Source organism: Stappia sp. WLB 29, from assembly GCF_023507705.1.
In the GTDB taxonomy this organism is placed as follows: Bacteria; Pseudomonadota; Alphaproteobacteria; order Rhizobiales; family Stappiaceae; genus Stappia.
This window is the reverse complement of the sequence record NZ_JALBGD010000010.1, coordinates 1-57,080: the sequence shown is the minus strand read 5'-3', so window position 1 is coordinate 57,080 and position 57,080 is coordinate 1. Positions and strand designations below refer to the sequence as shown.

At 66.8% G+C, this 57,080-nt stretch carries 51 protein-coding genes; 28 read left to right on the top strand and 23 right to left on the bottom strand.

All coding sequences use genetic code 11. The annotated features are described in order from the left end of the window. Positions 1-56 precede the first annotated feature (56 nt). Entirely contained in the window at positions 57-971 is a 915-nt protein-coding gene (locus tag MNI96_RS17715; protein WP_249695285.1) for a LysR family transcriptional regulator, read from the top strand. 30 nt (positions 972-1,001) lie between these two features. Here the strand turns inward: MNI96_RS17715 and MNI96_RS17710 are convergent, their stop codons facing one another. The 6 genes from MNI96_RS17710 to MNI96_RS17685 form a co-directional block, all read right to left on the bottom strand. Then, positions 1,002-1,424 carry a MarR family winged helix-turn-helix transcriptional regulator gene (locus MNI96_RS17710; protein WP_249695284.1) on the bottom strand — a complete coding sequence of 141 codons (423 nt, stop codon included), beginning with the start codon at positions 1,422-1,424 and terminating at the stop codon, positions 1,002-1,004. Positions 1,425-1,484: 60 nt separating this feature from the next. Further along, a complete protein-coding gene (locus MNI96_RS17705) occupies positions 1,485-1,970 on the bottom strand; it encodes a nucleoside deaminase (RefSeq protein WP_249695283.1) in 486 nt (161 codons plus the stop codon). Next, a complete protein-coding gene (locus tag MNI96_RS17700; protein ID WP_249695282.1) occupies positions 1,967-2,341 on the bottom strand; it encodes a DMT family transporter in 375 nt (124 codons plus the stop codon). The genes MNI96_RS17705 and MNI96_RS17700 overlap by 4 nt, the downstream gene beginning before the upstream one ends. Before the next feature lie 52 nt (positions 2,342-2,393). Then, positions 2,394-2,714: a DMT family transporter gene (locus MNI96_RS17695; RefSeq protein WP_249695281.1), complete on the bottom strand. Its 321-nt coding sequence runs from the start codon at positions 2,712-2,714 to the stop codon at positions 2,394-2,396. Positions 2,715-2,775: 61 nt separating this feature from the next. Continuing rightward, a complete protein-coding gene (locus tag MNI96_RS17690; RefSeq protein ID WP_249695280.1) occupies positions 2,776-3,411 on the bottom strand; it encodes a DsbA family oxidoreductase in 636 nt (211 codons plus the stop codon). Between the two features lie 315 nt (positions 3,412-3,726). Continuing rightward, entirely contained in the window at positions 3,727-4,584 is an 858-nt protein-coding gene (locus MNI96_RS17685; protein WP_249695279.1) for a LysR family transcriptional regulator, read from the bottom strand. Between the two features lie 90 nt (positions 4,585-4,674). Here MNI96_RS17685 and MNI96_RS17680 point away from each other — a divergent pair, with 90 nt between their 5' ends. Beyond that, positions 4,675-5,421 (top strand): NAD(P)H-dependent oxidoreductase, encoded by a 747-nt coding sequence (locus MNI96_RS17680; RefSeq protein ID WP_249695278.1) that lies wholly within the window; start codon positions 4,675-4,677, stop codon positions 5,419-5,421. A 14-nt stretch (positions 5,422-5,435) separates the two neighbouring features. Here the strand turns inward: MNI96_RS17680 and MNI96_RS22025 are convergent, their stop codons facing one another. Continuing rightward, positions 5,436-6,503 carry a methylglyoxal synthase gene (locus MNI96_RS22025; protein ID WP_349629191.1) on the bottom strand — a complete coding sequence of 356 codons (1,068 nt, stop codon included), beginning with the start codon at positions 6,501-6,503 and terminating at the stop codon, positions 5,436-5,438. A gap of 176 nt (positions 6,504-6,679) precedes the next feature. Between MNI96_RS22025 and MNI96_RS17665 the strand changes: the two genes are divergently transcribed. The 7 genes from MNI96_RS17665 to MNI96_RS17635 all read left to right on the top strand — a co-directional run bounded on the left by MNI96_RS17665 (position 6,680) and on the right by MNI96_RS17635 (position 13,401). Beyond that, on the top strand, positions 6,680-7,387 hold the full coding sequence (locus tag MNI96_RS17665; RefSeq protein WP_249695276.1) for a cobalamin B12-binding domain-containing protein: 708 nt from the start codon (positions 6,680-6,682) through the stop codon (positions 7,385-7,387). A 3-nt stretch (positions 7,388-7,390) separates the two neighbouring features. Further along, complete coding sequence (locus tag MNI96_RS17660) at positions 7,391-8,059, top strand: DUF1638 domain-containing protein (protein WP_249695274.1); 669 nt, start codon at positions 7,391-7,393, stop codon at positions 8,057-8,059. 178 nt (positions 8,060-8,237) lie between these two features. Continuing rightward, complete coding sequence (gene catB / locus MNI96_RS17655; RefSeq protein ID WP_249695273.1) at positions 8,238-8,885, top strand: type B chloramphenicol O-acetyltransferase; 648 nt, start codon at positions 8,238-8,240, stop codon at positions 8,883-8,885. A 253-nt stretch (positions 8,886-9,138) separates the two neighbouring features. Continuing rightward, entirely contained in the window at positions 9,139-9,483 is a 345-nt protein-coding gene (locus tag MNI96_RS17650; protein ID WP_249695271.1) for a virulence factor, read from the top strand. Then, positions 9,480-10,376 carry a methylenetetrahydrofolate reductase gene (locus MNI96_RS17645; RefSeq protein WP_249695268.1) on the top strand — a complete coding sequence of 299 codons (897 nt, stop codon included), beginning with the start codon at positions 9,480-9,482 and terminating at the stop codon, positions 10,374-10,376. Before MNI96_RS17650 ends, MNI96_RS17645 begins: the two co-directional genes overlap by 4 nt. Next, positions 10,373-11,329 carry a methyltetrahydrofolate cobalamin methyltransferase gene (locus tag MNI96_RS17640; protein WP_249695266.1) on the top strand — a complete coding sequence of 319 codons (957 nt, stop codon included), beginning with the start codon at positions 10,373-10,375 and terminating at the stop codon, positions 11,327-11,329. Before MNI96_RS17645 ends, MNI96_RS17640 begins: the two co-directional genes overlap by 4 nt. A gap of 32 nt (positions 11,330-11,361) precedes the next feature. Then, positions 11,362-13,401 carry an ASKHA domain-containing protein gene (locus MNI96_RS17635; protein WP_249695265.1) on the top strand — a complete coding sequence of 680 codons (2,040 nt, stop codon included), beginning with the start codon at positions 11,362-11,364 and terminating at the stop codon, positions 13,399-13,401. Between the two features lie 12 nt (positions 13,402-13,413). Here the strand turns inward: MNI96_RS17635 and MNI96_RS17630 are convergent, their stop codons facing one another. Further along, positions 13,414-14,331, bottom strand: a complete 918-nt coding sequence (locus MNI96_RS17630) for a DUF1194 domain-containing protein (RefSeq protein ID WP_249695263.1) — start codon at positions 14,329-14,331, stop codon at positions 13,414-13,416. 175 nt (positions 14,332-14,506) lie between these two features. Between MNI96_RS17630 and MNI96_RS17625 the strand changes: the two genes are divergently transcribed. From MNI96_RS17625 to MNI96_RS17615, 3 genes are all read left to right on the top strand, one after another. Next, complete coding sequence (locus tag MNI96_RS17625) at positions 14,507-15,070, top strand: ATP-binding protein (RefSeq protein WP_249695262.1); 564 nt, start codon at positions 14,507-14,509, stop codon at positions 15,068-15,070. 123 nt (positions 15,071-15,193) lie between these two features. Beyond that, positions 15,194-16,129, top strand: a complete 936-nt coding sequence (locus MNI96_RS17620; protein WP_249695260.1) for a hypothetical protein — start codon at positions 15,194-15,196, stop codon at positions 16,127-16,129. 1 nt (position 16,130) lies between these two features. Then, positions 16,131-16,667 carry a hypothetical protein gene (locus MNI96_RS17615; protein WP_249695258.1) on the top strand — a complete coding sequence of 179 codons (537 nt, stop codon included), beginning with the start codon at positions 16,131-16,133 and terminating at the stop codon, positions 16,665-16,667. Between the two features lie 181 nt (positions 16,668-16,848). Here MNI96_RS17615 and MNI96_RS22125 read toward each other — a convergent pair whose 3' ends face one another. The 3 genes from MNI96_RS22125 to MNI96_RS17605 form a co-directional block, all read right to left on the bottom strand. Further along, positions 16,849-17,049 carry a KTSC domain-containing protein gene (locus MNI96_RS22125; RefSeq protein ID WP_502960357.1) on the bottom strand — a complete coding sequence of 67 codons (201 nt, stop codon included), beginning with the start codon at positions 17,047-17,049 and terminating at the stop codon, positions 16,849-16,851. 314 nt (positions 17,050-17,363) lie between these two features. Beyond that, complete coding sequence (gene bmt / locus MNI96_RS17610) at positions 17,364-18,389, bottom strand: betaine--homocysteine S-methyltransferase (RefSeq protein WP_249695257.1); 1,026 nt, start codon at positions 18,387-18,389, stop codon at positions 17,364-17,366. 112 nt (positions 18,390-18,501) lie between these two features. Continuing rightward, positions 18,502-21,063 (bottom strand): GcvT family protein, encoded by a 2,562-nt coding sequence (locus MNI96_RS17605; protein ID WP_249695255.1) that lies wholly within the window; start codon positions 21,061-21,063, stop codon positions 18,502-18,504. A gap of 250 nt (positions 21,064-21,313) precedes the next feature. On the opposite strand from MNI96_RS17605, the gene MNI96_RS17600 reads away from it, so the two are divergent. The 6 genes from MNI96_RS17600 (at position 21,314) to MNI96_RS17575 (ending at position 28,661) form a co-directional block, all read left to right on the top strand. Continuing rightward, positions 21,314-21,904 carry a hypothetical protein gene (locus MNI96_RS17600; protein ID WP_249695253.1) on the top strand — a complete coding sequence of 197 codons (591 nt, stop codon included), beginning with the start codon at positions 21,314-21,316 and terminating at the stop codon, positions 21,902-21,904. Positions 21,905-22,051: 147 nt separating this feature from the next. Beyond that, the gene (locus MNI96_RS17595; protein WP_249695251.1) at positions 22,052-23,593 is read left to right on the top strand and encodes a trimethylamine methyltransferase family protein; all 1,542 of its coding nucleotides are present in this window, start codon (positions 22,052-22,054) and stop codon (positions 23,591-23,593) included. A 322-nt stretch (positions 23,594-23,915) separates the two neighbouring features. Then, positions 23,916-25,010 carry an ABC transporter ATP-binding protein gene (locus MNI96_RS17590; RefSeq protein WP_249695250.1) on the top strand — a complete coding sequence of 365 codons (1,095 nt, stop codon included), beginning with the start codon at positions 23,916-23,918 and terminating at the stop codon, positions 25,008-25,010. 94 nt (positions 25,011-25,104) lie between these two features. Next, entirely contained in the window at positions 25,105-26,205 is a 1,101-nt protein-coding gene (locus tag MNI96_RS17585) for an extracellular solute-binding protein (protein WP_249695248.1), read from the top strand. Between the two features lie 288 nt (positions 26,206-26,493). After that, positions 26,494-27,792, top strand: coding sequence for an ABC transporter permease (locus MNI96_RS17580; RefSeq protein ID WP_249695247.1), 1,299 nt, complete (start codon positions 26,494-26,496; stop codon positions 27,790-27,792). A gap of 14 nt (positions 27,793-27,806) precedes the next feature. Continuing rightward, positions 27,807-28,661 carry an ABC transporter permease gene (locus tag MNI96_RS17575; protein ID WP_158195720.1) on the top strand — a complete coding sequence of 285 codons (855 nt, stop codon included), beginning with the start codon at positions 27,807-27,809 and terminating at the stop codon, positions 28,659-28,661. A gap of 136 nt (positions 28,662-28,797) precedes the next feature. Here the strand turns inward: MNI96_RS17575 and MNI96_RS17570 are convergent, their stop codons facing one another. The 8 genes from MNI96_RS17570 to MNI96_RS17535 form a co-directional block, all read right to left on the bottom strand. Further along, positions 28,798-29,460, bottom strand: coding sequence for a sarcosine oxidase subunit gamma (locus tag MNI96_RS17570; RefSeq protein ID WP_249695246.1), 663 nt, complete (start codon positions 29,458-29,460; stop codon positions 28,798-28,800). Continuing rightward, complete coding sequence (locus tag MNI96_RS17565; RefSeq protein ID WP_249695244.1) at positions 29,453-32,443, bottom strand: sarcosine oxidase subunit alpha family protein; 2,991 nt, start codon at positions 32,441-32,443, stop codon at positions 29,453-29,455. Before MNI96_RS17565 ends, MNI96_RS17570 begins: the two co-directional genes overlap by 8 nt. Further along, on the bottom strand, positions 32,440-32,733 hold the full coding sequence (locus MNI96_RS17560) for a sarcosine oxidase subunit delta (RefSeq protein WP_249695242.1): 294 nt from the start codon (positions 32,731-32,733) through the stop codon (positions 32,440-32,442). The genes MNI96_RS17565 and MNI96_RS17560 overlap by 4 nt, the downstream gene beginning before the upstream one ends. 14 nt (positions 32,734-32,747) lie before the next feature. After that, the gene (locus MNI96_RS17555; protein WP_249695241.1) at positions 32,748-34,007 is read right to left on the bottom strand and encodes a sarcosine oxidase subunit beta family protein; all 1,260 of its coding nucleotides are present in this window, start codon (positions 34,005-34,007) and stop codon (positions 32,748-32,750) included. A 136-nt stretch (positions 34,008-34,143) separates the two neighbouring features. Then, positions 34,144-35,097 (bottom strand): LysR family transcriptional regulator, encoded by a 954-nt coding sequence (locus tag MNI96_RS17550; RefSeq protein ID WP_249695239.1) that lies wholly within the window; start codon positions 35,095-35,097, stop codon positions 34,144-34,146. A gap of 97 nt (positions 35,098-35,194) precedes the next feature. Beyond that, positions 35,195-36,343: an iron-containing alcohol dehydrogenase gene (locus MNI96_RS17545; RefSeq protein ID WP_249695238.1), complete on the bottom strand. Its 1,149-nt coding sequence runs from the start codon at positions 36,341-36,343 to the stop codon at positions 35,195-35,197. A gap of 269 nt (positions 36,344-36,612) precedes the next feature. Further along, on the bottom strand, positions 36,613-38,835 hold the full coding sequence (locus tag MNI96_RS17540; RefSeq protein ID WP_249695236.1) for a xanthine dehydrogenase family protein molybdopterin-binding subunit: 2,223 nt from the start codon (positions 38,833-38,835) through the stop codon (positions 36,613-36,615). 4 nt (positions 38,836-38,839) lie between these two features. Further along, a complete protein-coding gene (locus MNI96_RS17535; protein ID WP_249695235.1) occupies positions 38,840-39,298 on the bottom strand; it encodes a (2Fe-2S)-binding protein in 459 nt (152 codons plus the stop codon). A 179-nt stretch (positions 39,299-39,477) separates the two neighbouring features. On the opposite strand from MNI96_RS17535, the gene MNI96_RS17530 reads away from it, so the two are divergent. Beyond that, on the top strand, positions 39,478-40,515 hold the full coding sequence (locus tag MNI96_RS17530) for a LysR family transcriptional regulator (protein WP_249695233.1): 1,038 nt from the start codon (positions 39,478-39,480) through the stop codon (positions 40,513-40,515). Positions 40,516-40,525: 10 nt separating this feature from the next. Here MNI96_RS17530 and MNI96_RS17525 read toward each other — a convergent pair whose 3' ends face one another. Further along, positions 40,526-42,082: an alkaline phosphatase family protein gene (locus tag MNI96_RS17525; protein ID WP_249695232.1), complete on the bottom strand. Its 1,557-nt coding sequence runs from the start codon at positions 42,080-42,082 to the stop codon at positions 40,526-40,528. 369 nt (positions 42,083-42,451) lie between these two features. Between MNI96_RS17525 and MNI96_RS17520 the strand changes: the two genes are divergently transcribed. After that, positions 42,452-43,378 (top strand): pirin family protein, encoded by a 927-nt coding sequence (locus MNI96_RS17520; RefSeq protein WP_249695231.1) that lies wholly within the window; start codon positions 42,452-42,454, stop codon positions 43,376-43,378. On the opposite strand, the gene MNI96_RS17515 is transcribed toward MNI96_RS17520, so the two are convergent. Continuing rightward, a complete protein-coding gene (locus MNI96_RS17515; RefSeq protein ID WP_249695230.1) occupies positions 43,356-44,333 on the bottom strand; it encodes a DUF6030 family protein in 978 nt (325 codons plus the stop codon). The two genes, MNI96_RS17520 and MNI96_RS17515, sit on opposite strands and share 23 nt — an antisense overlap. 140 nt (positions 44,334-44,473) lie before the next feature. Here MNI96_RS17515 and MNI96_RS17510 point away from each other — a divergent pair, with 140 nt between their 5' ends. Then, positions 44,474-45,745, top strand: coding sequence for an acetylornithine deacetylase/succinyl-diaminopimelate desuccinylase family protein (locus MNI96_RS17510; RefSeq protein WP_158195707.1), 1,272 nt, complete (start codon positions 44,474-44,476; stop codon positions 45,743-45,745). Between the two features lie 85 nt (positions 45,746-45,830). Continuing rightward, positions 45,831-47,336 (top strand): ABC transporter substrate-binding protein, encoded by a 1,506-nt coding sequence (locus MNI96_RS17505; protein ID WP_502960356.1) that lies wholly within the window; start codon positions 45,831-45,833, stop codon positions 47,334-47,336. Between the two features lie 84 nt (positions 47,337-47,420). On the opposite strand, the gene MNI96_RS17500 is transcribed toward MNI96_RS17505, so the two are convergent. Together MNI96_RS17500 and MNI96_RS17495 are read right to left on the bottom strand one after the other, a co-directional pair. Beyond that, complete coding sequence (locus MNI96_RS17500) at positions 47,421-49,178, bottom strand: TRAP transporter permease (RefSeq protein WP_249695229.1); 1,758 nt, start codon at positions 49,176-49,178, stop codon at positions 47,421-47,423. Positions 49,179-49,330: 152 nt separating this feature from the next. Next, on the bottom strand, positions 49,331-50,284 hold the full coding sequence (locus tag MNI96_RS17495) for a TAXI family TRAP transporter solute-binding subunit (RefSeq protein ID WP_249695228.1): 954 nt from the start codon (positions 50,282-50,284) through the stop codon (positions 49,331-49,333). A 256-nt stretch (positions 50,285-50,540) separates the two neighbouring features. Between MNI96_RS17495 and MNI96_RS17490 the strand changes: the two genes are divergently transcribed. From MNI96_RS17490 to MNI96_RS17465, 6 genes are all read left to right on the top strand, one after another. After that, positions 50,541-51,485 (top strand): ABC transporter permease, encoded by a 945-nt coding sequence (locus MNI96_RS17490; RefSeq protein ID WP_249695227.1) that lies wholly within the window; start codon positions 50,541-50,543, stop codon positions 51,483-51,485. 3 nt (positions 51,486-51,488) lie between these two features. Beyond that, positions 51,489-52,334, top strand: a complete 846-nt coding sequence (locus MNI96_RS17485; protein ID WP_249695226.1) for an ABC transporter permease — start codon at positions 51,489-51,491, stop codon at positions 52,332-52,334. Continuing rightward, on the top strand, positions 52,331-53,980 hold the full coding sequence (locus MNI96_RS17480) for an ABC transporter ATP-binding protein (RefSeq protein WP_249695225.1): 1,650 nt from the start codon (positions 52,331-52,333) through the stop codon (positions 53,978-53,980). The genes MNI96_RS17485 and MNI96_RS17480 overlap by 4 nt, the downstream gene beginning before the upstream one ends. A gap of 1 nt (position 53,981) precedes the next feature. Beyond that, positions 53,982-54,902, top strand: coding sequence for an ROK family protein (locus MNI96_RS17475; protein WP_249695224.1), 921 nt, complete (start codon positions 53,982-53,984; stop codon positions 54,900-54,902). Between the two features lie 108 nt (positions 54,903-55,010). Then, on the top strand, positions 55,011-55,613 hold the full coding sequence (locus MNI96_RS17470) for a YceI family protein (RefSeq protein WP_249695223.1): 603 nt from the start codon (positions 55,011-55,013) through the stop codon (positions 55,611-55,613). A 214-nt stretch (positions 55,614-55,827) separates the two neighbouring features. Then, the coding region (locus MNI96_RS17465; protein WP_249695222.1) for a cache domain-containing protein at positions 55,828-57,080 on the top strand (1,253 nt) is incomplete at its 3' end.

Sequence of the window (57,080 nt, the reverse complement as noted above, 5' to 3'; positions counted from 1 at the left end):
AAGTTCGAACGGTTTAAGTGATATAAAATCTATCAACCTGTTCATCTGGATCGATCATGCTGGATGCCCTGACCCTCGACCAGATGCGCACCTTCGTGACGATCGCCGAGAGCGGCAGCTTCCGGGCCGCCGCCAGGAAGCTCTCGCGCGTGCAGTCGGGGGTGAGTGTTGCCATCGCCAATCTGGAGGCTCAGCTCGGCGTCGAGCTGTTCGACCGCTCGGGGCACCGCCCCATCCTGACGGCCCAGGGTCGGGCGCTGCTCGGCAATGCGCGCGACATCATCGTGCGCGTCGACGCCTTGCGGGCGAAGGCGCGCGGCTATGCGGACGGGGTGGAGACCGAGCTCGCGGTCGCGGTCGACACGCTGTACCCGCTGCAGCAGGTCGGCCGGGCGATCTCGCGGATGCGCCAGGACTTTCCGTCGGTGTCCGTGCGGGTGCGGGTCGAACCGCTCGGCGGCCCGCTCGACGCGCTGAAGCAGAAGCGCTGCGCCCTCTCCGTCATGGTGGGCGAGGATTTTCGCGATCCCCGCATCCGCTTCGATGCGCTGACGTCGATCAGCCAGGTCGCCGTGGCCGCGGCAATGCATCCGCTCGCGCAAGGCGAGCCGGGCCGGTCCCTGGAGGTGCTGGACCTTGCCGACCATCTCCAGATCGTGCTGTCCGACCCCTCCGCGATCTCGGAAGGGCGCGACTTCGGCGTGCTGTCGCCGCAGACCTGCCGGGTCAACACCCAGGACGCCAAGCACAGCCTGATCCTCGGCGGCGCGGGATGGGGGCGCCTGCCCTTCTGGCTGGTGGAGCGGGACATCGAGCAGGGCCGGCTCGCACGGCTCAATATCGGCGCGCTGGGACGCGGCGGCGAAATCGCGTCGGAGGCCTATGTCGCCCATCGACTGGACGAGGCCATGGGGCCGGCGGCACGACGCCTTGCCGACCTTCTCATCGAAATGGACAGCGGCCGCGCCTGAGGTGTGGGAGAGACGGCGGCACGGCCTGCGTCAGGCCGGGGCCGCCTGCCCCGCGCCGGCGAAGGCGGCGAGAGCATCGCCCCCGCCATGCCTGGCCATGGCGGTCTCCAGCGCCTCTTCGTAGTCGGGTCGGGCCGCCGCCAGATGCGCGCGGCCCTTGTCGGTGAGCACGGTGTAAACGCCCCGCTTGTCGTCCGGGCACAGGTCGCGGACGGTGAACCCTCCCCGTTCCAGGCGCTCCACCATCCGCGAGACCGAGCTCTGGTTCAGCTGCAGATGGGCCGCCAGCTCCTGCATGCGCAGCTCGCTTTTCGGCGCCTTTTCGAGGGCCTCCAGCGCGCGGTAGTCCGACAGGCCGAGGCCGTACCGGTCTTGCAGGATCCTGCCCAGCTCGGCCTCGACGGTCGCGACCGACTGGACCAGCCGGAGCCAGAGATCGCCTCTTGCGGACATGAGCACTCTTTCCCGAACGATTGATGTCGAACAAAAATGTATGCTCATGCAACAAGGCTTTCAAGCCTCCAGCGGCCCGTCCGGCTTCGCGCCGAAGCTTGCGAAGGGCAGCAGGCTGTCGGCAACAGTGAGCTTTCCTGCCGCCGGCATGCGCCAGGTCGTCGGGTCCTGGGCGAACAGGCGGTAAGTCCCGCGATAGTCGAACCCGTGCGCTGCCGCCTCCTCGCGGTCGGCTGCGAAGAGCACCTGCGCGATGCCGGAATAGAGCGCGCTCATGTAGCACAGCGCGCAGGGTTCTCCCGAGGCGAGCAGCGTCGCCCCGCGAAGCCGCGTCGTGCCATGCCGCCGGCAGGCGTCGCGGATCGCCTCCACCTCGGCATGGGCCGTCGGATCGTGATGCTCCCGGACGCGGTTGACACCGCGTCCGAGAACCACGCCGTCCCGGTCGACGACAAGGGCCGTGAAGGGAATGCCGCCGTCGTGGACATGCTGCACGGAGAAGGCGACGGCCTCCTCCATGAGCTCGGTGAGGCGTGCGGGGGTCATGCCGCCTCGCCCTGCAGCTTGACGCTGTCGGCGAGCTTCAGCCAGACGACGCCGACGATGATCACCGCCAGCCAGAAGGTCTGGACCAGCGTCAACGGCTGGTCGAGCAAGGCGCTGCCGAAGCCCGCCGCGCCGACCGAGCCGATGCCGGCCCAGACCGCATAGCCGATGCCGACGTCGATGGTCCGCAGGGCGGCGCTGAGGAAGTACAGCGTCAGCAGGAAGAAGACGACGGCCGCCACCGACCAGCTCAGGACGGTGAAGGCCTGGCTGCCGCCGACGCTGAGCGCGTAGCCGATCTCGAAGATGCTCGCCAGCAGCAGCATGCCCCAGGCCGCGCCGACGCTCTGGGTGTTCTTGGTGGTATCCATGATGTTGGGTTCCTTTGATCGGGAGGACATGTTCGGGAAGGTCTGCCGCGCCTCACGCAGCGCCGCTGAGGCGCAGGCCGACGACGCCGCCGATGACGAGGATCATGCCCAGCGCCTTCATCGCGTTCAGCGTCTGGCCGAAGAACATCGCGCCGAGGATGACGATCCCGACCCCGGAAACCGACGTCCAGATGGCGTATCCGACGCCCACGTCGAAGGTCAGCAGCGCAAGGCTGAGGAAGAAGGTGGCGATGGCGCCGCTGACCAGCGTCGCGATGGTCCACCACAGGCGGGTGAAGCCCTTCGCGTTGCCGGCGCTGATTGCGACCGCGATCTCGAAGAGGACGGCGATTCCAAGATAAAGCCAGCTCATTTCATATCTCCTTTGGTGAGTAACGAGAGAAGTCTGGTGGGTTCGGGAGGGCAGAGGCCGGTCAGAGCGGCAGTTCCGCCTGGCTGGAGCGGTCCGGGGTGCCGGCACCGCGTTCGAGGTCGTCGAGTGCCTGAACCAGCTCGTCCATGGACGGCGTTCCCCGGAACACCCGGTCGCCGACGACGATGGTGGGGACGCAGGTGATCTCCATGTCCTCGCGGGCATGGCGCAGCGCCTCGCGGTGGCGCTGCGCATAGGCACCGCTCTCGAGCGCCTGCCTCGCCTCGGCGGGATCCAGCCCCGCCTGCCCGGCCAGTTCGACCAGCACGTCGGGATCGCCGATGTCGCGGCCTTCCTGGAAGAAGGCCCTGAGCACCCGCATCGAAAAGGCGTGGTCCAGCCCGCGGTCCTGCGCCAGCGCCAGCAGCTCGAACGCCTTGCCCGTCCGCGGCTGCGGCGAGATCGAGGGAAGCCGGATCGGCACCCCGAGCCTTTCGGCCTGCGGATAGACCGCGGCCTTCCAGATCGCCGGCAGGTAGGGGTCTTCGGGCCGCAGGGTCGGCACCGGCTCGGGCCGCAGCTCGAAGGCACGCCAGGAAATGCGGATGTCCCTGTCGCCGATGGCCTTCGACAGCACCCGTTCCGCCAAGAGGCAGAAGGGACAAACATAGTCGGAATAGACGGTTACGGTGTTCACTTCACACCTCTCTATTTACTTGCATGTGCATGCAATATCCTGTTCTCGGCTCCGCTGTCAATATATATGTATGCGCAAGCATATTTTCTCATGCACTCAGCCGGGTGACCTCGCCCGAGCGTCGGGCTGGGGTGCGTGCGCCGGGCGACTGGCGGCCAGGGCGGCAGCGCGTCGCGCCCCTTGTATCAGACGGGACCGGGATCGCACCTATCCGGGATGCGTTGAAGTGAGGGAATTTTCATCGTCTTGATCACCGCAGGTGATCAGGCCCTGACGGTATGGCAACGGGGGGCCGCGGCAGTCGGCGCGGCAGGCTCAGAGCCTTTGCCTGAACTGCCCGTCCTCACCGAGGAACTCCAGGACCCTGCGCACCCGCGCCACGTCCTTCAGGTCCGGGTGGATCAGGATCCAGAGCGGAATGCCCAGTTCCTCGACCGCCGGCCCGCAGCGGCGCAGGCCCTCGTCGGCCTCGCCGAGATAGCAGGGCAGCACCGCCCGGCCCGCACCGGCACGGACCGCCGCATGGATGCCGAGCGTTCCCTCGACCTCCATTGCCGCCTCCCCGGCACCCTGCCGGCGCAGCCAGCGCTCGTACTGCACGTAGTTCATCGAGGCGGCCGGGCCGATCCACGGCAGCCCGGCATCGTCCGCGATATGCGCGGGCGCATACACCGCCTGCCGGATCGTGCCGAGACTGCGCCCGAACAGGTGCGGCTCCGGTGCGGTGGTCGGGCGCACGGCGATATCCGCCTCGCGTCTTGCCAGATCGTGCAGGTCGTTCGACAGCCTGATCTCCAGCGCGATGGCCGGGGTCTCCTGGCGAAACCGGGTCAGCGCATCCGCGATCAGCCCGGAAAACAGCGCATCCGTCGTGGTGAGGGTGACCAGTCCCTCGGCCCGGCGGTCGAGGTCTGCAAGCTCGCGTTCGGTCGAGACGGCCAGTTCCTCGAAGGCCCTGGCTGCGGCAACGACCGCCTCGCCGGCCTTGGTCAGCGCGTATCCGCTGCGGTGCCGATCGAACAGCCGCGTTCCCAGCCGCTCCTCTATCGCGTTGAGCCGGCGGAACAGCGTCGCGTGGCTGCGCCCGGACTGCCGGCCGGCCAGCGTCAGCGACCCGGCGCGGGCGATCTCCAGCACGATCCGATAGTCGCTCCAGTCGAGCCGATCTTGCAAAACTGCAAACTCCGTCTGCGATATCGACCGTAACCCTATCATTTCCGCAAGATAAGCTGAAGCGAACGTCCATCTTCAGAGGAATCCCGCATGCACGTTCGCATCATCCGGGCCCATCCCGATCCGGGCTCCTTCAACGCCGCCATGTCGTCTGCGGCCTCAAAGGCACTGGCCCGCGGCGGCCACACGGTCAGCCTCCAGGACCTTTATGCCTCCGGCTTCGATCCGGTCGAAAAGGGCGCGCATTACCGCGAAAGGCTCGATCCGGACGCCTTCTCGCCGCTCGCCGAGCAGCGCCACGCCTGGCAGAGCGGCAGCGTTCCCGCGGATGTCCTCGCCGAGATTGCCGAGCTGGAACGCGCCGACCTCCTCGTGCTCCAGTTTCCGCTGTGGTGGCATGGCCCGCCGGCGATCCTGAAGGGCTGGTTCGACCGCGTGTTCCTGAGCGGCGGCCTCTACACCAGCCGCATGCGCTACGACGCCGGCTATTTTCGCGGGCGCCGAGCGATGCTCTCCGTCACCACCGGCGCGCCGGACAGCGCCTTCGGGCCGGGCGCCCGCGGCGGCGACTTCGCAACGATGCTCTGGCCGCTGCACTACTCCCTGCACTATCTCGGCTTCACGGTCCTGCCGCCCTTCACCGCCTGCGGGGTGCAGGGGCATGGCTATTCCTACGAGGACGGCAAAACCCAGAAACAGCGGCTGCGCTCCGTTCTCGCAGACTGGGGCGCGCATGTCGCGAGCGCCGACGCCCTCCCCGCGCTCTCCTTTCCCGGCTGGCAAGACTGGGACGCGGCCGGCCGGCCGCTCCACGCAGCGCATGCGGCGGGAGATTGACCGGCCCCTTCCCCCTACCCGCCGAGGCTTGCCGCGACCACCAGGTCCGCGGCCGCCGGAGAGCAGGCGATCGGCGTGTCGTGCAGGATCGCCAGCCGCGTCAGCGCCATCAGGTCGACATCGCTGGTGTGATGGCCGTGCGGGTCAGCGAAGAAGATCACCGCGTCCAACTCGCCGGTGGCGATCAGCGCGCCGAGCTGCTGGTCGCCGCCGTGCGAGCCGCGCTGCAGCCGCTGGATCGCAAGTCCCGGCACCGCCTCCAGCAGCATGGCGCCGGTGCCGCCGGTCGCCACCAGCTTCTGCCGGCGCAGCACCTCCGCGTGCCGGCCCACCCAGGCGCGCAGATGCGCCTTGCGGGCATTGTGGGCCACCAGCGCGATGCGGCGCGGGGCGGTGGAGCGGCGGCGCGCCTCCAGCGTCAGCGACAGGATCGCCCGCACCTGCGCGGCTAGGCCGGCTTCGGGCGCGGCGAACTGGCCCTTCAGCGCCGCCGTGCCGACGGTGAAGCCGGCGGCGCCCGCCTCCGCCACCTCGACGATGCGCGCCGCCCGGTCGATGCTGCCGGCCATGATCACCGGCTTGTCGCAGGCCGCACAGACGCTGCGCATCAGGGCCGGCACGTCGCCGGCAAAACGATAGGCGAGCAGGTCCAGCCCGTGCACGCTCTCCAGCTCGGCGAGCGCCCGGGCGCTTTCCGTGATGCTCTCGATGGTTCCGGCCAGCACGCTCGGATGGCCGACGATCTCGCCGGGGAACGGATAGTAGCGGATCGGATGCGCCTTCAGGAGCGGGGCCACCTCGGCCGGCCGCGTGCCGCCGAGCAGGCAGTCGACTTCGAGGCCGATGGCCGCCCGCGCCGAGCGCAGCTCGCTCTGCGCATCGAGGCTCACCACCTCCAGATAGACCCGCCCGCCGGCGGCGCGGATGTCGCGGGCGAGCCCCTGCAGCTCCTCGAAGGGCAGGCCCACATCCTTGAAGCCGATATGCCTTGCGCCGCCCGCCAGCACCTCGTCCAGCCGGCGGCGGGCATCGGGGACGGTGCTGTCGTCTTCCGTCAGCATGAAGATGAAATCGAAGGCCATCCGTGCACCTGTCCCCTTGAAGAGTGCGGTCGGCGCCTGCCGGGCGCCGGTGCTGTCGCTCCCGCGACTCCGCATGTCGCATTGAAGATATCGACGGGAGGCGGTGCAAACCAGTGTACTGGGAGCAGGCCCGTACGCGAGCCCTGTCCCCCGAACGCGCAAACGGAGCGCCCGCGATGTCGCAGGAAGACGATCTCGATCTCAGATCGCTGTCGGACGAGGAACTCGTCGAGCAGATGCATGACGATCTCTATGACGGCCTCAAGGACGAAATCGTCGAGGGCGTGGAGATCCTGCTGGAGCGCGGCTGGACGCCCTACGCGATCCTCACCGAGGCATTGGTGGAAGGCATGCGCATCGTCGGCGTCGATTTCCGCGACGGCATTCTCTTCGTGCCGGAAGTGCTGATGTCGGCCAATGCCATGAAGGCCGGCATGGGGCTGCTTCGCCCGCTGCTGGCCGAGACCGGCGCGCCGAAGGTCGGCAAGATGGTGATCGGCACCGTCAAGGGCGACATCCACGACATCGGCAAGAACCTCGTCTCGATGATGATGGAAGGCGCCGGCTTCGAGGTGATCGACATCGGCATCAACAACCCGGTCGAGAACTACCTGGCGGCCATCGAGGAGCACAAGCCGGACATTCTCGGAATGTCGGCCCTCCTGACCACCACCATGCCCTACATGAAGGTCGTCATCGACACGATGATCGAGAAGGGCATCCGCGACGACTACATCGTCATGGTCGGCGGCGCGCCGCTGAACGAGGAGTTCAGCCAGGCCATCGGCGCCGATGCCTATGGGCGCGATGCGGCGGTCACCGTCGAGCTCGCCAAGGAGTTGATCGCGCGCAAGCACAACCAGCTGGCGGCACGGGCGGGCTGAGCCATGCAGGCGGTACTTCCGGGCGCAGATGGAGGAGGGACGGCCCCGGCCGCCGCCCTTCTTGCCGAGGCGCCCGGCACCGCCCGCGAAAAGGTGCAGGTCATCGCCTGCGGTGCGCTCGCCCGGGAAATCCTCGCCATCATCGAGGCCAACGGCCTCACCCATGTGGAACTGCACTGCCTGCCGGCGCAGCTGCACAACCGCCCGGAGAAGATCCCGGCCGCCGTGCGCGCCGAAATCCGCAAGGCGAAGCGCGACCACACCCGCATCCTCGTCGGCTACGGCGATTGCGGCACCGGCGGCCTGCTCGACAAGGTTCTGGCCGAGGAAGGGGTTGAGCGGATCGAGGGTGCCCACTGCTACGCCTTCTTCGCCGGCCTCGACGTTTTCGATGCGGAAGCCGAGGCCGAGCCCGGCACCTTCTACCTTACCGATTTCCTCGCCCGCCATTTCGAGACGCTGGTGATCCGCCCGCTCGGGCTCGACACCTATCCCGAGCTGCGCGACGCCTATTTCGGCCATTACACCCGCCTGCTCTATCTGGAACAGGCTCCCGATCCGGAGATCGAGGAGCGCGCCCGCGCGGCGGCCGAGCGGCTCGGCCTTGCCTATGCCAAGCGGGTCACCGGCTACGGCCTGCTGGAAACGCGCCTCACCACCATCGGCGCCTGACCGTCGCCGCTTTGCACGCATCTGTTGCATCCGCGTCCTTGCGCCGCCTTGCCTGCATGCTAGAAGCGCTGTCCCGGCGGCACGGACGGGTCTGCGTGGCATGAGCCGCAGGACCGGTCCCCTCACCACATCCAACGGGCCGGAAAGGGCCCAGCCTCGCGACAGAGGACGACCTCCCGTGAGCAATTTTTTCGAAAGCCCCTTCAAGGGCAAGCTGCTGAGCGAGCAGGTGACCAACCCCAACATTTCGGTCGGCCGCTACAGCTACTACTCCGGCTATTATCACGGCCATTCCTTCGACGACTGCGCCCGCTACCTGATGCCCGACCGCGACGATGTCGACCGGCTGGTCGTCGGCAGTTTCTGCTCCATCGGCACCGGCGCCTGCTTCATGATGGCGGGCAACCAGGGCCACCGGATGGACTGGATCTCCACCTTCCCGTTCTTCTTCATGTCCGAAGAGCCCGCCTTCGCGGACGCCGAAAACGCCTATCGTCCGGCGGGCGACACGGTCGTCGGCAATGACGTGTGGATCGGCGCGGAAGCGATGATCATGCCCGGCATCCGCATCGGCCACGGCGCGATGATCGGCAGCCGAGCCGTCGTCACGAAGGATGTCGCTCCCTACACCATCGTCGCCGGCAACCCGGCGCGCGAGATCCGCAAGCGCTTCTCGGATGAAGAGATCGCCATGCTGCTGGAGATGGCGTGGTGGGACTGGCCGATCGAGCGGATCGGCCGCGAGATGCGCAACCTGTGCTCGGGCGACATCGCCGCCCTGCATGCCCGCTGGAAAGCGGACCCGGACGGCCGGTCGCAAGCCTGAGTCTCGCACCTCCCGCACGACGACAGGCACGCCCGCTGGGAGCCAAAGCCCCCGGCGGGCGTGTCGCTTTCGAGCGCCCCTCTGCCGCTTTCCTTCCTCGGCCCGAAAGTCCGGCTTTCCGCGCGTCCCGCCGCTGTCGTTTTCTGACTTTCCCGTGTCGTCTGTGCACCGATGAGATGGCCGGCCGAAGGCATCATGATGCTCGAAAGCGCGGGAACGACAGGCGTTCCCGGCCGGTGTGCAGGGCTTGGTCTTGGCGCAGAAAACCATCGTCTACTGGCGCGACATCCCGGCCCAGGTGCTGGTCCGGGCGGGCCGCGCCAGCGCCCGCCGCGAGCTGCCCGAACGCTTCATCCAGGCTGTCGACCGCTGCGCCATGCGCGTCGGGGCGAAGGACAGCGACGCCTATCTGGCCGAGTGGCGGCGGGGCGATCCCGTCGCGGTCGGCGACGATCTGGAGGCCGAAGCGGAGGCGGCGCTTGCCGCGCTTGTCGAGGCCTATCCGCCGGAGCGGCTTGCGGCGCTCGTCGCAGCCGAAGGCCGTGATGCGGCCGCCTCCCCCTCTCCCGACCACGCCAGCACGGGACCGGCGACATGACCGACCACCGCCTCAACGACTTCGGGCGCCTTGCCGCCTCCACGGAAATGTCGCCCCGCCAGGTGGTGGAGAAGCCGGAGCTGCTCCGTCTCGTCCCCGCTGGCACGCGCCTCTACCTCACCGATCTCGGCAATGTCGGCGAGGACGACATCGTCCGCGCCGCCCGCATGGTCGCGGATGCCGGCCTCGTTGCCGTGCCGCACATGGCCGCGCGCCGCTATCCCTCGCTCGTCGCCTTCGAATACCGGCTGACCCGACTGGTCGCGGAAGCCGGCGTCCGCGAGGTGCTGGCGGTGGCCGGCGAGGCGCCGGCGCCCGGCCCTATCGCCTCTTCCGTCGCGATGATCGAGACGGGCCTCTTCGACCGGCTCGGCATCACCCGCATCGCCGTTGCCGGCCATCCGGAGGGCGCGCCGGAGATCTCGCGCGAGACCATCCGCGCCTTCCTGATGCGCAAGCACGAGCTCGCCGCAAAGAGCGACGCGGAGTTCCATATCGTCACCCAGTTCGGCTTCGATCCGCAGAAGGTCAGCCTCTGGCTCGACGAGATCGCCGCCTGGGGCAACCGCTTCCCGGTGCATATCGGCGTGGCCGGTCCGGCCAAGATGACCACGCTGCTGAAATACGCCGCCTTCGCCGGGGTGGAGAACTCGCTCTCCTTCCTGAAGAAGCGGGGCGGCGCCGTCGTCTCCATGCTGTCGGGCTACGATCCGGAGACCATGGTCGGCCCGCTGGAGTTGCGCGTGCAGACCCAGCCGGAGACCCGGCTGCAGCAGATCCACGTCTTTCCCTTCGGCGGCCTGACCAAGACGGCCGACTGGCTCAGTGCCCGCGGGAGCTGGACGTTTCCCGCCGCTGGCGCCGAGACTTTTCCCGCAGAGGTAGCTCAATGACCCGTACCATCGTTGCCTCGGCCACCCGCGAGATCGTCATCGGCTTCGACCAGCCGTTCTGCGTGATCGGCGAGCGGATCAACCCGACGGGCCGCAAGAAGCTCGCCGCCGAGATGATCGCCGGAGACTTCTCGACAGTGGAGAAAGACGCGCTCGCGCAGGTCGCCGCCGGCGCCACGATGCTCGACGTCAATGCCGGCGTCACCGCCGTCAATCCCAACGAGACCGAGCCGCCGCTCCTGGTCAGGACGCTGGAGATCGTCCAGGGCCTCGTCGAGGTGCCCCTGTCCATCGACAGTTCGGTGACCGCCGCCATCGAGGCCGGCCTCAAGGTCGCCAAGGGCCGCCCCCTGGTCAATTCGGTCACCGGCGAGGAGGAGAAGCTCGAGGCGATCCTGCCGCTCGTCAAGAAATACAACGTACCTGTGGTCGCCATTTCCAACGACGAGACCGGCATTTCGGAAGACCCGGACGTGCGCTTTGCGGTCGCCAAGAAGATCGTCGAGCGTGCCGCCGACTACGGCATTCCCGCCCATGACATCGTCGTCGATCCGCTGGTCATGCCGATCGGCGCCATGGGCAGCGCCGGCCAGCAGGTCTTCCGCCTGCTCCGCCGCCTGCGCGAGGAGCTCAAGGTCAACACCACCTGCGGCCTGTCCAACATCTCCTTCGGCCTGCCCCACCGGCATGGCATCAATGCCGGCTTCATCCCGATGGTGATCGGCGCCGGCATGACCAGCGCCATCATGAACCCCTGCCGGCCGCAGGAGATGGAGGCGGTGCGCGCGGCCAACGTCCTGACCGGCAACGATCCCAACTGCTCCGACTGGATCATGACCTATCGCGACTACAAGCCGGGCGCCGAAGGCGGCCCGGCGGCCGCCCCCGCCTCTGCCTCCGGCAGCTCCGGACGGCGCGGTGGACGCGAGGGACGGCGGCGGGCCAGCGCTTGAACGAACGAGCGACAACGAGGACGGGCGAGGCCATGAGCGAGACGCCCGAAACGGCAAAGGTCGTTTTCCAGCCGAGCGGCCGGCGGGGCACGTTCCCGCTCGGCACGCCGCTGCTGGATGCTGCGCGCGCGCTCGGCGTTTATGTGGAATCGGTCTGCGGCGGGCGCGGCATCTGCGGCCGCTGCCAGGTCTCCGTCTCCGAAGGCGCCTTCGCCAAGGAGCAGATCGTCAGCACGGCGGGCCATCTCGGCCCGGTGACCGACGCCGAGGCGCGCTACCTCTCCCTGCGCGGCCTGCCGCAAGGCCGGCGCCTCTCCTGCCAGGCCGCCATCCTCGGCGACATGGTGGTCGACGTGCCGATGGAGGCGCAGACCAATCGCCAGGTGGTGCGCAAGCGCGCCGAGAACGTCACCGTCGCCCCCGACAGCGCCATCCGCCTCGTCACCGTCACGGTCGACGAGCCGGACATGGAGCAGCCGCTGGGCGACGGCGACCGGCTGCTTGCCGCCATTGCCGAGGCCTCCGGACTTTCCGGCCTCAGCCTCGACCCGCCGCTCTTGCCGAAGGTGCAGAAGGTTCTACGAGCCGGCCACTGGCGCGTCACCGCCGCGATCTGGCAGGACGGCGGCTTCCCCCCGCGCGTTACCGCCCTGTGGCCGGGCGAAAAGACGACCGTCTACGGCCTTGCCGTCGATATCGGCTCCACCACCATCGCCGCGCATCTGTGCGATCTCGCCAACGGGCGCACCGTCACCTCGGCCGGCACCTCGAACCCGCAGATCCGCTTCGGCGAAGACCTGATGTCGCGCGTTTCCTACGTGCAGATGAACCCGGCGCGCCTGCCCGATCTCGTTTCGGCGGTGCGCGCCGCCGTCGATGCGCTTGTCGCCAAGCTGGTCGCTGACGTCGGCGCGACCCGCGAGGACGTCATGGACGCCGTCTTCGTCGGCAACCCGATCATGCACCACCTCTTCCTCGGCATCGATCCGACGGAGCTGGGCGGCGCGCCCTTCGCCCTTGCCGTGTCGGGCGCCGTGCATATCCCCGCCTCCGAACTGGGGCTGGAGCTCAATCCCGGCGCGCGCGCCTATATCCTGCCCTGCATCGCCGGCCATGTCGGCGCGGATGCCGCCGCCGCCGCGCTCTCCACCCGCCCGTTCGAAGCGGAGGCGCTGACGCTGGTCGTCGACATCGGCACCAATGCCGAGATCGTTCTCGGCAATCGCGATCGGCTGCTGGCGGCCAGCTCCCCCACGGGCCCCGCCTTCGAGGGCGCGGAGATCTCCTGCGGCCAGCGCGCGGCGCCCGGCGCCATCGAGCGCCTCCGCATCGATCCCGTCACGCTCGAGCCGCGCTTCAAGGTGATCGGCCTCGACGAGTGGTCGGACGCTCCCGAGTTCGCGGAGAAGAAGGACCAGGTCGGCGTCACCGGTATCTGCGGCTCCGGCATCATCGAGGCGGTCGCCGAATTGTATCTTGCCGGCGTCATCACCGTGGACGGGCTGATCGACGGCGCGCTTGCCGAGCGCTCGCCGCGCGTGGTGCGCAAGGGGCGGACCTTCGCCTATGTGGTGGCGAGCGAGGGCATCGAGCTCACCATCACCCAGACCGACATCCGCGCCATCCAGCTCGCCAAGGCCGCGCTCTATGCCGGCATCCAGCTCCTGTCCGACAAGCTCGGCAATCCTCCAATAGAGCGCATCCGCCTTGCCGGTGCCTTCGGCAGCTATATCGACACCAAATACGCGATGATCCTCGGGCTGATCCCCGATTGCGACCTCGCCCATGTCTCCAGCGTCGGCAATGCCGCCGGCACCGGCGCGCGCATGGCGCTGATCAATCGCGGCGAGCGGCGCACGGTCGAGCGCGTCGTGCGCGAGATCGAGAAGATCGAGACCGCGCTGGAGCCGCGCTTCCAGGAGCATTTCGTCAACGCGATGGCGATCCCCAACAAGGTGGACCCCTTCGTCAAGCTGCGCGAGGCCGTCGCGCTGCCCGAGCCGCGCGTGTCGAGCGAAGGCTCGGACGAAGACGGCGACGGCGGGCGCCGTCGGCGCCGGCGGCGCGGTTAGCGGACCCGCCGCCTACCTACCCCCGTCGTAGAAGAGATCCCGCCGGTTGCGCCACATCTTCTCGCCGACCAGGCAGTCGTAGGGTTCCTCGGCGGCGAACTGCGCCGGCACCACGGGCTGCGCGCTGCCGTGGTCGTCCTGCAGCCCCGGATTGCCCCAAGGATCGTCCGGCGAGCCGGGCGCCAGCCCGCCGATTTCCATCACCAGCTTGCGGCGCACCGCCTCCGGAAACTCGTTCCACTCGTGCACCGGCACGACGAAGGCGCCCGGCCCGCCGATCACGCAGCGCCGGTAATATTCGTCGAGGTCGGGAATGCCGAAATACCGGGCGAAGCCGTCGACGGTCATCAGCGGCAATCCGTTGATGGTGATGCCCCGGTTCACCGCCGCATCGCGCAGCCCGGTCACCGGCGGGCCCTGGTTGTTCGGCCCGTCGCCCGAAACGTCGATCACCAGCCGCTCCGCCTGGTAGGGCACCGCCTCGAGCAACGCCATGCCGCGAAGCAGCGCGCCGGAGATCGAGGTGCGGCTCTGGCCGAAGCTCTCGCCTTCCAGCAGCCGCGCCGCGACGGCTTGCGCATCCGTCTCGCTTTCGATGATCGTCCAGGGCAGCAGCTCCTGGGCGTGGAAGTCGCCGGCCCATTCGAAGATCGCGAGGCCGATACGCCCGTGCGGGCCGTAGTTTATCGCCCGCAGGACCTCGCGGCTGGCAATGGCTTCCGCGTATCCCTTGCGCTGGATCGCCAGTTCCTCGCGCGACATGGAGCGCGACACGTCGATGGCCAGCACCAGGGCGACATCGACCGGCTCGCCCGTCGCCATCGCCGGCTGTGCCAGCGGCACGGACGGGGCGGCGAGCGCCAGCCCCGCGGCCAGCACCAGCGCCGCGGCAGGCATCGACCGGACGATGGCGCCTGCTCTCCACCTCATCCGCAAAGCCTAGCGGAAGATCGCGGCAACGCCAGCGCACAGTCTCGTGATCTCGGGAACAGGCGGCGGCGCGTTTGCGCCTCCAAAGCAGGCTTGCGCGCCCGATCCACTGCCGATGCGGCCGCTCCTGCCGGTTGCACTGGCGCAAGATGCAGCTCGGCTCTAGGGTCGCCGCATGACCCGCTCTGCCCGCATCTACATCACCGGCGCCTCCTGCGCCGGCGTCACCACGCTCGGTGCGGCGCTCGCCGCCCGCCTCGGCGTGCCGCAGTTCGATGTCGACGACTATTACTGGCTGCCGACCGACCCGCCCTTCACGCAGAAACGCCCGCCGGACGAGCGCGTGCACCTGATCGCTGCCGACGTGGCACAGGCGGAGCAGGCAAGGGGCCGCGGCTGGGTGCTGACCGGCTCGTTCGACGGCTGGGGCGATGCCCTGATCGAAGAGGTCGACCTGATCGTCTTCGTGACGACGCCGACGCCCCTGCGGCTGGAACGGCTGATGGCGCGCGAGCGCCAGCGCTACGGCACCCGCATCGATCCGGGCGGCGACATGCACAAGATCCACACGGCCTTCGCCGCGTGGGCCGCCGGCTACGACACGCCCGGCTTTTCGGGCCGCAACCGCGCCCGCCACGAGGAGTGGCTTAGCGCCCAAACCGCCCCCGTCCTGCGCCTCGACGGCAGCCGGAGCGTGGAGGAGCTGGTGGAGAGCGTTGTGGGGCAGCTTGGGAGGTGAGTCAGGCCAGCAGCGCGTTGCAGTGCTGATGCACTTTTAAGATAAGATCTAAACAAAATAACGTTGCAAAAACTGGCTATGTCTGGCAATTTTCATCATTGATTTTTTCTGGAGTTTGAAACGTTGGTCAGATTAACAAAAACACTTGAGTATCGTCGCGCTCGCTTCCTCAATGAAAGAGAACCCCTCGAAGCTTTAGCGAGACGCGCTTGGACCCAATTTCCAACGCAAGCAGAGCGAATTATTGTCTCCGCCGACAATAGATCCATTTGCGGCATCAGCTCCCGTGATTTTGGAGAAAACGGCTTCGCGATCCATTGCGCGCGCTATACTGACGGGCAAAGTGTCGGAACGATACCGATAGAACCAGCCCCTGAGGTCAATATAGGTGAAAAAGCACCTGACCCAGGCGAAAACTTCCTGAACTCAGATCTTATGGCCTTAGTCAAAGGTAATCACGTAATCTGTATGAACTGCGGCCGAAATGCCGGGTCATTAAGAATATATCTTCAAAGGCTTTTTAAGAGGGCAAATTTTGAGGAAACTGCAGAGCAATTCGAATTAATTCGCATCGCAAACGCCGACATGGTCGCAGTAATTGACGCCATTGGCGTAAAGCAAATAGACTTGGAAGTTGGAATATCGGAAGCGGCCGCAGGGGAACTAATAAATCCACTAGGCATTCACGGGCCTTGGCAGGATGTGAAACGACATGTTGTAGGCGCTTTTAATGCCATCACCGCCCGCGATGAATCCATAGAACAACTCCGCTTGGCCGAGAGGGGTACAGTTACTGTTTCAATCAAGGTCCCCAAAGGAGACCTCCAAGTTGCGAAAGAAGGATTGGATGAATTTTCGGAATTAATCGCTGATGATGACGAGGCAGAATCGTTCAAAATACATCTGAGAAATGGCAATTTTATAAGACCTTCCGAGATTTCAGTGAGCAAGAAAGTAAGACTACAAGCCGTCGCAAACTCCGTCAGCGTTTTCGAGGCATGGGATGAAATGATCCGATATTTAGAAGAATTGACGGAGAACCGACAGATCGAGGCGTAGCATGAGACCGAATTGGATCTCAGTAACTGACTGGCCAAGGCTACTGCGATTATCTATCGCAGTAGCAGTCTCCTGCATTGTTGGCTACCGTTTTCAGCCGTTGGTAGCAAATAACCCAAATGCAGTGAACACAGTTGTAACAATATTTTCTATACTTGCAGGATTCCTGATTGCCGTCATCACATTCATCGCTGAACCGACATTAAAACAAGCAAAAACATGGTCAGAATTACAGAAAATGAAGGAGACGGTGCGAAGGAAGCTTTTTAGACAAAATATTATATTCTTCCTTTATCTAATTACCCTTGGAATTGCACTGATTATGTATCTGACTCCGCCAAACAAAGTATATATTCTTGAGTATTTGCAAATGACCTTCTTAGGCTTGGCAACATTCGTGTTTCTTGCTTCATTTTCCCTGCCCGGGTCTTTAATGAAAATACAAATGGAAAGATATGAAGCTGCGCTGGAAAGCACGCGCCCTCAAGTAATAAGTGATGCAAAAGACGCCGCGCAAAAGGCCAAAACACAAAAATAAACTCAAACACTTCACCTCCGTCGACGGGAGCGATGGCGGGCGGATGCGGGCGATAGCCTCCGCAACGCTCTGGCGCGAGCCCTTCTCTTAAGCATTGAGCGCCTGGCACATCGCCGCAAGATGGGCGTAACGAAGGCTAGCGTTGCAACTCAAGGCCCATGGACAATTACTACAAGTCCCCCTATCCGTTACCGTACTGATGTCTGATATGGTCATTGTAATATGTCCCCTTAGACCATGCGCGGCATAAGCCATCGTAGATATGCTGCGGAACATCAAAATAGTCGTAAGGCCCGCCGCTATCGACAAACCAAATCTTCAATACTGCAGTTTGAGGGTTATACTCAGCTCGCGCAATGGCTGAGGAATTGAAATAGGGCATATGGCGCACCTCCGATATGTAATTATCAATCTTAGCGCAAATAACAAAGTACACATAAAATACATTATGCGATAAAAACATAATATCAAGATATGCAACCATCTTATATTCAATAGCTTTCGCCGATTTATGGATGCGCTCATGAGGGCAGGCCGACAGATCGCAGTGCAAGACGACATCTCGGATCGTACCCACCTCATGAGCGCTCGAGGCTCGACAAAACAGGCAAGATACTGAATGCCTGCCTCGGAATGCAGGCGCCAGACAGCTGAGTTGGAAGCACAGACGCGCGCCGCCACGAGGCACGACCAGGATTAAGCTTCCCTCACCCCCCTTCTCCTCCGTCGCCTTCCGCCCTCGCCGTCGCCGCCGTCGGTGGGAGCGGCGGCGGGTGGGGAGACCAACGGGCCGATGCGGGCGACGACCTCCTCGACGCTCGGGCGCGCGCCCTTCTCGTATCCGTCGAGCGCCTGGCGCATCGCCGCAAGGTGGGCGTAGGACGTGCCGCAGCAGCCGCCGATGATGCGCGCGCCGGCATCGACCGCGAGCCGCGCATAGTCGGCCATCAGCTCCGGCGTTCCGGTATAGACCACCTCGTCGCCGCGAATGACCGGGATGCCGCAATTCGCCTTGGCGACGACGATGGCGTCCGGGTGGTCGCGGGTGATTTCCAGCACGGCGGCCAGCAGGTCCGACGCGCCGACGCCGCAATTCGAGCCATAGGCGACGGGCGCGCAGGCGAATTCGCCGGCGAGATCCGCAAGGCCGCTCGGCGGCAGGCCCATCATCGTGCGCCCGGCCGTGTCGAAGCTCGCCGTCACCACGAAGGGCATGCCGACCTTCGCGGCGGCCTCGGCTGCCGCGCGCATTTCCTCCGGCGCCGACATGGTCTCGATCCAGGCGACATCGGCGCCGCCCGCCTTCAGCCCTTCCGCCTGCTCGGCGAAGGCCTCGACCGCCTCCTCATAGGTGAGCGCGCCGAGCGGGGCGAACAGCTCGCCAGTCGGGCCGATGGAGCCGGCGACGATCACCTCGCGGCCGGCCTCCGCCGCCACCTCGCGGGCCAGCTCCGCCGCTGCCCTGTTCAGCTCGTGCACGCGCCCTTCCAGCTTGTGCAGCTTCAGCCGGTGGCGGTTGGCGCCGAACGTGTTGGTCAGGATGATATCGGCGCCCGCTTCCACGAACTTGCGATGCAGGGTGCGGATCTTCTCCGGCTGGGTGACGTTCCACTCCTCCGGCGGATCGCCGGAGGTCAGCCCCATGTCGAAGAGGTTGGTGCCCGTCGCGCCGTCGGCCAGCAGCGTGCCCTTTTTCGCGAGGAGTTCGTCAAGCTTGCTCATGGTTCTGCCTTTTTGCCGTCACGGCGTGTTGCTGTTGCGCAAAGTGCACCGCCCACATCCCCTCTGCTCGGGATGACGCCCGAGAGGCCGGAGCGCAGCCTCCCAGCCTCCCTCAACTCCTCGGCTTCAGGTTCTGAGGGTCGTAGAGCGGCGCGTAGCCGACGCCCGCCACCTCGACCGGATAGCTTTCAGAGAAATACTCCACGCAGAGCTTCCGGCCCACCACCGCATACTCGTGCGGCAGGTAGGCGAGCGCGATGTTCTTGCCGACGGTCGGGCCATAGGCGATCGAGGTCGTGTAGGAGAGCCGGCCCAGCGCATCGACCAGGGTCTTGCCCGTCGCCGGATCGATCACCGGCAGCGTGCCGACCGGATAGCGCGGCGTGCCGGTCGCGTCGATGTTGTCGGTCATCACCAGCGTGCACAGCATCGCCGGCTGGTGATCGCGTGCGCGGTATTCCAGATGCTTCGCCTTGCCGCGGAAGTCGGCCTCCTTCACCTTCGGGCGGGCAAGATCCGCCTCGTAGAGATTGTACTGGGTCAGCAGGTCGGCGTTCTGCAGGCGCAGCGACTTCTCCAGCCGCCGCGAGTTGGCGTAGGTCTCGACGCCCGCCGCCATGATGCCCAGCGCCCGCAGCGCGTCCCAGACGGCCAGCCCGTCCTCGTATGCCATGTGCAGTTCCCAGCCCTGCTCGCCGACATAGGAGAGGCGCAGCGCCGTCACCTTGCGCCCGGCGATCTCGATCTCGCGGATCGCGGCGAAGGGGAAGTTTTCCGGCTCCAGGCCGGCCGGATCGGCCACCGCCTGCTTCAGCTTCTCGCGCGCGTTCGGGCCCCAGATGCCGATGGTGGTATAGCGCTCGCTGACATCGGTGACGGTGACGTCGAGCCCGCGGTCCTGCGCCGTCCTTCGGACATAGTGGAAGTCGCGCGGGCCGGCATCGGCGCCGTCGATGATGCGGCAGCGGTCGGCCATGCGGATCACGGTGAGGTCCGCCCGCACCATACCCTCGTCGTCGAGGAAGTGGGTGTAGATGCCCTTGCCGATATTGCCGTCGCCGCCGATCTTCGCCGCGCACAGCCATTCCAGCAGTTCCACATGGTCCGGGCCTTCGACCTCGAACATGTAGAAATGCGAGAGGTTGATGATCGCGCAGTCCTCGCTCATGGCGAGGTGCTCGGCATTCGACACCCGCCAGAAGTGCCTGTTGTCCCACTCATTTTTTCGCTCGGGCACGCGGGTGCCGTACTTGTCCAGCAGGTGCTCGTTGGCCGCGTAGCCATGGGCGCGCTCCCAGCCGCCGAGCTCCATGAAGTGGCCGCCGAGCTCCACCTCACGCTCGTAAAACGGCGAGCGCTTGACGTTTCGCCCGGTCGCATAGGGCTCGCGCGGATGGATCGCCGGGAAGTAGATCTTCTGCGCCGCCTCGCGGCACCGCCCCTCGATGAAATCCTCGGTCAGCTGGTGCGCATAGAAGCGGGAATAGTCGATGGAGGCGTGGTCGATGCCGGTGCGCCCATCGGTGATCCAGTCGGCGATCAGCTTGCCGTAGCCCGGCCCGTCCTTCACCCAGATCGCGACGCAGTACCACAGGCCGCGCACCTTCTGGCTCTCGCCGCAGGAGGGCCCGCCGGCGGCGGAGACCTGCAACAGCCCGTTGAACGAGTGGCTCTCGTTGTAGCCGAGTTCGCCGAGGATCGGCGTCAGCTCCATCGCCCGCTCCAGCGGGCCGATCACCTGCTCCATCTCCAGGTCGCGCTGCGACGGCGACAGGCGCGCCTCGTGCTTTTCCAGCAGCTCGCGCGGGTGGCACAGGCGCGGTTCGTCGGTCTCGTAATAGCCCCACTCGATCTGGCCGCCCTCGGTGGTCTTCGGGTCGCCGGTGTCGCGCATGTAGGCGGAGTTGCCCTGGTCGCGCAGCAGCGGATAGCCGATCTCCTTGCCGGTGCCGGCGAATTCGTTGAACGGCCCGAAGAAGGTCAGCGGATGGTCGACCGGCATGACGGGAAGGTCCTCGCCCACCATCTCGGCGATCAGCCGGCCCCAGAGACCCGCGCAGACGATGACGTGGTCGGCGCGGATCGTGCCGCGATGGGTGACGACCCCGGCGATCCGCCCGTCCTCGACAATCAGCGACTGCGCCGGCGTGTTGGCGAAGGCCCTGAGCCGGCCGGTCCTCTCGCCCTCGTCGACCAGCTTGCCGGCCACCGTCTGCGAGCGCGGCACGACGAGACCGGCATCCGGGTCGAACAGCCCGCCCTGGACCATGTCCTCCTCGATCAGGGGGAACTTCCGCTTGATCTCGGCGGGCGTCACCAGATGGGCGCGGGTGCCGAAGGCCTTGGCGGAGCTCGCCTTGCGCTTGATCTCCTCCATCCAGGTGTCGTCGCCGGTGCGCGCCACTTCCAGCCCGCCGATGCGCGCGTAGTGGCCCATCTTCTCGAAGAAATCGATGGAATACTGCGTCGTCCACACCGACAGGTAGTCGTGGCTGGTCGTGTAGCAGAAGTCGGAGGCATGGGCGGTGGAGCCGATATCGGTCGGGATGCCGGACTTGTCGATGCCAACGACATCGGTCCAGCCGCGCTCCAGCAGATGATGCGCCACGGACGCACCGACGATGCCGCCGAGGCCGACGATGACGATTTGAGCCTTGTCCGGAAACGCCGACATCTTCCACCCTTTTCGCAATCGAATCCGCAAGCTGCCGGCCCGCCGGCGCGCCTTTGCCGGGCAGTATCGCCACGATTTGCGGCCCCCGGTGGCCTGATTGCGTCATGCCACCATCCCCGCGACGACACCCGGGCGGCAATTTTCCGGAAGCCGGGCGGTGCACGGTCGATGCCCCGACCCGACCGGAGCCGGTTGACAGGCAAGCCCGCCTGACCTAGTCCGGCGATTGCTGGGTAAAGGGGCTGAACAGATGATTTTTTACCGTGCCTTGGTGATTGCGTCCGCTGTCGGCCTTGCCGCCTGCCAGACGACCAAGCCGATCGCCATGAGCGTCAGCTACCAGCCGACCAGCCCGACCGCGACGCATGGCGACGTGCTGGCGGAGGCCCGTGCCCAGGGGCAGAACATTCCGCAGCTCAGGGGCACGGAATTCATCACGGTTCGCAGCTACCACTACACGCTGCACAAGGACAGCGGCACCGGCGTCAAGGAAGAGATGACCGACGCCGAGTGCAAGCTGGAAAGCGACAGCTACACCGCAAGCTTCCGCACCCCGGCGCAGGTCAAGGTCCCGAACTACGGCTATGCCTCCCGTCCGGTCTCCGTGCGCTGCGACGCGCCCGGCTACAAGACGGGCTTCGCCAATGCCGGCGCCGAGAACGAGACGCGCAAGAAAATCTACCGGAGCGGCTCCGGCGCCGGGCTGGTCGGCCTGATGACGGCGGCGATCATCGATGCCGCCAATTCCGAAGACAATGACGATTTCAAGTATCCGCTCGTCTCCGTGGTCATGAACCGGGAAGACTGCGACAGCTCCACGCTCGGCTGCCGGGCCCAGTAGACGGGCGCCCCGCCCGCACCTCCCCGTTTTGCATGACGCTTTTAGAGAAACCGACGACGCTTTCGCGCCGCAGACGCGTGCGCCCGCAGCGCACAGTGGCAGTCGGAAATCGGCCAACAGCGGTTATGCACAAAGGGCTTGCAGCGCATGAGTGACCAGGAAGCGCGCGCCGGACGGCGCGGCCGGGCGGCAAGGACGGAAAAGCGGCGCGGATCGCAGACGGCCGGCGCCCTGCCCTATATCTCCCGCAACCTGCCGGTCTACGACATCCTCAGCGACGAGGGCGCCGAGCTGATCGAGGCCAATGCCGACCGGCTGCTGGCCGAGATCGGCCTGGAATTCCGCGACGATCCCGAGACCATCGCGATCTGGAAGAATGCCGGCGCCGACGTCTCCGGCGAGCGCGTGCGCTTTCCCAAAGGCATGCTGCGCGAGCTGATCAAAACGGCACCCTCGCAATTCGTCCAGCACGCCCGCAACCCGGAGCGCAACGTCGTCATCGGCGGCAACAACACCGTGTTCGCGCCGGTCTACGGCCCGCCCTTCGTCACCGACCTCGACAATGGCCGCCGCTACGGCACCATCGAGGACTTCCGCAATTTCGTGAAGCTGTCCTACGCGTCGCCCTGGCTGCACCATTCGGGCGGCACGGTGTGCGAGCCCGTCGACCTGCCGGTCAACAAGCGGCATTTCGACATGGTCTACGCCCACCTGAAATACTCGGACAAGCCGTTTATGGGCTCGGTCACCGCGCCGGAGCGGGCGCGCGATTCGGTCGCCATGGCGGAGCTGGTCTTCGGCAAGGAGTTCGTCGACCAGAACTGCGTGATGATCCAGCTGATCAACGCCAACTCGCCGCTGGTCTACGACGCGACCATGCTCGGCGCGCTGAAGGTCTATGCGGCGGCCAACCAGGCCTGCATCGTCTCGCCCTTCATCCTGGCCGGCGCCATGAGCCCGGTCACGGTCGCCGGCACCTTGTCGCAGGTGCTGGCCGAGGCGCTGGCCGGCTGCGCGCTGACCCAGCTGGTGCGTCCCGGCGCGCCGGTGGTCTTCGGCGCCTTCGTCTCGTCGATCTCCATGCAGTCCGGCGCCCCCACCTTCGGCTCGCCGGAAGGCAGCCTGCTGCTCAACGGCGCGGCAAAGCTCGCGCGCCGCGCCGGCCTGCCCTTCCGCTCCGGCGGCTCCTTCACCTCGTCGAAGACGCCGGACGCCCAGTCGGCGCAGGAATCCGCCCAGACCATCCTGGCGACGCTGGTGTCGGGGGTGAACTTCTGCCTGCATGCGGCGGGCTGGCTGGAGGGGGGGCTATGCTCCTCCTACGAGAAGTTCGTCATGGACGCCGACCAGCTCGGCATGATGCACGTGCTGGCAAAGGGCATCGACCTGTCGGAGGAAGCGCAGGCGATGGACGCCCTTGCCGAGGTCGGCCCCGGCGGCCACTTCCTCGGCGCCATGCACACCCAGCGCAATTTCGAGACCGCGTTCTATCGCTCGGAGATCGCCGACAACAACTCCTACGAACAGTGGAGCGCCGATGGCGGGCTGGACGCCGCCTGGCGGGCGAACCGCAAGTGGAAGCAGATGCTGGCATCTTACGAGGCGCCGCCGCTCGATCCGTCCATCGACGAATCCCTGATCGGCTTCATGGCTAACAGAAAAGCTGAATTCCCGGATAGCAACGTCTAGTTACAGTCTATCTTGACAAATACGCGACAGGGTCTGGCTATAACCGCCAGACCCCTCGAAAATAGAGCAAATCTCGGCTTTCCTCAGGCGCTCTTCAGCCCGGCATTTTTCGCTGCGCTGCAAGAGCGCTTTGTTTTTTCACTCAGATTTCAATATTTTTTCGCCCTCGCCCTTCCCATCCTTGTCATTTTTTGCTTATGTATGGTCACCAACAGGGCAAAAGAGCGGACCAAAAGAGTTCGCGAGAGGGGACCAGGAGCGAACGCGCCGTTAATTCGGCGCGAATGCATTCCCCTTGCCTGCATTTTGCTTAGGGGCAACAATGACAGAATCAAGGGGCGCTGCCGTCCGCTATGAGAATGTTCAAAAGAGCTATGATGGCGAGACGCTCGTCGTAAAAAATCTCAATCTCGACATCCCGCCCGGTGAGTTCCTCACGATGCTCGGGCCCTCGGGATCGGGAAAGACCACCTGCCTGATGATGCTGGCGGGCTTCGAGCCGGCCACCCATGGCGAGATCTTCCTCAACGACAGCCCGATCAACAACGTGCCGCCGCACAAGCGCGGCATCGGCATGGTGTTCCAGAACTACGCTCTGTTCCCGCATATGAGCGTTGCGGAGAACCTCGCCTTCCCGCTGCAGGTGCGCGGCATGGGCAAGGCGGAGCAGGAAGAGAAGGTGAAGCGCGCGCTCGACATGGTCGAGCTCGGCGGCTTCGGCTCGCGCCGTCCGGCGCAGCTGTCCGGCGGCCAGCAGCAGCGCGTCGCCGTCGCCCGAGCCCTCGTCTTCGACCCGGAGCTGGTGCTGATGGACGAACCGCTGGGCGCGCTCGACAAGCAGCTGCGCGAGCAGATGCAGTACGAGATCAAGCACATCCACGAGAATATCGGCGTGTCGATCGTCTACGTGACGCACGACCAGACCGAGGCGCTGACCATGTCGGACCGGGTCGCCGTGTTCAACGACGGGGTGATCCAGCAGTTGTCGACGCCGGACGAGCTCTACGAGAACCCGCAGAACTCCTTCGTGGCGCAGTTCATCGGCGAGAACAACAAGCTGTCGGGCACCGTTACCGAGGTCTCCGGCACCGACTGCAAGGTGCGGCTGGACGACGGCACGGAGCTGGCCGCCGAGGCGGTCAACATCGAGGGCGTCGGCTCGCGCACCACCATCTCCCTGCGCCCCGAGCGCGTCGAATTCGACACCGACCAGTCGATGGACAATCTCGTGAAAGGCAGCATCGAGGAGATGATCTATCTCGGCGACCACATCCGCGTGCGGATGAATGTCGCCGGCAACACGGAATTCATTGTCAAGGTTCGCAACCGCGGCCAGAGGCGCGACCTGCGGACCGGCCAGACAGTGGAGATCGGCTGGGCAGCGTCCGACTGCAAGGCGCTCGACGCCGTCGCCTGACGCAGTCCGATCGACCAGCTGCGGCGCCCGTCAGGGCTGCCGCGACCAAAGCCGGGACCCCATGTCCCGCACCACGTCAACAAAGGGGAACCACATGACCTTCAAGACGCTTCTTCTTGCAAGCGCCGCAACGGCGATGATGACGACCGGCGCCAGCGCCATCGACCTCACCATCGTCTCCTGGGGCGGGGCCTATTCCAACTCGCAGAACGAGGCCTATCACAAGCCCTACATGGCCGAAAATCCGGACGTGAACATCATCAACGACGAGAGCTCGAACGAGGCGGTGGCCAAGCTGCGCGCCATGAACGAGGCCGGCAACCTGACCTGGGATCTCGTCGACGTGCTCGCCTCCGATGCCATTCGTCTGTGCGACGAGGGCCTCGCCATGGAGATCGACCACGACGAGATGCTGGCCCCGGCGCCCGACGGCACCCCGGCCTCGCAGGACTTCGGCGACCTGATCGTCTCCGACTGCTACATCCCGCAGATCGTCTATTCCACGACCTTCGGCTACCGCACCGATGTCGCCGCCTGGAACGGCAAGGAGCCGGACGACATCTGCGACGTCTTCGACCTGGAGACCTTCCCGGGCAAGCGCGCGCTGGAAAAGCGCCCGATCAACAACATGGAATGGGCCCTCCTGTGCGACGGTGTCGCCAAGGAAGACGTCTATGACGTGCTGGAGACCGAGGAAGGCGTGAACCGCGCCCTCGCCAAGCTGGGCACGATCAAGGACCAGACCGTGTGGTGGTCGGCCGGCGCCGAGACGCCGCAGTTGCTCGCCGACGGCGAAGTGGTGATGGGCTCCACCTACAATGGCCGCCTGTTCTCGCTGATCGAGGAGCAGGACCAGCCGGTCAAGATGCTCTGGGACGCGCAGGTCTTCGACCTCGACGGCTGGATCGTGCCGGCCGGCCTGCCGAAGGAGCGCCTCGACGCGGTGATGGAGTATCTGCGCTTCGCCACCGACACCCAGCGTCTCGCCGACCAGGCCAAGTACATCTCCTACGGCCCGGCCCGCGAGTCCTCGGCGCCGCTCGTCGGCAAGCATGCCGAGCTCGGCATCGACATGGCTCCGCACATGCCGACCGACCCGAACAACGCCAAGAACACCTTCCTGTTCAATTACGAGTGGTGGGCCGACTACCGTGACGACCTGGACGCCAGGTTCCAGGCCTGGCTCGCCAGCTAAGGCGGCTCGAGACGGGCGGCGGCGTGTGTCGCCGCCTGTCGACGTGATTGCCGCGGTGGATCGTCCACCGCGGCGACGGCGGGGGCGGTCCGCCGCCCTGCCTGCCTCCCGACAAGCCTGCAGGCACGCCCTCGCGTGGTCCCTTGCGTGCTTGTCCGGATACAGGCCGCCTCTTTCGGCCGAACGCATGGTCGCCTGGCAGCTTGACGCGCCGCCGATCCGCGCCATGGCCGGATGACCCAACACGGACGTCCCGATACGGCGACACGTCCCGAACGGACAGCGAGAATGACGACAACAGACACAGTCTCCGCGGCCGCCCCGCCGGCCGACCCTCCGCCGCAGCCGCTTACCACCCGTGACGGCATCCCGCTCAAGGTCAGCCTGATGCGGGCCCTGCGGCGGGAAAAGATGCGGGCGATGCTGCTGATCGCGCCGCTCCTCCTGTTCATCTTGCTGACCTTTGCCGCGCCGATCGCCGACATGCTGTTCCGCTCGGTCGAGAACGGCATCGTCTCGAACACGCTGCCGAGGACCGTCGAGGCACTGGCGGACTGGGACGAGACCTCCGGCGAGGCGCCCGGCGAGCCGGTTTTCGCGGCCCTTCATGCGGACCTGCTGATCGCCACCGAGAAGAAGACCCACACCCGGCTCGGCTCGCGCCTCAACTACGAAGCCTCCGGCATGTCGAGCCTGTTCCGCAAGACCGGCCGCCGCGCCGGGCGGATGGACGAGGCCGAACCCTTCAAGGCGCAGTTCATCGACATTGACGACAAGTGGGGCGAGATCGACACCTGGCAGGTGCTCAAGACCTTCTCTCCCCCGCTGACATCGGGATATTTCCTCAACGCGGTGGACATGGAACTCACCCCCGGCGGCATCGAAATGAAGCCGGAGAGCGAGCGGGTCTACCTCTTCCTGTTCGCCCGTACGCTGTTCCTATCGCTCACCATCATGGGCTGCTGCCTGCTGCTCGGCTATCCGGTCGCCTACCTGCTGGCGGCGCTGCCGGCGCGCACCTCGAACCTCCTGATGATCCTGGTGCTGCTGCCGTTCTGGACTTCGCTGCTGGTGCGCACCTCCGCCTGGAAGGTGCTGCTGCAGCAGCAGGGCGTCATCAACGACTTCCTGGTCTGGACCGGCATCGTCAGCGATGCGGGCCGACTGGTCATGATCAACAACCAGACGGGCACCATCATCGCGATGACGCACATCCTGCTGCCCTTCATGATCCTGCCCCTCTACTCGGTCATGAAGACCATCTCGCCGTCCTATGTGCGCGCGGCCAAGAGCCTGGGGGCGACCGACTGGACCGCGTTCTGGCGGGTCTACTTCCCGCAGACGGTGCCGGGCATCGGCGCCGGGTCGATCCTCGTCTTCATCCTGTCGATCGGCTACTACATCACGCCGGAGCTCGTCGGCGGAACCAGCGGCATCTTCATCTCGAACCGCATCGCCTACCACATCTCGTCGTCGCTCAACTGGGGCCTGGCGGCCGCGCTCGGCGTGCTCCTGCTCGCCGCGGTCCTGCTGCTCTTCTACGTCTACGACAAGATCGTCGGTATCGACAACGTGAAGCTCGGATAAGGAGAAGAATGCCAATGTCCGCCCTTCCCTCCTATGCTTCCGCCGGCCAGCGCGCCTGGTATTACGGCTTCCGCACGATCTGCGGGATGATCTTCTTCTTCCTGATCTTCCCGATCCTGATCATCGTGCCGCTGTCGTTCAATGCGGAGAACTTCTTCACCTTCACGCCGCAGATGCTGGCGCTGGATCCGGCCGGCTACTCGTTGAAGCACTACGAAGACTTCTTCACCAATCCGGACTGGCAGCAGGCGCTGCGCAATTCCTTCGCCATCGCGCCGGCGGCGACGCTGCTTGCCACGGTGCTCGGCACGCTCGCCGCCATCGGCCTGTCCCAGAGCCATGTGCCCTGGCGCTCGGCGATCATGGCGGTGCTGATCTCGCCGATGATCGTGCCGCTGATCATCTCGGCCGCCGGCATGTACTTCTTCTACTCGCGCATCGGCCTGCAGGGCACCTATCTCGGCGTCGTGCTCGCCCATGCCGCCCTCGGCACGCCCTTCGTCATCATCACGGTGACGGCGACGCTGGTCGGCTTCGACCGCAGCCTCGTTCGCGCGGCGGCGAGCCTCGGCGCGAACCCGGTGACAACTTTTTTCAAGGTGCAGATGCCGCTGATCGTGCCCGGCGTCGTCTCCGGCGCGCTCTTCGCCTTCATCACCTCCTTCGACGAGGTGGTCGTGGTCCTGTTCCTCGGCTCGGCCGGCCAGAAGACCCTGCCCTGGCAGATGTTCACAGGCCTGCGCGAACAGATCTCGCCGACCATCCTCGCCGTCGCCTCCCTGATGGTCGCGATCTCGATCGCCCTGCTGACCGTTCTGGAGCTCCTGCGGCGGCGTTCGGAGCGCTTGCGCGGGTTGACGCCCTCTTGATGCGATTTCGAGACGGCATTCTCGAAAATCGGACGAATTGAGACGGAATTTTGCAAAATTCGTCTCGAAACGAAAAACCCCGCACCTTCAACAGGTTGCGGGGTTTTTCGCGTGATTTCCGGTGTTTTCGCTGCAACTACAGGATCGTGCCGGGCTCCTCCACCCGGTAGCCGAATTCCAGCGCCGCGTCCGTCATCCAGTCGATCAGCGCATCGGCAAGGCTCGACGGTGCCAGCACATCGAACACCGTCTCGCTGCGCCGCAGGATCACCGCCGGGATCTGGTGGATCACCGATTGCGCCAGCGCTCCGGCCGGAAATGCGGCCGGGTCGAAGTCGATGGCGACCGCCTTGTTGAGCACCTCGCGCGCCGTCTCGCCCTCGATCCGCACGATCCGGCGGGCGCCCGAGAGATCGACGACGGCGGCGTCTTCCGTGTCGAGCGCGGTGTCGACGCGGGCCGTGTCCTCGGCCGCCGCGCCGACATAAATGAACCGGCCGAAGGCGATCCAGCAGACCAGCGCGGACGGGCTTTCGGTGAAGCGGCCGGGGCGTCCCGGCAGTGTCACGCCGGCCAGCTCGCCGAGGCGATTCGCGACGTTTTCCCGTCGGTTAGGCCAGGCTCCGACTTCCAGGAGAGCGCCTGCGGACAGCTCCCGCAAGGTCAGCGACGGGTCCTCGGCGCCCGCCGCCTCGCCCGGCACCAGCCGGCCGACCACCGGCCGGGCAACGGCCGCTTCCGGCTTCGTTGCTTCGGTCCTTGCGGTGGTGTTGGGCGACTCGTTGCTGACGTCAGACATGCATTCGGCTCCCGTCGGGGTCATAGAAGCAGGGATCGGTGACCGTCACCGCCACCCGCTCGTTCTTCAGCGGGAAGGCCGCCTCCAGCGGCTCGCCGTGACGGTCACGGCCACCGGACAGGAAGGCAAGCGCTATGTTGGCGCCGAGGGCCGGCGACCACGTCACGGCGGTGACATGCCCCAGACTCGCCCCTCCACCGGGCAGGGTCAAGTGGCTGCCTGCGCGGATCGCCCGCCCGTCCCGTGACACAAGCCCCACCAGAACCGGCCTTTCCGGATCGACGAAAGCGGGACGCTGCGTCATCGTCGAGCCGACATACGGCTTCTTCCGCGACGCCATGCCGCCAAGGCCGACATCGGCCAGCGTCGTCCGCCCGTCCATTTCAGCGCCCGTTATATGCCCCTTCTCGATGCGCAGCGTGCCGAGCGCCTCCATGCCGTAGGGCATGATTCCATTGGGCTTTCCGGCCTCGATCAACGCTTCCCAGACGGCAAGGCCGGCCGGCCAGTCGCAATAGACCTCGTAGGCCAACTCGCCCGAAAACGACAGCCGCGCGATCATCACCGGCTCCCCGGCGATGCGCCCGCGAACGATTCCCATATGCGGGCAGGCCTCTGGCGAGACGTCGCCCTCCTCGAGCGCGGCCTGCAGCACCTTGCGCGCTTCGGGGCCGGCCACCGCCATGCCCGCGAAGCGGTCGGTCACCGAGGTGACATGGACGCGCAGGTCCGGCCAGACCACTTCCAGATAGTGCTCCATATGGGCCAGCACCGCGCCCGCATTGGCCGTCGTGGTGGTGACGAGAAAGCGGTTCGGCGTCAGCCGCCAGGCGGTCCCGTCGTCGAACATGATGCCGTCCTCGCGCAACATCACGCCGTAGCGCGCCTTGCCGACCGGCAGTTTGGCAAAACCTCCGGTGTAGAGCCGGTTGAGGAATTCGCCCGCGTCCGGGCCCTGCACGTCGATCTTGCCCAGCGTCGAAACGTCAACGATGCCAACGCGCTGGCGTACGGCGCTCGCCTCGCGGATATAGGCGTCGCGCAAGCTCTCGCCGGGGGCGATATAGGCGCGCGGGCGCATCCACAGGCCCGCCGCCATCATCTCGGCGCCCTTCGCCACATGCCAGTCGTGCATCGGCGTGCGGCGCACCGGCGCGAAGTGGTGGCCGGTCTCGCGGCCGGCCAGCGCGCCGATGGTCACCGCCGTCCAGGGCATGCGGAAGCGGGTCGTGCCGACCTGCGGCGCGGTCAAGCCGCGCGCCCGTGCCATCAGCGCGATGGCATTGACGTTGGAGGTCTTGCCCTGGTCGGCGGCCATGCCGAGCGTCGTGTAGCGCTTCAGGTGCTCGACCGAGCAGAAGCCCTCGCGATTGGCGAGGTCCACGTCGTCCGCCGTGACGTCGTGCTGGAAGTCGACGAAACGCTTGGCCCCACCGGTCGCCGGCACGTCGAACAGCGGGAACGGCAGGTCGGTGCCCGCCAGCGTCCCCGACAGCTCGGGCAGCGGAATTTCGCCGTTTTCCGCCGTTTTGCCGCAGGCCCGCGCCGCCGTCCGGCCGGCATCGAGGCCCGCCGCAAGACAGCCGGCAAGATCCAGCGTGCCGGCGCAGGCACCGGCCGTCGTCCAGGCCTCGCGGGCGGTGCCCGGCACGAAGGACTGCAACGCCTCGTCGAAGACCGGGGCGCTGCCGGCCTGGCTCGCCAGATGCACGCTCGGCGTCCAGCCGCCGGAGACCAGAAGCGCGTCGCAGCCGGGCTGCATCACATTGGCGCCGAGCACGCCCGAGACCGGATCGAAGCCGCGAATGTCGACGCCGGCCAAGGACTTGCGTCCTCTGGTGGCGGCAACGACAGCGCCGGTTTCAAGCCGGATTCCGCGCGCGCCGAGGGCGGCGGCAAGGGCTGGGTCGATCTCGCGGCGCGGGTCGACCACCGCCTTGATCGACATGCCGAGATCGGCAAGGCGGATCGCCGTGCGCGCGCCGCCGTCATTGTTGGCGAAGACGACCACGGACGCGCCGACGGCGACGCCGTAGCGGGTCGCATGGGCAAGCCCGGCGGAAGCCAGCATGACGCCGGGCGCGTCGTTGCCGGAAAAGACCAGCGGCCGCTCGATGGCACCGGTCGCCAGCACCACGTGCCGGGCGTGGATGGTCCAGTGGCGCTGGCGTGGTTCGAAAGGCGCCGGCTTGCGCTTGTGGTCGGCGACCCGCTCGACCGCGCCCAGCACGTTGCCGTCGAAATAGCCGTAGACGCTGGTGCGCGGCAGGATGCGCCCGCCCCCGGCCGCGATCTCGCGCAAGGCTCCGTCGATCCACTCGGCCGGCGCCAGGCCGTCGAGCTGCACGCCCTCGTCGAAGAGACGGCCGCCGGGTCTTGCGTTCTCGTCCGCCAGGATAACGCGCAGGCCTGCAGCGACCGCGGCGCGCGCGGCCATCAGGCCGGCGGGTCCGGCGCCGACCACCAACACGTCGCAAAAGGCGTTGGTCTTTTCGTAGCGGTCCGGATCGGCAAGATGGGTGCCGCGGCCGAGGCCCGCCGCCTTGCGGATGAAGCGCTCGCAGAAATGCCAAGTCGCCTGCCCCGTACCCATGAAGGTCTTGTAGTAGAAACCGGCGGAAAACAGCGGCGAAAGCAGATCGTTGACCGCCATCATGTCGAAGGAAAGCGAGGGCCAGCGGTTCTGGCTGGCCGCTTCCAGCCCGCCATAGAGCTCCGTCATGGTGGCGCGGGTGTTGGGCTCCTGACGGGCGCCGTTGCGCAGCTCCACCAGTGCGTTGGCCTCTTCGGGGCCTGCGCCCATCACCCCGCGCGGGCGATGGTACTTGAAGCTGCGGCCGACCAGCACACGGCCGGAGGCAAGCAGCGCCGAGGCCAGCGTGTCGCCGGCAAAGCCCTGCATCGGCTCGCCGTCGAAACGGAAGGCGAGCGGCCGCGAGCGGTCGAGATGGCTGCCGCCATGGGGAAGCCGGTAGCCGCTCATGCGCCCGCTCCCGAGATGCGCGCGGCCTCGCCGGCAAAGCGCCCGGCCATCTCGACGCTGGTGATCTCATGGGTCAGCGTATCGCGCGTGACCCTAAGCCAGTGGCGGCAGCCGCCGATATGGTGCCACAGCTCGACATGGGGTCCGCGCGGGTTTTCCCGCTCGAAGACATAGGCGACATGGGCGTCGGTGTCGGTCACGGAGAGATCCGGCCGGCGGACGGTGCCGTCGCCGCCATAGGAGAACTCGGCGACGCCGCGCGGCCCGCAGCAGGGACAGTGGATGCGCATGGGCGGGCGTCCTCTCAGTGCATCTTCGGGTAGGGGCCGGCGCCGCGCTCGTCGAGGACGTAGCCGCGCTGAAACCGGTCGAGCGTGAAGGGGGCGTTGAGCGGGTGCGGCTCGTCCTTCGCCATGGTCCAGGCGAAGCACCAGCCGGAGGCGGGCGTCGCCTTGAAGCCGCCGTAGCACCAGCCGGCATTGAGATAGAGGCCGGGCAGCGGGCCGGTGGTGATGATCGGGCTGCCGTCCATACTCATGTCCATGATGCCGCCCCAGTTGCGCAGCAGCCGCAGGCGCGAGACGAAGGGGAGCATCGCGCTCACCTCCGACATGACATGCTCGACCACCGGCAGATTGCCCCGCTGGGCGTAGGAATTGTACTTGTCGATGTCGCCGCCGAAGACCAGACCGCCCTTGTCGGACTGCGAGATGTAGAGATGGCCGGCGCCGAAGGTGACGACGCAGTCGAGGATCGGCTTGACCGGCTCGGAGACGAAGGCCTGCAGCACGTGGCTTTCGATGGGAAGGCGCTCGACGCCGGCAAGGCGCAGCACCTGCGAAGTACTGCCGGCGACGGCAACGCCGACCTTGGGGGCGCGGATCTCGCCGCGTGTCGTCTCGACACCGACGATGCGCCCGCCCTCGCGCAGGAAGCCCGTCACCTCGCAGTTCTCGATGATGTCGACGCCGCGCGCATCGGCCGCGCGGGCGTAGCCCCAGGCGACCGCGTCGTGGCGGGCAGTGCCGGCACGCGGCTGCAGCAAGCCGCCGAGCACCGGAAAGCGCGCATTCGGCGACATGTCGAGGCCCGGCACCATGCGCGCCACCTCCTCGCGGCCGAGCAGTTCCGCGTCGATGCCCTCCAGCCGCATGGAGTTTCCGCGCCGGGCGTAGTCGTCGAGCTGGGACGGAGTGTGCGCCAGATTGAGGACCCCGCGCTGGGAGAACATCACATTGTAGTTGAGGTCGAGCGACAGGCCCTCCCACAGCTTCATCGACCACTCGTAGAAGCGGTTGTTGCCCGGCAGCATGTAGTTGGAGCGCACGATGGTCGTGTTGCGGCCGATATTGCCGGAGCCGAGCCAGCCCTTTTCCAGCACGGCGATATTGGTGAGGCCGTGCTCCTTGGCGAGGTAATAGGCGGTCGAGAGACCATGGCCGCCGCCGCCGACGATGATGGCGTCATAGGCAGGCTTGGGGTCGGACTTGCGCCAGGCGGGCTGCCAGTCCCGGTGCCCGGACAGGGCGTTGCGCAGCAGCGAGAGGGCCGAATATTTCTGCAAGGGCGAGGTCCTTCGTGATCGCAAGCCCGGTCGAAAACGGGGGGCGGACGCCAGCCTAACCCGCCGGCGGCAAAGGCCCAATGGTCGAAATCCGTCCCGAACCTGTCGCGTTTGCGACCCGCGCGAACAGCCGCGGTCAGGCCGCCCCTTGCGCCCGCTCGCCTCCGGCCGGGAGACGTTCGAGCGACGGCGCGAACTCGGTCAGCATGCGGCGGCGGAAGATCTGCACCGCCTCGCGTTGCAGGTCGTCGGGGCGGAACAGCATGAAATAGCCGAAGCCGGAGGCGGCGGTGACGGCGAGCGGAGCGGCAAGCCGTCCTTCCGCGATATCGCGCGCGGCAAGCCGGCGGTCGGCGACGACCAGCCCGCCCTCGCGGGCGGCAAAATCCAGCGCCATGTGCGCAGTGTCGAAGACGATGCCCTGCGGTAGAGTGGCGGCGACGCCGGCGGCGCGCAGCAGCTCCACCCAAGCGGTGTGGCGGCCGGCCTCGTTGCGGATGTGGATGACGGTCTCGCGGGCGAGCGCTGCCGCGATCCCCTCCTCGCGCAGGCGCGGTGCCATGTCGGGCCGGCACAGGAGGGTGAGCTCCTCCATCCACAGCAGGTCCATCACCTGGTCGGTGACGCGCGGGCGGGAGAAGACGACGGCCGCGTCATGCGCCGTGCTGTCGAGGCTTTCCAGGACGTAAGGGGTGTCGATCTCGATGGCCACGCCGCCTTGCACCCGGCAGGTCTCGATGATCGGCGCGGCCATTTTGATGGCGAAGGACGGTGGCAGAGCAAGGCGCAGCGTGCCGCCCCGGTCGATCTCACAGATGGCGTTGAGCCCAGCCTGCAGCCGGTCGAGCGCCGGGGTCACATTGCCGATGAGGTCCTGCCCGGCAGCGGTGAGAGCCAGCGAGGAACCGCGCCGCTCGAACAGCTGGGCGCCGATCACCTCCTCGAGGTTCAGCACATGGCGGCTGACGGCGCTCTGGGTGACGCCGAGGCTTTCGGCCGCGCGGGTGAAGCTCATCTGCCGCGCGGCGGCCTCGAAGGCGCGCAGCGAGTTGAGCGGCAGGCGGCGGCGGTCGATCGGGCTTGCGGTCATGCTCACAGGTTCCGGGCGGCGCGCATCGTCCCGCCGCTCGGTGAAGGCTACGACGGCAGCGCCCGGCTGCAAAGGGTCCATCCGCCCGCCCCCGTTTTCAACCGAAGCCGAGCGCGCGCTCGGCCAGCAACAACAGGTCTTCATCGGTGACGAGGCGACGGCTGGCGGCACGCATCGGCGCATTTTCCGGCGCGGCCATGCGCGCGGCGAGGCGCTCCGGTGGCAGGCGGTTGGTGTCGGCGGCCAGCGACAGGCGGATGCCGAGACGGCGGACGAGGCCGGAAAAGGCCATCGGCAGCTCGCCGTAGTGGGCGCAGCCGAAGGCACGGGCGACCTCCGTATAGGCCTCCTCCTCACCTTCCATCGACCAGCCGAGCGAGGCGGCCATGCCGATGGCGACCGCGCGGCCGTGGTGGATCGGCACCAGGCTCGCCAGCGCATGGGCGATGTTGTGGGCCATGCCCGTGCCGGCATTGTCGATGCCGATGCCGGCCCAGGTGGCGGCAAGCAGCATCGCCCCGCGCGCTTCCAGGTCGTTCGGCTCGGCGACGGCGCGGTCGATATGGGAGGTGGCGAGGCGGATCGCCTCGTGGCAGATGCGGGAATTCTCGGCGAAGGCGGCCCGGCCCGTCGCCGCCTCCATGGCGTGGACGATGGCATCGACCCCGCAGGCAGCAGTGAGCTGCGGCGGCAGACCGGTGGTGAGGCGCGCGTCGAGCAGAGCGACATCGGGCTTCAAGGCCGGCGCCCAATACCAGTATTTGGTGCCGCCGGCATCGGAAATGACGGAAACCGCGGTCGCCTCCGAGCCGGTGCCGGCAGTGGTTGGCACGCAGACCAGCGGCACGCGCGCAACCGGCAGCGCGGCGGCGGCAAGACGGTAGTCCTCGAGATTTCCGCGCGCGCCGATCATCGCGGCGACGAGCTTGCCGGCATCCAGCGCCGAGCCGCCTCCGAGGCAGACGACGGCGCCAACGCCCTCCTGGCGGGCGATGCGCACCGCCTCGGCAACGGCCGGCTCCTTCGGATCGCTGAGAATCGCGTCATGGGTGACGACCCGGTGGCCGCCATCCTTGAGCACGCCGGCGATGCGCTGTGTCAGGCCGATGCCGGTCAGGCCGTTGTCGGCAACCAGCAGCACGCAGGCGCCGGTGCCGGCGAGTTCGGTGACGATGGCGCCGATCTCGTTGCTGCGCCCCGGCCCGGCCACAATGCGCGGCACCTGATTGGTGGTGAAAGGCTGCAATCTCCCCTCCCCGCAAAGGGCCCGAGACCGAAGGCGGACCGGGCGGCAGCGAATGCTGCCGCTATCTGCGCGAACAGGGAAATGCTAGGGCCACAACACCCCTTGGCGGAAATGCAAAAAACCCATCGGCCGATGAGATTATATCGGGAGCGCGAAGGAGCGGCGGATCAGGCAGCTCTTGTCGCGGGACGAAGCGACCTGACAAAACGGGCCGGCGTGCAGGAAGCACACCGGCCCGTTCGTTCATGGCGGATCCGAGGCGACGGGCCTTACGCGAGACCGGCCTTGGTCAGCGGCAGGACCGCCGGCAGTTCGCCGGTGGCGGCAAGAATCGCGTTCGCCACAGCCGGACCGACCGGCGGAGTGCCCGGCTCGCCGGCGCCCGACGGGGCCTCGGCGGAGGCCAGAACCTCGACCACGACCTTCGGCATCTCCTCGATGCGCAGCGGACGGTAAGTGTCGAAGTTCAGCTGATCGACATGACCGTCGGTCAGGGTGATCTCGCTGAACAGCACCGCCGCCAGGCCGTAGCCGATGCCGCCCTCCATCTGGGCCTTGACGTTGTCCGGGTTGACCGCCACGCCGCAGTCGACCGCGCACCACACGTTCTCGACCTTGAACGTCCCGTCCTCGCGGCGGCTGACCTCCGCGACCTCGGCCACATAGGTGTTGAACGACTTGTGCACGGCGATGCCGCGGAACCGGTCGCCATGCTGCGCTCCCGACCAGCCGGACATTTCGGCGACCTTATCCAGGACGCCGAGCTTGCGGGCATTGTCCTTGTCGCGCTCGGCAATGCCCGAAGGCTGCGACAGGTGCCGGCGGCGGAACTCGAGCGGATCGACGCCGGCAGCGTGGGCCGCCTTGTCCATCATCGCTTCCACCACATAGCCCGTCTGGGTGTGGCCGACCGAGCGCCACCACAGCACCGGCACGCCGACCTTCGGCGAGTGCAACTCGGCATGGAAGGCCGGGATCGCGTAGCTCGCGTCCTTGACGCCCTCGACCGAGGTCTCGTCGATACCGTCATGGACCATGAACTGCTCGAAGAAGGTGCCGGACATCAGCGACTGCTGGACGATGCGGTGATGCCAGCCGACGAGATTGCCGTCCGCATCCAGGCCGGCGCGCACCTTGTGGACGCCCATCGGCCGGTAGTAGCCGGCACGGGTGTCGTCCTCGCGGGTGTAGACCAGCTTGATCGGCTGCGACTTGCCCCAGATCTTGGCGATGCTCGCCGCCTCGACGATATGACGGGCGTCGGGCGACGTGCGCCGGCCGAACGAGCCGCCGCCGTAGAGCGTGTTGATCGTCACGTTCTGCACCGGGATGCCGAGCACCGTCGCCGCCGTCTGCTGGTCGACCGTCTGGAACTGCGAGGGATACCAGAGCGTTGCCCGGTCGCCCTCGACATGGATGGTGAGCACCATCGGCTCCATCATGCCATGGGCGAGATACGGGAACTCGAAAACCTGCTCGACCACCGTCGCGGCCCCCGCGATCGCGGCCTCCGCATCGCCGTCGTCGCGGAACACGGGCCCCGCCGTGTCGGCCAGTTCGCGGTACTCGGCGAACAGGGCATCGCTCGAACGGGTCTCGGCGCCCGCCTCGTCCCACTCGATCTCCAGCGCCTCGCGGCCCTTGATCGCCGGCCAGGTGGAGGTGGCCAGCACCGCAACGCCGTGACCCGGCACATCGATGACATCGACGACGCCCTTCACCGCCTTGGCGGTATCGGCGTTGAACGATTTCACCTTCGCCCCGAAGGCCAGCGGACGGGTGAGCACAGCGACCAGCATGTTGTCGCGCTGGACGTCCATGCCGTAGGTGTTCGGCGCACCGACCGTCTTGTTCGGCACATCGAGCCGCGGGAAGGACTTGCCGATATAGACCCACTGGTCGGGCGACTTCAGCGTCACCTCGGCCGGAGCCTCCAGCTTCGCCGCCGCCTCGGCGAACTCGCCGAACGTGCCGGACTTGCCCGAGGCATGCGAAAGCGTGCCGCCCGATATGGTGATCTCGCCGGTCGGAACGCCCCAGGCCTTTGCCGCAGCCGCGACCAGCATGGCGCGAGCCGTGGCGCCGGCCTTGCGGTACTGTTCGAACGAGTTGGCGATGGCGGTGGAGCCGCCGGTGCCCTGCATGCCGAAAGCGAGGTTCTTGTAGCGCTCGACATCCGCCGGGGCGAACTCGGCCCGCATCTGCTCGGGCGATGCGTCAAGTTCCTCGGCAACCAGCGTCGCAAGGCCCGTTGCGTTGCCCTGTCCCATGTCGAGATGCTTGTTGAGCACCGTGACGAGGCCGTCCGGCGAGATCCGGATGAAGGGCGTGAAGGCGTCTTCCGCCGCCGCGCCTTCGGCCAGTGCCGCGCCGGGCAGCGCGAGCCGCGAGCCGACGACGAGACCGCCGGCGGCGACCGCCGACATCTTCAGGAAGTTGCGCCGGGTGGGACGCGCGGCGGCGTCCTGCATCCGCTTCATGACATGAAACATGAGCTCAGCCCTCCATCGTCTCGGCAGCGCGATGGATCGCCGCACGGATACGGGTGTAGGTGGCACAGCGACAGACATTGCCGCTCATCGCCATGTCGATGTCCTCGTCGGACGGCTTCGGCGTCTCGGCCAGAAGCGCAGTGGCGGCCAGGATCTGGCCGGACTGGCAGTAGCCACATTGCGGCACCTCGAGCTCGCGCCACGCGGCCTGGACGGCCGAGGCCGCCTTGCCGTCGACACCCTCGATGGTGACGATGGCCATACCTTCCGCATCGCTCGCCATGGTCTGGCAGGAGCGAACGGCCATGCCGTCGAGATGGACGGTGCAGGCACCGCAGGCGGCGATGCCGCAGCCGTATTTGGTGCCGGTCATGCCGAGTTCGTCGCGCAGAACCCAGAGCAGCGGCGTGTCGGCGTCGACGTCGATCTCGCGATCCTCGCCGTTGATGTTCAATCGGATCATCCGTCCCTCCTGATGAACGGGATTGGCTGGATCGCACCAGTCCCCTCTCCCTGCCTTCTTCCACCCGAAGAAACGCAAAAAGCCGGGAGACGGGACTTGCGCGATTGCTACGCGACCTTAAGTGGGTCACGATCCACCTATCGTCCAATTGATTTTGGATATCCGGGAACATTGACGAGATGAATATATCCTCGGTCGACCTCAACCTACTGGTGGCGTTCGACGCTCTCATGAGCGAGCGTAACGTCACACGCGCTGCGCGCCGCATCGGGCTGTCGCAACCGGCCATGTCGAACGCGCTGTCGCGGCTGCGGGCGCTGTTCGACGACGAACTCTTCGTGCGCTCGGGGCGCGGCATGGAGCCGACCGCGCGGGCGCAGTCGCTGGCCATGCCGCTGTCGGAGGCGTTGCGGCGGATCGAGGAGGCCATCGCGCCGGCGCTCGCCTTCGACCCGTGCAGCCTCGACCGGGCGGTGCGCATCGCGATGACCGACAATTCGATGGCGGTGCTGCTGGAAGCGCTGATCCTGCGGTTCCGCAATGGGGCCCCCAAGCTCGACCTGCATATCAAGAACTCCCGCGCCGCGGGCATGACGCCAATGCTGGACGACGGCGAGATCGACATGGCCATCGGCGTTGCCGGCGAGTTGGAGGCGCGCCACCGGGCAATGCCGCTCTATTCGGACCGGCTGGTGGGGATCGCCCGGCGCGGGCGCTTCGGCCCGCAGGGGCCGACGCTGGAACAGTTCGTGGCGGCCGAGCACGTACTGGTGACGCCGCGCAACGCCACCGGCGGCTCGCTGGATCGGGAGCTTGCCAATCGCGGCCTGTCGCGCCGGGTGTTCCTGACGCTGCCGCAGTTCATCATGGCGCCCTATGCGGTCGCCAAGGCCGACCTCGTCGCCTGCCTGCCGGCGCGTATCGCGCTGGCCAAGGCGGAAGCGCTGGACCTGGAGATCTTCGAGCCGCCGGTGGAACTGGACGACTTCACCGTGTCGCTGATCTGGCACGGGCGCGACGACGCCGAGCCGGCGCATCGCTGGCTGCGCGAGACCATGGCCGACGTGGTGCGCGAGGTCACGGCGCTCGGCAATACCGACCGCTGGCCGGTCTGCCAGTCGCTGGCCGGCATGTGCCGCCCCAATCCCGCTCCCGCCGGCGAGATGGCGACGCAGGAGCACCCGGCCGAGGCCGAGCGGGCCCCCGCCTCCGCGTGATGCCCGCCGGTCAGCCGCCCCGCGCGTCGACCGGGCCGTCCTCGGTCAGCTCGATACCGGTCAGGCGACGGTCGAGATGGCGCGCGCGCCAGGACAGCATCTTTTCCGCATAGTGCAGCCGCAGCGAGGCATAGGCCGGGTCGCCCGCGACATTGCGCGTCTCGTGCGGGTCGGCGGCAAGGTCGAAGAGCAGCGGCGGCAGGCCGGCGAAGTGGACGTATTTCACGTCCGCATCGCGAATGACGCTCATGGAGCAGGCATCGAGCGACAGGCCGAGAGCAGCCTGCGCCTCGCCGGTCGCGACCTCGCGGAAATCGTACTCCCAGTGCGCCGCATCGCGCCATTCGGCCGGAACGCCCCCTTCCAGGAAGGCGGTCAGCGGCGCGCCGTCCAGCCACGGCGGGCAGGTCGCGCCAATGGCCTCCAGCACCGTCGGCATGATGTCGACGGATTCGGTGAAGGCCTCGACCGTGCGGCCATGGCCCTCGCTCTTGCGCGGATCGCGAACGATCAGCGGGATGTGATAGGCCTGATCGTAGAAGCCAAGCTTGGAAAAGAGCTGGTGGTCGCCCATCATCTCGCCGTGGTCGGCGGTGAGCACGACCAGGGTATTGTCCCACTCGCCGCGCGCCTTGAGCTCGGCGACGATGCGGCCGATCTGCGCGTCCACCTCCGAAACCATGCCCCAATAGGTGGCGCGCATCTGCCGGCGCACGGCTTCGTCCCAGTCGCGCACCTTGCCCCTCGCCCCCCAAACGAAATGCGACTTGTCCTGCTGCTCGATGGCGTAGGCGAGGAAGGGATGCAGGCTGGACGCCGCGTCCGGCGTTGCCGCACCGAGGAAGCCCGGCCCGTCGGCCGGATCGTACATGGAGGCGTAAGGCTCCGGCACGATGAAGGGCGGGTGCGGGCGGATGAAGCTCAGATGGGCGAACCAGGGACGTCCGCCGGCCTTGGCGCGGGCGGGCGGAGCGCTCTCTACCTCACCGAGCCAGCGCAGGAACTCGTCGACAAGGAAGGCGGTCTCGGTCTCCTCCGCCGAATAGCGGGCCGGGCGGCCCGTCGGCGGATCGGCGGGACCATCGACCGGCAGCCACATGTCCTGCGGCGGATCGGGCAGTTCGTACCCGCGAGACGCCAGCCAGGAGAGCCAGGGGCCGTGATCCTCCGGCACGCGCACGCGCACGCTCATGCCCGGCAGGATGCCCTCATAGGTGCGCAGCCAGGGATCGTCGCCGGTGACCGTGCGCGGGTCGACGGACTGATCCGTATAGCCGAACAGCGTCGGATCGTAACCCGCCCGGCGGGCAGCGAGCGCGATGGTGTCGTGCCGCGCATCGAGCGGCGTGCCGTTGCGCACCACCCGATTGGTCATCTGGTAGAGGCCGGTATAGAGGCAGGCCCGCGCCGGCGCGCAAGGCGCGGCCTGGCAGTAATGGCGGGAGAAATACACCGCCTCGCGCGCCAGGGCATCGATGTTGGGCGTGCGCACGACCGGATGACCGGCGAGGCCGAGACAGTCGCCGCGCCACTGGTCGGCGGTGATGAGAAGCACGTTGAGAGGCATCGCCAGAACCCTGAGACCAAATTTTCGGCTGGTTAGCAGCGGAGCATTGCAGCGAGGTGACGGGACTACAGCTTAGAAAAATACTCTTGAATTTCCCATAGAGGTGCGACTCTCGATAGAGTGTATTCAAGACATATTTGCCACGAGACGTTGGAAACCCCGCGGTGCAGGCTAGGGGTTCCGCTTGCGCGAACGCTGTGTCGCGCCAGCCGCACCTAGCGCGAGATCCAGCATGGGGTATCTCGGTGGCAGTGCCTTGCATTCCGAGCGGAATGGCGAGACCCTGAACGGCTGCTGCCGGTTCCGGCGGCGCCCCGTGACCAGCCGCTTGTCCCCAGGAGGACAAGTCCGCCAGAGGGAGACCTGCCGATGACCTGGATGCCCGACCTCGACCCCACGCCCGGCGATGCCGGCGCCTGCGACCTGATCGAAACGGTGATCGTGCCGCGTGCCCGAGACCTCGGCGGCTTCGAGGTGCGGCGCGCCCTGCCCTCGCCGAAGCGGCAGATGGTCGGCCCCTTCATCTTCTTCGACCAGATGGGACCGGCCGAATTCCTGGAGACTGGCGGCATCGATGTGCGGCCGCATCCGCATATCGGCCTTGCGACCGTGACCTACTTGTTCGAGGGCGAGATCCACCACCGCGACAGCCTCGGCTCGGACCTGGCGATCCGTCCGGGCGAGCTGAACTGGATGACCGCGGGCAGAGGCATCGTCCATTCCGAGCGCGAGGACCCGCATATGAAGGGACACAAGCGCAAGCTCTTCGGCATCCAGAGCTGGGTGGCGCTGCCCAAGCATGCGGAAGAGACCGCTCCGGCCTTCGAGCATGTCGACCGCGAGGCGCTGCCCTTCCTGGAGGATCACGGCATCAGCGTGCGGGTGATCGCGGGCGAGATATTCGGCGCGCGCTCGCCGGTGAAGACCGCTTCGGAGACGATCTACGCCGATGTGACGCTGGAGCCGGGCCGCACCATGCCGGTCGACGCCACCCACGAGGAGCGCGCGATCTATACGGTCGGCGGCACCATCGAGATCGCCGGCGAGAGCTTCGAGGAAGGCCAGTTGCTGGTGTTCAAGCCCGGCGACAACATCACAGTGCGGGCAACCGGCAGCCTGCCGGCGCGCTTCCTGGTGCTGGGCGGAGAGCCGATGGACGGGCCCCGCTACATCTGGTGGAACTTCGTCTCCTCCTCGAAGGAGCGGATCGACCAGGCCAAGGAAGACTGGAAGCAGATGCGCTTCGACACGGTGCCGGGCGACGCGGAGGAGTTCATTCCCCTTCCCGGCCATTGAGCGGCGGCCGCTCGCCTTCCGTCTCCTCCTCCGGCGCGCTGAAGATGATGTCGCCGGAAGGAGGGGTGCGCAGCGTCGCACCGCCGACCGGGCGGTTGCGGCGGCGCTCCCTCGCGCTTCCCTCCCAGGCGAAGGGCGCGAACATCTCCGCCGGTGCCACCAGGTCGACCACCGGAAAATCGAGGATAACGTTGAGGCGGACGACGGAGGCTGCGTCGCCCGTCAGTTGCGCATCTTCCGGCAGCACACGCAGGCGCATGCCGAACTGCTCCAACTCGACCTCCCCGCCCTGTTCGATGGCCGCCCGGAACTCCGGCGGCCAGGGCCAGCCGTAGCGCTCGCCCACAGCGTCCAGCACGCGCATCAGGGCGGCGCGAGCGGCCGGCGCCGTCTGTGGGTTGTCGCCGTTGAGCTTGATGCGCACGGTATTGAGCGCGCTTTCCGACTGGCCGCGCAGGTTGACGAAAAGCGAGGAGCGCGCCCCGTCCGGCGTCGCGCGGCCGATCACCGCGAGGTCGCTGACGCAGTACCAGAAGCCGGCGACGAAGGGATCGAGCCGCCATTCCGACATGGGCACGCCGAGCGTGGAGATCGCCTTGCACAGATCGCGCGGATCACCGCCGAACACGCGCTTGAAGGAGGCGGGCTGCTCGAGCGCGGCATCGGGTGCTTCGTCGAGAAGGCGGGCGCGCAGGCGCGGCGAAAGACCGGCGAAGGGATCGGGCGGATCTGCCTCCACAGGGGTCGGCGGCTCGGCAGGCGTGCGCGGAAAAAGCAGCGCCCCGGCGGCAAGGCCGCTGCCGATCGTCAGCAGAATCAGGACCCTGGCGAGAAGCCGGCGACGGTTCATCGCGGTGAGCAAGGACGCGCCCGGCCCCGCCGCCCCGCGCACGAGCGGAGGCAGGATCGATTTTTTCGGCCGGGCCCCACCGCGTGACGCCGCGTCTTTCGCCATTGCCGCTCCTGCCGGGCGATCTGCCCGAAAATCCCGCAAGGCCTGCCTTGCGGATGCGCTGGAAACCGGGTGCGCCCTGAGGCACGATGCCGTCCCGACACCACCGGTTGCGCAATTCAAGTCCTATCACGGGAGACCACATGCTGGAGGCGCTTTTTAGACGCGTCGAGGACAAGCGGGACGACGTCGTCGCGCTGACGCAGGACCTCATCCGTATTCCCACCATCAACCCGCCGGGCGAGGCCTATACGCCTTGCGCCGAACTGATCGGTAACCGGCTGGCGCGGCGCGGCTTCCAGGTGCGCTACATCCGGGCGGAAGACACGCCCGGCGACAGTGCCCGCTATCCGCGCACCAATGTGGTCGCCCGTATCGAGGGACGCCGGCCGGGGCCTTGCGTGCATTTCAACTCGCATATCGACGTGGTGGAGGCAGGCCACGGGTGGACCTTCGACCCGTTCGGCGGCGAGGTGAAGGACGGCAAGGTCTATGGCCGCGGCGCCTGCGACATGAAGGGCGGGCTCGCCGCCTCGATCATCGCGGTGGAGGCGCTGCTGGAGGCTATGCCGGACTTTCCCGGCGCCATCGAGATCTCCGGCACGGTGGACGAGGAATCCGGCGGCTTCGGCGGCGTTGCCTATCTTGCCCGCCTCGGCATGTTCTCCAAGCCGCGCGTCGACCACGTGATCATCCCCGAGCCGCTGAACAAGGACCGCATCTGTCTCGGCCATCGCGGCGTGTGGTGGGCGGAGATCGAGACCAAGGGCTCCATCGCCCATGGCTCGATGCCGTTCCTGGGCGACTGCGCGGTGCGCCACATGGGGGCGGTGCTCGACCGGTTCGAGACCGAGCTCTTCCCCAAGCTTGCCGCCAAGCACACCGACATGCCGGTGGTTCCGGAGGGCGCGCGCTCCTCGACGCTGAATATCAACTCGGTCCATGGCGGCCAGCCGGAAGGCTTCGACGGGCTGCCCTCTCCTTGCGTTCCCGACAGCTGCCGCATGGTCATCGACCGGCGCTACCTGATCGAGGAGAGCCTCGACGAGGTCAAGGACGAGGTCATGTCGATCCTCGACGACCTGACGCGCACGCGCCAGAACTTCGACTATCGCATCCGTGACCTGATGGAGGTGATCCCGACCATGACCGACCGCGACGCCCCGGTCGTGCGGGCGGTGGCGGACGGCATCCGAGAGGTGCTGGCAAAGAGCCCCGACTACGTGATCTCGCCCGGCTCCTACGACCAGAAGCACATCGCCCGCATCGGCCACCTGCACGACTGCATCGCCTATGGCCCCGGCATTCTCGACATGGCCCACCGGCCGGACGAGTTCGTCGGCATCGACGACATGGTCGACAGCGCCAAGGTGATGGCCCAGGCGACCATGGCATTGCTGGGAATGGCGCGCTAGTGTGCACCGCACATGCGTGAAGAGAACCCGCCCCTCCGGTGGCCGGAGGGGCGAAGGACGTGCAAAAGAACGGGAGGCCTCAGGCATGACTGGACGTTTCACCCGGCGCGGCGTGCTCGCCACCGCCCTTGCGGCGATGCTGGCGGCAACCGCCCACATCACTCCGGCAGCTGCGCAGATGATCCGCACCGACGTCAATATCGGCGTGCGGCTGGAGCCGCCACACCTCGACCCGACGGGGGGCGCGGCAGCCGCCATCGACGAGATCACCTACGCCAATATCTTCGAAGGGCTGACGCGGATCGATGCGGAAGGCGCAATCAAGCCCTGGCTCGCGAAGAGCTGGGAGGTTTCGCAGGACGGGCTGACCTACACGTTCGACCTCCAGGAGGGCGTGAAGTTCCATGACGGTACCGACTTCGACGCCAACGATGCCAAGTTCTCGCTCGACCGGGCGCGCGGCGAGTTCAGCACCAATGCGCAGAAGCCGCTGTTCGAGGGCATCGAGGAGGTCGAGGTCGTCGACCCGCTGACGCTCAAGGTCACCTTGAAGAAGCCGAACGGCGCGTTCCTGTTCAATCTGGGCTGGGGCGATGCGGCGATGGTGGCGGAGGAGACCGCCTCTTCCAACACCTCCAAGCCCATCGGCACCGGCCCGTTCAAGCTGGTCCAGTGGGTGCAGGGCGACCGCATCGAGCTGGCCAAAAACCTCGAATACTGGGGCGAACCCGCACAGCTCGACCGGGCGACGTTCCGCATCGTCTCCGACCCCGCGGCCGAACTGGCCGCGCTGATGGCCGGCGACATCGACGCCTTCCCGAATTTCCAGGCGACCGAGAACCTGCCGATGCTGGCCGCCGATCCGCGCTTCACCGTGGCCGTGGGTTCGACCGAGGGCGAGACCATCCTCGCCATGAACAACAAGAAGGGGCCGCTCGCCGACGTGCGGGTGCGCCGAGCGATCTCCCATGCGGTCGACCGCCAGGCGGTGATCGACGGCGCGATGTTCGGCAACGGCACGCCGATCGGCAGCCATTTCGCCCCGCATCACCCGGCCTATGTGGACCTGACGGGCACCTACCCGCTCGACCTCGACAAGGCGAAGACGCTGCTGGCCGAGGCCGGCTATCCGGACGGGTTCAAGGCGACCCTGAAGCTGCCGCCGCCGACCTATGCCCGCCGCGGCGGCGAGCTGATCGCCTCCGACCTGAAGAAGATCGGCATCGAGCTGGAGCTGGTTCCGCTGGAATGGGCGCAGTGGCTGGCGGAAGTCTTCAAGGGCAAGGACTTCGACTTCACCATCATCTCCCATACCGAGCCGATGGACATCAACATCTACGGCCGCAAGGACTACTATTTCCAGTATGACAGCGAGGCCTTCGACAGGGTGATGGCCGAGCTTGCGACGACGGTGGAAGACGAGGCGCGCTACAAGTTGCTGGGCGATGCCCAGCGGATCATCGCCGAGGATGCGGTCAACGTGTTCCTGTTCCAACTGGCCAAGGCCGGTGTGTGGAGCGCCAACCTCAAGGGCATGTGGGTCAACTCGCCGATCCAGGCGAACGACCTGACCGGCGTCTATTGGGAATAATCCCGACCTGACGGCCAGCAGAAACGACGAGGGGCGGTGGCCGCAAGGCCCCGCCCCTTTTCATTGCGCCGCTGCGGGCACTCGCTAGATGAAGAGCAGCACGCCGCCACCCGCAACGAGCCCGGCGCGCAGCAGCGGATTGATCGGGGCGATGACGCCGAAGGAGATGGCGGACAGGGCCGCACCGACCTTGACCGTGGCGAGCAGCGCCATGGCGGGATCCGCGGCAAGCGCGATCAGGTCCGGATTGGCGATCATGCCGAGCGGCACGAGATAGAGCCCGAGGCCGAGCGCCATGGCCGAGGCGGCGACCTTCAGCCAGTTCTCCCCGACCATGCCGGCGGCGATGAAGACCGCGCCGCAGACCGGCGGCGTGATGGTCGACAGCAGCGCGTACCAGAACACGAAGAGATGCGCCTGCAGCACCGGAACGCCGAGCGCGGTGAGCGCGGGGCCCGCGACCGAAACACAGATTACATAGGCGGCCGTGGTCGGCACCTCCATGCCCAGGATGAGGCAGGCGAGCGCGGTGAGCAGCAGCGCCGGCCATAGCAAGCCGCCGGAACCGGACAGGATCAGCGAGGTGATCTTGACCCCGAGGCCGGTCAGCCCGAGCACGCCGATGATGATGGAGGCGCACAGGATGATCGCCGCGATTGTGGCGATCTGCCGGCCGGAATTCACCGCCGCGTCCTCCAGCCGCAGCAGCGTTCGGCGCCAGTCGAACGTCAGGCGGGCATCGAGCGTCAAGAGCAGCGCACCGGCGAGGATCGCCAGCGAGGCGGCATATTGCGGCGTCACCTTGAGGCCGAACATGCCCCACAGCAGGATCGAGAACGGCACGAGGAAGAAGGCGGAGGTGATGACGACTGCGCGCAGGGCCGGCCGGTCTTCCGGCGCGATACCCTTCAGCACATGGCGGAAGGAGAAAGCGTCGATGCCGACCCACACGGCAAGGAAATAGAGAAAGGCCGGCAGGAGCGCGGCCATCATGATGTCCGAATAGGGCGTGCCGGTCAGTTCGACCATCACGAAGGCGCCCGCCCCCATCAGCGGCGGCATGATCTGGCCGCCAGAGGAGGCGACCGCCTCGACCGCGCCCGCGAGCGAGCGCGGATAGCCGAGCCGGGTCATCGCCGGCAGGGTGATGGCGCCGGTGGAGGCGACATTGGCGGAGGCCGAACCGGAAATCGACCCGAACAGCGCGGAGGAGATCACCGAGACCTTGGCCGCGCCGCCGCGCAGGCGGCCTGCGGCGGCCGCCGCCACATTCATGAACCCCTGGCCGGCCTCGCCGGCATTCAGCACCGCGCCGAAGATGACGAAGATGGCGACGACCGAGACCGAAACGCCGGTGAGCTTGCCCCACAGGGCACCCTCGGCAATCGTCAGCGTGCCGAAGAGGCTGGCCATCGGCAGGCCGGGATGGCCGAATTCGCCAGGGATCGCCTCGCCCCAGACCGCATAGGCGAGCGCAATCGCAGCGACAAGGGGCAGCGGCCACCCGATGGCCCGGCGCGCCATCTCCAGCGTGACGAAAAGCAGGGCAAGGGCAATGGCGAGTTGCCCGTCGTCCGCGAGAAAACCGTATTGGTCGCCGAGCCTGTCATGGTACCAGGCGACCCAAAGGCACGCGGCGATGCCGACGGCAGCCAACGGCAGGCCGGTCCAGCGCTGGAACGGCGAGCGCGCCATCAGCACGAAGACGAAGGGAATCGCGAGAGCCATGTGCAAAGGCCGGCTGACCAGGTTTGGCACCAGGCCGGTGAAGACCAGCCAGAGGTGGAAGCCGATGGACAGCGCGCCGAGCGCTGCCCAGAAAAGCCGGGCCGAAAGAGACATGAACGCCGTCCTGGTGAACTGCCGGCACCGAGCCGGAAACGAAAACTTCGAGGGGAAAAGGCATCGGCCCGGACAGATGTCCGGGCCGGAACCGCGTCGGTCTGGAAGATGGCCGGCCCTGTCGCCGGCTCCAGACGCTGGCTGATGAGCGCTTACTTCTGCGCGTCGGTCAGGGCAACGCCCTTTTCCGCATAGTAGCGCTGCGCACCCGGATGGATCTTGCCGGGAATGCTGGCGAGCATGTCGGTCGTCACGCCCTTCCACCACGGCGCATCGGCGCTCATCTTTTCCTTCTGCTCCCAGAACGTCTTGGTCATCTGATAGGCGGTTTCATCGTCCATCGCGGTGCTGGCGAAGGCGACCACGTCGAGCGAAGTGGTGACGACGTCCTTGTCCTGACCGGCATAGGTGCCGGCCGGGATCACCGTACGGGTGCGCTTCGTCTCGGCGACCTGCTCGTCGGAGAGCGAGAGCAGCGTCACGCCGGTGCCGGCGGCCGCCTCGATGACATTCGGCGCCGGCCAGGAGCCGGCCGTCACGAAGCCGTCGATCTGGCCGTTCTTCAGCGCAGCGCCCGCGTTGGACAGTTCCACGTCGGCGAGGTTGACCTTGTCCTTCAGCCCGAAGAGCTCGAGATACTTGGCGCCTTCCGTTGCGCCGAAGGAGCCCTTGCCGATCAGGATGTTCTTGCCTTCCATACCGGCAAAGTCGGTCACGCCGCTCTCCGTCGACATGACGAAATGCATCGTCAGCGAGGGGATCGGGAAGAGCGCGCGGATCTCGTCGAACTTCGGATTGCCCTTGCCGTCGAACGGACCCTTGGCGCCCTGCGCCAGACCGACGAGGCCGGGAGGCGTGGTGAAGACGTAGTTGCCCGGCCGAATGGCCGCTTCCATCACGTTCTGGACCGAGCCCTGGCTTTCCTCCAGCGTGACGATGATGCCCCCGTCTGTGCCGGCCTTGATCGCCTCGGCGATCTGCACGCCCATCTGGTAGTAGGAGGTGCCGGCGGAGGCAGACTTGTAGGTCACGCGCGTCTCGGCGGATGCGGACAGCGGCACGAGCGCGGCGAGGCCGGCAATGGCGAGTTTGCTCCAGATCGTCATGTATCCTCCCAAGGGATTGTTCGTTGCAGTGTTCTCGGGCGGGCCGCCTGCAATCGGGACGGCCGGGCCGGCAAGCGGATCGGGAGGCAGAGATTAATCCGCTCGTGCGCGCCATGCACCCCTGAAATCGCTGAAAATGACGAGGGTGCAACGACCAGGTTCGAACGTTCCGCCGTCACCTCCCCCTTTTCCGTCGGGCTCTTCCCCTATAGCGTTGGCGTGTCGACAGATTCTCTCCTCGGAGCCGCCTCTCCCGATGCTGGTCCACGCCGCCAAACGCTTTGCCGGTCTCTTCGCGACCCTGATCGTCGCGACCGCGGTCGTGTTCCTGGTGCTGGAGGTGGTGCCGGGCGACCCGGCGCAGGTGATGCTCGGCATCAACGCACAGGACGACACGCTCGCCGCGCTGCGCGACCAACTCGGCCTAGACCGGCCCGCCTGGGAGCGCTACGCGAGCTGGGTTGCAGGCTTTGCCACCGGCGATCTCGGCACCAGCTACACCTATTCCGTGCCGGTGGCCGATCTCGTCGCCGCGCGCATCACCGTCTCGCTGCCGCTTGCGCTGCTGGCGCTGGCGCTGTCGACCGCGATTGCGATTCCCGTCGGCGTCTATGCCGCCTCCAAGCGCGGCGGCTGGCAGGACGGCGGGATCATGGCGCTGACTCAGGTCGGCATCGCCGTGCCGAACTTCTGGTTCGCCATGCTGCTGGTCTTCGTCTTCGCGGTGACGCTGCGGCTGGTGCCCTCCGGCGGCTTTCCCGGCTGGGAGGCCGGGCTGTGGCCGGCGCTGAAGGCGCTGCTGCTGCCGGCCATCGCGCTGGCGCTGCCGCAGGCGGCGATCCTCGCCCGCGTCATGCGCTCCTCGCTGATCGATGCGCTGCACGAGGACTATGTGCGCACGGCGCGCGCCAAGGGGCTGACCCGGCGCGCGGTGCTGTGGAAGCACGCGGTGCGCAACGCGCTGATCCCGGTGCTGACGATCCTCGGCCTGCAGTTCTCGTTTCTCATCGCCGGCACGATCATCATCGAGAACGTGTTCTACCTGCCCGGCCTCGGACGGCTGATCTTCCAGGCGATCACCCAGCGCGACCTGATCGTGGTGAAGAGCGTCATCGTGCTGCTCGTCGCCTGCGTCATACTCGTGACCTTTCTCGTCGACCTCGCCTATGCGCTCGTCGACCCTCGACTGAGGAGGCGCTGAGCGATGGCAAGCCGCGGAGCACTGCGCGTCGCCGCGCAGCACAAGACGCTGGTCGCGGGCGCGGCAATCGTCGCCGTCGTGCTGGCGGCGGCGCTGATCTCGTTGGTGTGGACGCCCTACCCCATCGACGTGCTGTCGGTCGCCGACCGGCTGAAAGGCCCCTCGCCCGCGCATCTTCTGGGCACCGACCAGTTCGGCCGCGACATGGTGTCGATGCTGATGGTGGGCGCGCGCACGTCCATCGCCGTAGCCTTGCTGGCGGTGGGGATCGGCATCCTCGTCGGCGTGCCGTTGGGGCTTTTGGCGGCAGCGCGCGGCGGCTGGCTGGACGAGACGTTGATGCGGGCGAACGATCTCGTCTTCGCGTTTCCAGCGCTCCTTTCGGCGGTGATGATCACTGCGATCATGGGGCCCGGCGCGATCAACGCGATCCTCGCCATCGGCATCTTCAACATCCCCGTCTTCGCGCGGGTGGCGCGCGGCGGCGCGCTGTCGCTGAAGTCGCGCGAGTTCGTGCTCGCCGCCCGCGTCGCCGGAAAGGGCGAGGTGCGGATCATCGCCGAACATGTGCTGCCGAACATCGCCAACCTGTTGATTGTGCAGGGCACAATTCAATTCTCGCTCGGCATCCTGGCCGAGGCCGGTCTGTCCTATGTCGGTCTCGGCGCGCAACCGCCGCTCGCCTCCTGGGGGCGGATGCTGAACGAGGCACAGACGATGATGGCACTGGCGCCCAGCCTGGCGCTCTATCCGGGCCTGGCCATCGTCGTCACCGTACTCGGGCTCAACCTGATGGGCGACGGTTTGCGCGACCTGCTCGACCCGCGGCTGAAGAGACGCACGGTATGAGCGGCTTCTTCGCGGTCGAGGGACTCGACGTCGACATCCATGGGAAGCCGATCCTCGAAGGCGTCTCTCTGGAGATAGGCCGCGGCGAGATCTTCGGGCTGGTGGGCGAATCCGGCTCCGGCAAGTCGATGACCGCGCTTGCCGCGATGCAGTTGCTGCCGCACGGAGCCGAGGCGCGCGGGCGCATCCTGCTGGACGGAGCGGACGTGCTGTCGGTGAGCGAGGCGGCGATGTGCCGCCTGCGCGGCCGACGCATCGGCATGGTCTTCCAGGAGCCCATGACCGCACTCAACCCGGTAAAGACCATCGGCCAGCAGATCGCCGAAGGGCTGGTCCTGCACATGCGGATGACCCGGGCGCAGGCGATGGAGCGGGTGCGTGCGCTGCTCGACCGGGTGGGGCTGGCGCGCGCGCGGGTGACGCCGGAGCGCTTTCCCCATCAGCTGTCGGGCGGCCAACGGCAGCGCGTGGTGATCGCCATGGCGATCGCCTGCCAGCCGGACCTTCTGATCGCCGACGAGCCGACGACGGCGCTCGACGTCACCATTCAGGCGCAGATCCTGGCCCTGATCCGCGAAATCGTCGAAGCGGAGAAGATGGGCTGCCTGCTGATCAGCCACGACCTTGCCGTGGTGGCGGAAATGGCGGATCGGGTGTCGATCATGAAGAACGGCGAGATCGTGGAGAGCGGGCGCACGGCCGCGCTGTTCGCCAATCTCAGCCATCCCTATTCGAAGGCGCTGATGGCGGCCTCGAACCATGTGCCCAAGCGGGCGAAGGGACCCGCGCACAGCCCGGCCAATCACGGCTTGCAGCCGATCCTTTCGGTGCGCGAACTGGTGCGCGCCTATCCGCAGCCGCGCGCGAGCCTGTTCGCCAAGAGCCCGCCGGTGGTTGCCGTCAACCGCGTCAGCTTCGACATCCGCCCCGGCCAGAGCGTCGGGCTCGTCGGGGAATCGGGCTGCGGAAAGTCGACGCTGGCACGTGCCCTGCTGGGGCTCGAGGCGCCGAACGGCGGGGCTATCTCCGTGCTGGGGCAGGATCCGCATTCGGCGCGCGGGGCAACGCGCGAGGTGGTGCACCGGGCCGTGCAGGTGGTGTTCCAGGACCCCTACGGCAGCTTCAATCCGCGTCATCGCATCGGCCGCGTGGTCGCCGAACCGCTCTATCTGCTGCGCGGCGAGATCGATGCGCGCGAGGCAAGGGAACGGGTCGCCGCGGCCTTGACCGAAGTCGGCCTGACGGAAGCCGACATGGCGAAGTATCCGCACGAGTTCTCCGGCGGACAGCGCCAGCGCATCGCCATCGCAAGAGCGCTGGTCACGCGCCCGAAGCTGATCATCGCCGACGAGCCGGTCTCCGCGCTCGACGTGTCGATCCGCGCGCAGATCCTTGACCTCTTCGCCGACCTCAGGGCCCGGCACGGGCTCGCTTATCTCTTCATCTCGCACGACCTCAGCGTGGTGCGCGCGATAACCGACGACGTGATGGTGATGAACGGCGGCCGGATCGTCGAGCGCGGGCGGACGGCGCGGGTGTTCGACCATCCGCGCCATCCCTATACGCGGCTTCTGGTGGCGGCCGCGCCGCGCCTCGAGGAGGCACTGGCGGCACGGCAACGGATCGAGGAGGCGGGTACGGGCTGACATGACGGCAGGTGCGGGAGACGACCTTCGCCTCGGCATCGACTGGGGCGGCACCAAGATGGAGATCATCGCGCTGGAGCGCGACGGCACCGAGCGCTTCCGCCTGCGGGTGCCGACGCCGCGTGACGACTATCAGGGCTGCATCCGTGCTGTTGTCGGGCTCGTTGACGCAGCCGAAACCGCAACGGGCCGGCGCGGCACGGTCGGCTTCGGCATTCCCGGCTCGCTGTCGCCGGCGACCGGTCTCGTCAAGAACGCAAATTCCACCTGGATGAACGGCATGCCGCTCGACCGCGACCTGGAGGCCGCGCTGGTGCGGCCAGTCCGCATCGAAAACGACGCCAACTGCCTTGCGGTCTCCGAGGCAACGGACGGTGCCGGCAGGGGCGCGCATGTGGTACATGCGATCATCATCGGTACGGGCTGCGGCTCAGGGATCGCCATCGACGGGCGGGCACATCGCGGCCGCAACGGCATCGGCGGCGAATGGGGCAACATCCCGGTGCCGTGGATGACCGACGAGGAGTTTCCGGGCCCCGACTGCTGGACCGGCAAGCGCGGCACCATCGACCGCTGGTGCTCGGGAACGGGCTTCCAATGGGACTACCAGCAGGCAACGGGTCGCTCGCTCTCCGGCCACGAGATCATGGAGCGGGCACGGGCGGGAGAGCCGGAAGCTGCCGCCAATCTGGAGCGCTATGTGTCGCGGCTGGCGCGCGCGATGGCGATGGTCGCCAACATCCTCGATCCGGATGTCTTCGTGCTGGGCGGCGGCATGTCGAATATCGACGAACTCTACGAGGTGCTGCCGCTGGAAATCAGCCGGCATGTCTTCTCGGATCAGTATGACGTACCCGTCCGCAAGGCGTTGCATGGCGACAGTTCCGGCGTCCGCGGCGCTGCCTGGCTTTGGAACGACTGACCCGAACCTTCCGTCTCATCCTTCTACGGCGGCTCGCCGCCCTCCCCTCGCTGATACAGCCAGCCTGCCTATATGCTTCTTTGAGGATCATCAGGGAGGAGTTCTCACATGGTGTCATTCAAGCCTGTCCGCATTGCCGCCTGCGCCGCTCTTGCCGCAAGCCTGACGACCACTGCCCTGCCCGCCCAGGCCGAGCCGCGGGCCTATCGGATCGATCCGAGCCACTTCTCCATCGTCTTCAACGCCATGCACATCGGCTACGCCCCGACCTGGGGCCTGTTCCTAAAGGGCGAAGGCGGCTTCACCTATGACGAGGACACGCGCGAGCTCTCGGACCTGTCGGTCACCATCGAAGCCGGCAGCGTCTTTTCCAACGACGAGCAACGCGACGGCCATCTGCGCTCGGACGACTTCCTGAGCGCGGAAGCACACCCGAGCATCACTTTCGTGATGACAGATGCACAGCCGCAAACGGACACGCGCGGAACCGTGACCGGCGACCTGACGCTGCGCGGCGTGACGCGGCCGGTAACGCTCGATGTCACGCTCAACAAGATCGGCCCCTATCCTTTCGGCGGAACCTATGTGGTCGGCATCAGCGCAAGCACCGTGCTGAAACGCTCCGACTTCGGCATGACCTATGCCGTGGCGGACGGGCTGGTCGGCGACGAGGTCACGGTCCGCATCGACCTGGAGGCGATCCGGCAATAGCCGGCGCCATAGAGGCATCCTCCCTTGAAGCCAGCAACGCTGCAAAACAACTTGAGGAAAGGGCTTCGCCGGATCACAATCTGGGAGAAAAGACATCGGCTCAACGGCTTGCGAAAGAAATCGACAAAGATGCCGATGATTAAGTCGATGGTAACGCGAACCCCTATAGGCACTAAGACGGAGATATTCGCGACTGGCCTTCAGGGGGTTCGAAATGCGTTTTTCCGATCTGTCGATCCGAAACAAGCTGCTGGTCAGTGCTGGCGCACTGTTTTCCGTTTCCATCATCGGCGTCAGCCTTGTCGGTTCGATGGTCATGTCGTCGGCCGCCGAGAAGGCAGCCGAGCGAGAAGCACAGGCGTTGCTGTCGTCCTATGCCAATGACGTTTCGGGCGGCATCACCCGGTCTTTGACCGTTGCACAAACCACTGCCGCCGCGGTGGAAGGCCTGATCGCCAACGGCATGACCGACCGCGACCGGCTCGGCGACATGATGATCCGCACAGTGGAGGGCAATCCCTCCCTGGTCGGGATGACGCTGGCGTTCGAGCCGAACGGGCTCGACGGCCGCGATGCCGATTTCAAGGGCCACAAGTATTCCGATGCCAACGGCCGCTTCGTTCCCTATTTCTACTTCGGCGCCGACAAGAAGGTGGCCGTCGAGCAGCTGGTGATGACCAAGGAAGCGGGTACCGAGGGCTGGTACGACATGCCGGTGCGCGAGGACCGCTCGCTGGTGACCCCGCCCTACACCTACCCGATCGACGGCAAGGACGTGCTGATGACCACCATCAGCTGGGTCGTGCGCAAGGACGGCAAGCCGGTCGGCATCGCCACCTCCGATCTGTCGCTCACGGCCATCGTCGATAAGATGTCGTCCAACAAGCCCTTCGGCGAAGGCGAAGTGAAGCTGATCGGCGGCGACGATCTGTGGGTCTCCACCTCCGACGCCTCGCTGCTCGGCAAGAAGGTCGAGAATGCCGAGGTGCTGAAGCTGATCCGTGCCTCCGAGAGCGGCGAAGCCTCGAACCTGGTGGGCGAGCGCTATATCGCGGCCATACCGGTGTCGTTTCCCGGCGTTGCCGAGCGCTGGTATGTCATGATCGATGTGCCGCGTTCGGCAATGATCGCCGGTGCCGTGGCCGCGCGTAACACGATGCTGGCCATTGGCGTCGGCCTTCTGGGCGTCGTCCTCGTGGTCGTCTGGCTGGGGGCAGGTGCTCTTGCCCGCCCGGTTGCACGCCTCACCGACGTGATGGGCAGGCTGGCCGCCGGCGACACCTCAGTCGATGCCGGCATGGACGAGCGCCGCGACGAGATCGGCGACATGGCCCGCGCGGTCGAGACTTTCCGCGAGAACGCCCTCGAGCGCCAGCGGCTGGAAGAAGCCCAGTCGGAAGACGAGCATGCCCGCGCTGCCCGCCAGGCCCGCACGGAACAGCTCATCGCGGACTTCCGGGACAAGGT

Coding starts and splice junctions, on each gene's coding strand:
- MNI96_RS17715 (WP_249695285.1), top strand. CDS start 57: ATGCTGGATGCCCTGACCCTCGACCAGATGCGCACCTTCGTGACGATC.
- MNI96_RS17710 (WP_249695284.1), bottom strand. CDS start 1,424: ATGTCCGCAAGAGGCGATCTCTGGCTCCGGCTGGTCCAGTCGGTCGCG.
- MNI96_RS17705 (WP_249695283.1), bottom strand. CDS start 1,970: ATGACCCCCGCACGCCTCACCGAGCTCATGGAGGAGGCCGTCGCCTTC.
- MNI96_RS17700 (WP_249695282.1), bottom strand. CDS start 2,341: ATGGATACCACCAAGAACACCCAGAGCGTCGGCGCGGCCTGGGGCATG.
- MNI96_RS17695 (WP_249695281.1), bottom strand. CDS start 2,714: ATGAGCTGGCTTTATCTTGGAATCGCCGTCCTCTTCGAGATCGCGGTC.
- MNI96_RS17680 (WP_249695278.1), top strand. CDS start 4,675: ATGCACGTTCGCATCATCCGGGCCCATCCCGATCCGGGCTCCTTCAAC.
- MNI96_RS22025 (WP_349629191.1), bottom strand. CDS start 6,503: ATGGCCTTCGATTTCATCTTCATGCTGACGGAAGACGACAGCACCGTC.
- MNI96_RS17665 (WP_249695276.1), top strand. CDS start 6,680: ATGTCGCAGGAAGACGATCTCGATCTCAGATCGCTGTCGGACGAGGAA.
- MNI96_RS17660 (WP_249695274.1), top strand. CDS start 7,391: ATGCAGGCGGTACTTCCGGGCGCAGATGGAGGAGGGACGGCCCCGGCC.
- MNI96_RS17645 (WP_249695268.1), top strand. CDS start 9,480: ATGACCGACCACCGCCTCAACGACTTCGGGCGCCTTGCCGCCTCCACG.
- MNI96_RS17640 (WP_249695266.1), top strand. CDS start 10,373: ATGACCCGTACCATCGTTGCCTCGGCCACCCGCGAGATCGTCATCGGC.
- MNI96_RS17635 (WP_249695265.1), top strand. CDS start 11,362: ATGAGCGAGACGCCCGAAACGGCAAAGGTCGTTTTCCAGCCGAGCGGC.
- MNI96_RS17630 (WP_249695263.1), bottom strand. CDS start 14,331: ATGAGGTGGAGAGCAGGCGCCATCGTCCGGTCGATGCCTGCCGCGGCG.
- MNI96_RS17625 (WP_249695262.1), top strand. CDS start 14,507: ATGACCCGCTCTGCCCGCATCTACATCACCGGCGCCTCCTGCGCCGGC.
- MNI96_RS17615 (WP_249695258.1), top strand. CDS start 16,131: ATGAGACCGAATTGGATCTCAGTAACTGACTGGCCAAGGCTACTGCGA.
- MNI96_RS22125 (WP_502960357.1), bottom strand. CDS start 17,049: ATGCCCTATTTCAATTCCTCAGCCATTGCGCGAGCTGAGTATAACCCT.
- bmt (WP_249695257.1), bottom strand. CDS start 18,389: ATGAGCAAGCTTGACGAACTCCTCGCGAAAAAGGGCACGCTGCTGGCC.
- MNI96_RS17605 (WP_249695255.1), bottom strand. CDS start 21,063: ATGTCGGCGTTTCCGGACAAGGCTCAAATCGTCATCGTCGGCCTCGGC.
- MNI96_RS17600 (WP_249695253.1), top strand. CDS start 21,314: ATGATTTTTTACCGTGCCTTGGTGATTGCGTCCGCTGTCGGCCTTGCC.
- MNI96_RS17595 (WP_249695251.1), top strand. CDS start 22,052: ATGAGTGACCAGGAAGCGCGCGCCGGACGGCGCGGCCGGGCGGCAAGG.
- MNI96_RS17590 (WP_249695250.1), top strand. CDS start 23,916: ATGACAGAATCAAGGGGCGCTGCCGTCCGCTATGAGAATGTTCAAAAG.
- MNI96_RS17585 (WP_249695248.1), top strand. CDS start 25,105: ATGACCTTCAAGACGCTTCTTCTTGCAAGCGCCGCAACGGCGATGATG.
- MNI96_RS17580 (WP_249695247.1), top strand. CDS start 26,494: ATGACGACAACAGACACAGTCTCCGCGGCCGCCCCGCCGGCCGACCCT.
- MNI96_RS17575 (WP_158195720.1), top strand. CDS start 27,807: ATGTCCGCCCTTCCCTCCTATGCTTCCGCCGGCCAGCGCGCCTGGTAT.
- MNI96_RS17570 (WP_249695246.1), bottom strand. CDS start 29,460: ATGTCTGACGTCAGCAACGAGTCGCCCAACACCACCGCAAGGACCGAA.
- MNI96_RS17565 (WP_249695244.1), bottom strand. CDS start 32,443: ATGAGCGGCTACCGGCTTCCCCATGGCGGCAGCCATCTCGACCGCTCG.
- MNI96_RS17560 (WP_249695242.1), bottom strand. CDS start 32,733: ATGCGCATCCACTGTCCCTGCTGCGGGCCGCGCGGCGTCGCCGAGTTC.
- MNI96_RS17550 (WP_249695239.1), bottom strand. CDS start 35,097: ATGACCGCAAGCCCGATCGACCGCCGCCGCCTGCCGCTCAACTCGCTG.
- MNI96_RS17540 (WP_249695236.1), bottom strand. CDS start 38,835: ATGTTTCATGTCATGAAGCGGATGCAGGACGCCGCCGCGCGTCCCACC.
- MNI96_RS17535 (WP_249695235.1), bottom strand. CDS start 39,298: ATGATCCGATTGAACATCAACGGCGAGGATCGCGAGATCGACGTCGAC.
- MNI96_RS17530 (WP_249695233.1), top strand. CDS start 39,478: ATGAATATATCCTCGGTCGACCTCAACCTACTGGTGGCGTTCGACGCT.
- MNI96_RS17525 (WP_249695232.1), bottom strand. CDS start 42,082: ATGCCTCTCAACGTGCTTCTCATCACCGCCGACCAGTGGCGCGGCGAC.
- MNI96_RS17520 (WP_249695231.1), top strand. CDS start 42,452: ATGACCTGGATGCCCGACCTCGACCCCACGCCCGGCGATGCCGGCGCC.
- MNI96_RS17515 (WP_249695230.1), bottom strand. CDS start 44,333: ATGGCGAAAGACGCGGCGTCACGCGGTGGGGCCCGGCCGAAAAAATCG.
- MNI96_RS17510 (WP_158195707.1), top strand. CDS start 44,474: ATGCTGGAGGCGCTTTTTAGACGCGTCGAGGACAAGCGGGACGACGTC.
- MNI96_RS17505 (WP_502960356.1), top strand. CDS start 45,831: ATGACTGGACGTTTCACCCGGCGCGGCGTGCTCGCCACCGCCCTTGCG.
- MNI96_RS17500 (WP_249695229.1), bottom strand. CDS start 49,178: ATGTCTCTTTCGGCCCGGCTTTTCTGGGCAGCGCTCGGCGCGCTGTCC.
- MNI96_RS17495 (WP_249695228.1), bottom strand. CDS start 50,284: ATGACGATCTGGAGCAAACTCGCCATTGCCGGCCTCGCCGCGCTCGTG.
- MNI96_RS17490 (WP_249695227.1), top strand. CDS start 50,541: ATGCTGGTCCACGCCGCCAAACGCTTTGCCGGTCTCTTCGCGACCCTG.
- MNI96_RS17485 (WP_249695226.1), top strand. CDS start 51,489: ATGGCAAGCCGCGGAGCACTGCGCGTCGCCGCGCAGCACAAGACGCTG.
- MNI96_RS17480 (WP_249695225.1), top strand. CDS start 52,331: ATGAGCGGCTTCTTCGCGGTCGAGGGACTCGACGTCGACATCCATGGG.
- MNI96_RS17475 (WP_249695224.1), top strand. CDS start 53,982: ATGACGGCAGGTGCGGGAGACGACCTTCGCCTCGGCATCGACTGGGGC.
- MNI96_RS17470 (WP_249695223.1), top strand. CDS start 55,011: ATGGTGTCATTCAAGCCTGTCCGCATTGCCGCCTGCGCCGCTCTTGCC.